The organism is Domibacillus sp. A3M-37 (assembly GCF_024213455.1).
Classification (GTDB): Bacteria; Bacillota; Bacilli; order Bacillales; family Domibacillaceae; genus Domibacillus; species Domibacillus tundrae.
The window spans coordinates 57672-115342 of sequence record NZ_JANAVL010000006.1 but is presented as its reverse complement, the minus strand read 5'-3'; the positions used below and the strand labels follow the sequence as shown (position 1 = coordinate 115342).

At 44.4% G+C, this 57671-nt stretch carries 56 protein-coding genes and 1 pseudogene (1 of these 57 only partly in view); 54 read left to right on the top strand and 3 right to left on the bottom strand.

The features are described 5' to 3' along the window. Window positions 1-512 carry the start of a hypothetical protein gene (locus NLX67_RS11480; RefSeq protein WP_254311838.1) on the bottom strand. 835 nt of this gene lie to the left of the window's left edge, so 512 of the gene's 1347 nt are visible here — the first part of the coding sequence; the start codon lies at window positions 510-512; its stop codon lies off the left edge, out of view. Between the two features lie 254 nt (window positions 513-766). Between NLX67_RS11480 and NLX67_RS11475 the strand changes: the two genes are divergently transcribed. From NLX67_RS11475 to NLX67_RS11315, 33 genes and pseudogenes are all read left to right on the top strand, one after another. Continuing rightward, on the top strand, window positions 767-2203 hold the full coding sequence (locus NLX67_RS11475; protein ID WP_046180073.1) for an aldehyde dehydrogenase family protein: 1437 nt from the start codon (window positions 767-769) through the stop codon (window positions 2201-2203). A gap of 4 nt (window positions 2204-2207) precedes the next feature. Then, window positions 2208-3257: a zinc-dependent alcohol dehydrogenase gene (locus tag NLX67_RS11470; RefSeq protein WP_309143127.1), complete on the top strand. Its 1050-nt coding sequence runs from the start codon at window positions 2208-2210 to the stop codon at window positions 3255-3257. After that, a complete protein-coding gene (locus tag NLX67_RS11465) occupies window positions 3254-4999 on the top strand; it encodes a thiamine pyrophosphate-binding protein (RefSeq protein WP_254311837.1) in 1746 nt (581 codons plus the stop codon). The genes NLX67_RS11470 and NLX67_RS11465 overlap by 4 nt, the downstream gene beginning before the upstream one ends. A gap of 19 nt (window positions 5000-5018) precedes the next feature. Continuing rightward, window positions 5019-5867 carry a sugar phosphate isomerase/epimerase family protein gene (locus NLX67_RS11460; protein ID WP_254311836.1) on the top strand — a complete coding sequence of 283 codons (849 nt, stop codon included), beginning with the start codon at window positions 5019-5021 and terminating at the stop codon, window positions 5865-5867. 387 nt (window positions 5868-6254) lie between these two features. Beyond that, a complete protein-coding gene (locus tag NLX67_RS11455; RefSeq protein WP_156154041.1) occupies window positions 6255-6422 on the top strand; it encodes a hypothetical protein in 168 nt (55 codons plus the stop codon). A 5-nt stretch (window positions 6423-6427) separates the two neighbouring features. Further along, entirely contained in the window at window positions 6428-7387 is a 960-nt protein-coding gene (locus tag NLX67_RS11450) for a 2-hydroxyacid dehydrogenase (RefSeq protein WP_254311835.1), read from the top strand. 7 nt (window positions 7388-7394) lie between these two features. Beyond that, a pseudogene (locus NLX67_RS11445) lies at window positions 7395-7565 on the top strand (altronate dehydratase); the annotation flags it as partial. Between the two features lie 99 nt (window positions 7566-7664). Then, window positions 7665-8177 carry a DUF3231 family protein gene (locus NLX67_RS11440; RefSeq protein WP_254311834.1) on the top strand — a complete coding sequence of 171 codons (513 nt, stop codon included), beginning with the start codon at window positions 7665-7667 and terminating at the stop codon, window positions 8175-8177. A 243-nt stretch (window positions 8178-8420) separates the two neighbouring features. Beyond that, entirely contained in the window at window positions 8421-10475 is a 2055-nt protein-coding gene (locus tag NLX67_RS11435) for a BglG family transcription antiterminator (protein WP_254311833.1), read from the top strand. A gap of 18 nt (window positions 10476-10493) precedes the next feature. Continuing rightward, window positions 10494-10961: a PTS sugar transporter subunit IIA gene (locus tag NLX67_RS11430; RefSeq protein WP_254311832.1), complete on the top strand. Its 468-nt coding sequence runs from the start codon at window positions 10494-10496 to the stop codon at window positions 10959-10961. A 15-nt stretch (window positions 10962-10976) separates the two neighbouring features. Then, complete coding sequence (locus NLX67_RS11425) at window positions 10977-11258, top strand: PTS sugar transporter subunit IIB (RefSeq protein WP_046180082.1); 282 nt, start codon at window positions 10977-10979, stop codon at window positions 11256-11258. 34 nt (window positions 11259-11292) lie between these two features. Continuing rightward, window positions 11293-12564, top strand: a complete 1272-nt coding sequence (locus NLX67_RS11420) for a PTS galactitol transporter subunit IIC (RefSeq protein WP_046180083.1) — start codon at window positions 11293-11295, stop codon at window positions 12562-12564. Between the two features lie 62 nt (window positions 12565-12626). Then, window positions 12627-13676, top strand: coding sequence for a galactitol-1-phosphate 5-dehydrogenase (locus NLX67_RS11415; protein ID WP_254311831.1), 1050 nt, complete (start codon window positions 12627-12629; stop codon window positions 13674-13676). 3 nt (window positions 13677-13679) lie between these two features. Then, window positions 13680-14711 (top strand): zinc-binding dehydrogenase, encoded by a 1032-nt coding sequence (locus NLX67_RS11410; RefSeq protein ID WP_254311830.1) that lies wholly within the window; start codon window positions 13680-13682, stop codon window positions 14709-14711. 179 nt (window positions 14712-14890) lie between these two features. Next, window positions 14891-15745, top strand: a complete 855-nt coding sequence (locus NLX67_RS11405) for a MurR/RpiR family transcriptional regulator (protein WP_046180086.1) — start codon at window positions 14891-14893, stop codon at window positions 15743-15745. Between the two features lie 186 nt (window positions 15746-15931). Beyond that, window positions 15932-16825 carry an N-acetylmuramic acid 6-phosphate etherase gene (murQ, locus tag NLX67_RS11400; protein WP_254311829.1) on the top strand — a complete coding sequence of 298 codons (894 nt, stop codon included), beginning with the start codon at window positions 15932-15934 and terminating at the stop codon, window positions 16823-16825. Between the two features lie 16 nt (window positions 16826-16841). Beyond that, window positions 16842-18188 (top strand): PTS transporter subunit EIIC, encoded by a 1347-nt coding sequence (locus NLX67_RS11395; RefSeq protein ID WP_254311828.1) that lies wholly within the window; start codon window positions 16842-16844, stop codon window positions 18186-18188. 52 nt (window positions 18189-18240) lie between these two features. Further along, window positions 18241-19290: a DUF871 domain-containing protein gene (locus NLX67_RS11390; RefSeq protein WP_254311894.1), complete on the top strand. Its 1050-nt coding sequence runs from the start codon at window positions 18241-18243 to the stop codon at window positions 19288-19290. 77 nt (window positions 19291-19367) lie between these two features. Continuing rightward, window positions 19368-19634 (top strand): phosphocarrier protein HPr, encoded by a 267-nt coding sequence (locus tag NLX67_RS11385; protein ID WP_254311827.1) that lies wholly within the window; start codon window positions 19368-19370, stop codon window positions 19632-19634. Window positions 19635-19713: 79 nt separating this feature from the next. Further along, window positions 19714-20025, top strand: a complete 312-nt coding sequence (locus NLX67_RS11380) for an iron-sulfur cluster biosynthesis family protein (RefSeq protein ID WP_254311826.1) — start codon at window positions 19714-19716, stop codon at window positions 20023-20025. A gap of 393 nt (window positions 20026-20418) precedes the next feature. Further along, on the top strand, window positions 20419-21630 hold the full coding sequence (urtA, locus tag NLX67_RS11375; protein WP_254311893.1) for an urea ABC transporter substrate-binding protein: 1212 nt from the start codon (window positions 20419-20421) through the stop codon (window positions 21628-21630). Window positions 21631-21690: 60 nt separating this feature from the next. Further along, entirely contained in the window at window positions 21691-22593 is a 903-nt protein-coding gene (gene urtB, locus NLX67_RS11370) for an urea ABC transporter permease subunit UrtB (RefSeq protein WP_046180093.1), read from the top strand. A gap of 14 nt (window positions 22594-22607) precedes the next feature. Then, window positions 22608-23672, top strand: a complete 1065-nt coding sequence (gene urtC / locus NLX67_RS11365; protein ID WP_254311825.1) for an urea ABC transporter permease subunit UrtC — start codon at window positions 22608-22610, stop codon at window positions 23670-23672. After that, window positions 23647-24399 (top strand): urea ABC transporter ATP-binding protein UrtD, encoded by a 753-nt coding sequence (urtD, locus tag NLX67_RS11360; RefSeq protein ID WP_254311824.1) that lies wholly within the window; start codon window positions 23647-23649, stop codon window positions 24397-24399. The genes urtC and urtD overlap by 26 nt, the downstream gene beginning before the upstream one ends. Then, the gene (gene urtE / locus NLX67_RS11355) at window positions 24393-25091 is read left to right on the top strand and encodes an urea ABC transporter ATP-binding subunit UrtE (protein WP_254311823.1); all 699 of its coding nucleotides are present in this window, start codon (window positions 24393-24395) and stop codon (window positions 25089-25091) included. Before urtD ends, urtE begins: the two co-directional genes overlap by 7 nt. A 196-nt stretch (window positions 25092-25287) precedes the next feature. Continuing rightward, the gene (locus tag NLX67_RS11350) at window positions 25288-25590 is read left to right on the top strand and encodes an urease subunit gamma (protein ID WP_046180097.1); all 303 of its coding nucleotides are present in this window, start codon (window positions 25288-25290) and stop codon (window positions 25588-25590) included. A gap of 12 nt (window positions 25591-25602) precedes the next feature. Then, the gene (locus tag NLX67_RS11345) at window positions 25603-25926 is read left to right on the top strand and encodes an urease subunit beta (protein WP_046180098.1); all 324 of its coding nucleotides are present in this window, start codon (window positions 25603-25605) and stop codon (window positions 25924-25926) included. Beyond that, entirely contained in the window at window positions 25923-27632 is a 1710-nt protein-coding gene (gene ureC, locus NLX67_RS11340) for an urease subunit alpha (RefSeq protein WP_046180099.1), read from the top strand. The genes NLX67_RS11345 and ureC overlap by 4 nt, the downstream gene beginning before the upstream one ends. Before the next feature lie 12 nt (window positions 27633-27644). Next, on the top strand, window positions 27645-28091 hold the full coding sequence (ureE, locus tag NLX67_RS11335) for an urease accessory protein UreE (protein WP_046180100.1): 447 nt from the start codon (window positions 27645-27647) through the stop codon (window positions 28089-28091). Beyond that, complete coding sequence (locus NLX67_RS11330; protein WP_082091534.1) at window positions 28084-28770, top strand: urease accessory protein UreF; 687 nt, start codon at window positions 28084-28086, stop codon at window positions 28768-28770. Before ureE ends, NLX67_RS11330 begins: the two co-directional genes overlap by 8 nt. A 22-nt stretch (window positions 28771-28792) precedes the next feature. Then, window positions 28793-29410 (top strand): urease accessory protein UreG, encoded by a 618-nt coding sequence (gene ureG, locus NLX67_RS11325; protein WP_046180101.1) that lies wholly within the window; start codon window positions 28793-28795, stop codon window positions 29408-29410. After that, window positions 29407-30222 carry an urease accessory protein UreD gene (locus tag NLX67_RS11320; RefSeq protein WP_254311822.1) on the top strand — a complete coding sequence of 272 codons (816 nt, stop codon included), beginning with the start codon at window positions 29407-29409 and terminating at the stop codon, window positions 30220-30222. Before ureG ends, NLX67_RS11320 begins: the two co-directional genes overlap by 4 nt. A gap of 15 nt (window positions 30223-30237) precedes the next feature. Continuing rightward, window positions 30238-30861, top strand: coding sequence for a HoxN/HupN/NixA family nickel/cobalt transporter (locus tag NLX67_RS11315; RefSeq protein ID WP_046180103.1), 624 nt, complete (start codon window positions 30238-30240; stop codon window positions 30859-30861). A gap of 572 nt (window positions 30862-31433) precedes the next feature. Here NLX67_RS11315 and NLX67_RS11310 read toward each other — a convergent pair. After that, window positions 31434-32414 (bottom strand): LLM class flavin-dependent oxidoreductase, encoded by a 981-nt coding sequence (locus NLX67_RS11310; RefSeq protein WP_254311821.1) that lies wholly within the window; start codon window positions 32412-32414, stop codon window positions 31434-31436. A 305-nt stretch (window positions 32415-32719) separates the two neighbouring features. Beyond that, the gene (locus NLX67_RS11305; RefSeq protein WP_254311820.1) at window positions 32720-33700 is read right to left on the bottom strand and encodes a ring-cleaving dioxygenase; all 981 of its coding nucleotides are present in this window, start codon (window positions 33698-33700) and stop codon (window positions 32720-32722) included. 842 nt (window positions 33701-34542) lie between these two features. On the opposite strand from NLX67_RS11305, the gene NLX67_RS11300 reads away from it, so the two are divergent. From NLX67_RS11300 to NLX67_RS11200, 21 genes are all read left to right on the top strand, one after another. After that, window positions 34543-36090, top strand: coding sequence for a 4-hydroxyphenylacetate 3-hydroxylase family protein (locus NLX67_RS11300; protein ID WP_254311819.1), 1548 nt, complete (start codon window positions 34543-34545; stop codon window positions 36088-36090). Window positions 36091-36133: 43 nt separating this feature from the next. After that, a complete protein-coding gene (locus NLX67_RS11295) occupies window positions 36134-36937 on the top strand; it encodes a dioxygenase family protein (RefSeq protein ID WP_254311818.1) in 804 nt (267 codons plus the stop codon). A 132-nt stretch (window positions 36938-37069) separates the two neighbouring features. Further along, complete coding sequence (locus tag NLX67_RS11290) at window positions 37070-37621, top strand: FAD synthetase family protein (protein WP_254311817.1); 552 nt, start codon at window positions 37070-37072, stop codon at window positions 37619-37621. Between the two features lie 16 nt (window positions 37622-37637). Further along, window positions 37638-38249 carry a flavin reductase family protein gene (locus NLX67_RS11285; RefSeq protein ID WP_046180111.1) on the top strand — a complete coding sequence of 204 codons (612 nt, stop codon included), beginning with the start codon at window positions 37638-37640 and terminating at the stop codon, window positions 38247-38249. A gap of 95 nt (window positions 38250-38344) precedes the next feature. Beyond that, a complete protein-coding gene (locus tag NLX67_RS11280; RefSeq protein WP_254311816.1) occupies window positions 38345-39178 on the top strand; it encodes an alpha/beta fold hydrolase in 834 nt (277 codons plus the stop codon). Window positions 39179-39194: 16 nt separating this feature from the next. Then, on the top strand, window positions 39195-39911 hold the full coding sequence (locus tag NLX67_RS11275; RefSeq protein ID WP_254311815.1) for a carboxymuconolactone decarboxylase family protein: 717 nt from the start codon (window positions 39195-39197) through the stop codon (window positions 39909-39911). Between the two features lie 18 nt (window positions 39912-39929). Beyond that, entirely contained in the window at window positions 39930-40619 is a 690-nt protein-coding gene (locus NLX67_RS11270) for a CoA transferase subunit A (protein WP_254311814.1), read from the top strand. Then, on the top strand, window positions 40612-41244 hold the full coding sequence (locus NLX67_RS11265) for a 3-oxoacid CoA-transferase subunit B (RefSeq protein ID WP_254311813.1): 633 nt from the start codon (window positions 40612-40614) through the stop codon (window positions 41242-41244). The genes NLX67_RS11270 and NLX67_RS11265 overlap by 8 nt, the downstream gene beginning before the upstream one ends. A 12-nt stretch (window positions 41245-41256) precedes the next feature. After that, entirely contained in the window at window positions 41257-42372 is a 1116-nt protein-coding gene (locus NLX67_RS11260; protein ID WP_254311812.1) for a muconate cycloisomerase family protein, read from the top strand. A 21-nt stretch (window positions 42373-42393) separates the two neighbouring features. Further along, window positions 42394-43587 carry a thiolase family protein gene (locus NLX67_RS11255; protein WP_254311811.1) on the top strand — a complete coding sequence of 398 codons (1194 nt, stop codon included), beginning with the start codon at window positions 42394-42396 and terminating at the stop codon, window positions 43585-43587. 175 nt (window positions 43588-43762) lie between these two features. After that, window positions 43763-44044 (top strand): methyl-accepting chemotaxis protein, encoded by a 282-nt coding sequence (locus NLX67_RS11250; RefSeq protein WP_254311810.1) that lies wholly within the window; start codon window positions 43763-43765, stop codon window positions 44042-44044. Window positions 44045-44335: 291 nt separating this feature from the next. Next, window positions 44336-44809, top strand: a complete 474-nt coding sequence (locus NLX67_RS11245) for a flavin reductase family protein (protein WP_046180119.1) — start codon at window positions 44336-44338, stop codon at window positions 44807-44809. A 22-nt stretch (window positions 44810-44831) separates the two neighbouring features. Next, a complete protein-coding gene (locus NLX67_RS11240) occupies window positions 44832-46643 on the top strand; it encodes a XylR N-terminal domain-containing protein (protein ID WP_254311809.1) in 1812 nt (603 codons plus the stop codon). A 30-nt stretch (window positions 46644-46673) separates the two neighbouring features. Continuing rightward, on the top strand, window positions 46674-47132 hold the full coding sequence (locus NLX67_RS11235) for a GNAT family N-acetyltransferase (protein ID WP_254311808.1): 459 nt from the start codon (window positions 46674-46676) through the stop codon (window positions 47130-47132). A 270-nt stretch (window positions 47133-47402) separates the two neighbouring features. Beyond that, the gene (locus NLX67_RS11230) at window positions 47403-48851 is read left to right on the top strand and encodes a PTS mannitol transporter subunit IIBC (protein ID WP_254311807.1); all 1449 of its coding nucleotides are present in this window, start codon (window positions 47403-47405) and stop codon (window positions 48849-48851) included. Between the two features lie 260 nt (window positions 48852-49111). After that, window positions 49112-51208, top strand: a complete 2097-nt coding sequence (locus NLX67_RS11225; protein ID WP_254311806.1) for a BglG family transcription antiterminator — start codon at window positions 49112-49114, stop codon at window positions 51206-51208. 1 nt (window position 51209) lies between these two features. Further along, entirely contained in the window at window positions 51210-51638 is a 429-nt protein-coding gene (locus tag NLX67_RS11220; RefSeq protein WP_046180126.1) for a PTS mannitol transporter subunit IIA, read from the top strand. 1 nt (window position 51639) lies between these two features. Then, window positions 51640-52788: a mannitol-1-phosphate 5-dehydrogenase gene (locus tag NLX67_RS11215; protein WP_254311805.1), complete on the top strand. Its 1149-nt coding sequence runs from the start codon at window positions 51640-51642 to the stop codon at window positions 52786-52788. Between the two features lie 348 nt (window positions 52789-53136). Further along, window positions 53137-54603, top strand: coding sequence for a SulP family inorganic anion transporter (locus NLX67_RS11210; RefSeq protein ID WP_254311804.1), 1467 nt, complete (start codon window positions 53137-53139; stop codon window positions 54601-54603). A gap of 65 nt (window positions 54604-54668) precedes the next feature. Continuing rightward, entirely contained in the window at window positions 54669-55085 is a 417-nt protein-coding gene (locus NLX67_RS11205; protein ID WP_254311803.1) for a universal stress protein, read from the top strand. A gap of 286 nt (window positions 55086-55371) precedes the next feature. Next, window positions 55372-57108, top strand: a complete 1737-nt coding sequence (locus NLX67_RS11200) for an alpha-glycosidase (RefSeq protein ID WP_254311802.1) — start codon at window positions 55372-55374, stop codon at window positions 57106-57108. Window positions 57109-57671: the final 563 nt, after the last annotated feature.

Below are 57671 nucleotides of genomic sequence, written 5' to 3'. Positions count from 1 at the left end.
GCATACCCGCGTAAAAGACTCCCGGACAAAAACGAGTTCGCGGTTTCTTTTGGCAGCTTTTTTAACGTTTGCTGAAGCGAATTTTTTAAAAGCGGGATTGTCGCGATATTTAAAAACAGCCCAAGCATGTGTGAAACGATAAAACTGCGACGGTACAGCTTATCCAGCGTCTGAATGTCACGTCGGAGCAAAACATTCAAGTTTGTATCGTAATGGCCGACGCGAATGATCGAATTTAAAAAAGGAAGCACGAGAAAAAGAGACATAACGCCAAGCATTGAATCGAAATATAAGAAAAAAGAATACCAGGGCAAATTTTGAACGAAAAAAAGACTGGCTCCAATAATAAAAAAAATAAGACCTGAATAAAAGTAGAGACCTTGGGATCTTAAAGAAGCGGTCAAGAGTGTCAAAAAGGCAACAGCTCCAACTATATAGTGAAGCAACGAAGCATCAATAAAAACCGACAGTATAAATAAGATAATTAATGCGGGATATAGAACTAAAACCATTTTTTCACCACTTTCTGGATCGATCCATTATTAATTAAACGTAGCAAAGTTTTTTAAAACCGTCCATGAAATATTTCGATCATCTAAATAGTTAACGGAAAAATGTAAAAAGTATTGCACGATGAAATAAATTCATGTAAGATGATGTTAACGCTTTCAATAAAGAAAGTCTTTTATTTTGATCGTTCATTAGATCGATCTACTAAAAGGCGGAATTTTAGATCGATCTAATAAATAAAAAGCAGGTGATCTGAATGTCAGAATTCAAAAAAGCAAAACCATTTATTAACGGAGAATGGCTGGAAGGAAACCGTGAAACGATCCAAATGAAAAGCCCGTACTCTGGTGAAGTGATCGGCAGCCAGGTAATTGCCACGATGGAGGATACGGAAAACGCGCTTCAAGCCGCTTTTAATACAAAAAAAGAAATTGCTTCGATTCCGGCTCATGAACGGGCGCGCATTTTGAAAAAAGCGTCTGTTTTGTTGGAAGAACGAAAAGAAGAATTTGCCCGCCTTATTTCAATGGAGCTTGGCAAGCCGCTGAAAAACACACTGGATGAAGTTGCCCGTTCAGTAGAAACCCTTGAATTATCGGGAGAAGAAGCAAAACGGCTGAACGGTCAAAGCATGCCGGGTGACGCGTCTGAACGAGGAACAAATGCCATTGCTGTCACATTCCGCGTTCCGGTTGGTGTGATTGCAGCGATTACACCATTTAACGCACCGCTGAACCTCGTCTGTCATAAAGTCGGACCGGCTTTTGCTGCGGGAAACAGCACCATTTTAAAGCCAGCTCCTCAGACGTCATTAATTGCAACCGCTTTATTGGAGCTTTTGCTTGAAGCAGGATTTCCGAAAAACGCGGTCAACATGGTGCTCGGCGGTGTTGAAAGCGGCCAGGCCATCGTCAAGGATGAACGGGTCAACGTCATTTCGTTTACTGGCGGTATTGTTGCCAGCCGCAACATTTGCGCTATTGCAGGGATGAAAAAAGTATTGCTTGAGCTTGGCGGCAACGCGGCGACGATTGTTCACGAAGATGCCGATTTGGACCGGGCAGCTGCGATGTGTGCGAGAACGGGCTTCAGCAACTCCGGTCAAAGCTGCATTTCAGTGCAGCGCATTTACGTGCATCAAAATGTCGTTCCGGAATTTAAAGAGAAATTGAAAACCGAAGTAGAAAAGCTGAAAGTCGGCGATCCGCTCGATCCGGCAACCGATGTTGGCACGCTAGTCGATGAAAAAGCAGCCGGCCGGATCATTGATTGGATCGATCTAGCTGTAAAAGAAGGGGCTGAAATTGTGACGGGCGGCAAACAAAACGGCGCCAACGTCATGCCGACCATTTTACTGAATCCGCCGAAATCAGCGAATGTCGTCTGTCAAGAAGTATTCGGACCGATCGTCAGCATCATTCCATATGAAACGTTTGAAGATGCGGTGGCGCAGGCAAATGATTCCGACTTTGGCCTGCAGGCGGGTATTTTCACGAATCAGCTTGACCTTGCTTACAAAGCGGCACACGAACTGGAAGTCGGCGGCGTGGTTATTAACGGTACATCTAATTTCCGTCTGGATCACTGGCCATATGGCGGCGTGAAAAACAGCGGCATCGGACGCGAGGGCCCGCGTTTTGCGATTGAAGACATGACCGAATCCAAAATGATCGTGCTTCAGCTTCCGGTGTGACGCGATGAGTATATTAAAGCAAAACCTCGATCAAGATGTGGTGGTGAAGAAGATGCGCAGCTTATATTTGGCGGGACCCGGCGATGTATCGTTAAAAGAAGACGCCGTCGCCCGGAAGCCTGAACAGGATGAAGTAAAAATAAAGTTAATTTATGGCGGCATTTGCGGTTCAGACGTTGGCGTATATAAAGGGAAAATTGCCCACGCAGCGTATCCAATTACGCCCGGTCATGAACTGCTCGGAACCGTTATTGAAAAAGGAGAAGATGTTGCTGTACCAATTGGAACACGCGTCGTTATTCAGCCAAATTCCTACTGCGGCGAATGTGAGCAATGCCAAAAAGGAAAAACCAATCTTTGTATATCAAAAAAGTCACTTGGTGTGAACACAGATGGCGGCTTTGCGGAAGAATTTACGATTTCAGCGAAATACATTTTGCCGGTCCCGGATGAATTGTCAGATGAACGGGCTGTTTTAATCGAACCGTTCGCTGTTGTGGTTCATGCATTTAAACGGGTGAACATAACGAATGAAACAACTGTCGCCGTGATCGGATGCGGAACAGAAGGCCAGCTGGCGATTGCGCTCGCGTCTCATCTCGGTGCATCCATTACAGCGATTGATATTAACGAATCAAAACTGGCAGATGTTTCGGCTTATGGAAATATCCAAACATATACACCATTTGATGTCCCACAAAATGCAGCATTTGACGTGGTCATTGAAGCGGCCGGTGTCAAGCAGGCAGTTGAGCAGGCGGTCGATATCGTCAAGCCGGGTGGCGACGTTGTGTTAATCGGCTTAACGGCAGAGGCAACACTGCCTATCTTAAAAATTGTCCGCAGTGAAATATCGATTCATGGCAGCATCATTTACAACTTTCCTGTTGATTTTACTCAAAGTGTTGACTATTTACGGCATTCGGACTTTGTGATTGATCCAGTCATTGCCGACATCATTCCGCTGCATGAATATGAACGCGCTTATGAAAAGGCATCAGCCGGGCAGTGTGCCAAAATTATTTTGAACTTCAAGGAGGATTTCCGACCATGAAAGAATTGATCTCCCGACAATTAGTCAAATACTTAGAAAACCGTGGCGTTGAACATATCTTCGGTCTTTGTGGGCATACAAATATCGCAGTCTTAACAGAGCTTGAAAAAAGCTCGATCAAGTTTGTGAATGTGCGTCATGAACAAGTCGCCTCACATGCGGCAGATGGCTATGCACGGGCGAAAAAGCAGACATCTGTTGTGCTCAGTCACGTGGGACCGGGTCTCACCAATGCGGCGACAGGTGTCGCAAACGCGGCGCTCGACTGTACTCCGATGGTGGTTATTGCCGGTGATATTCCGAGCCATTATTACGGGAAGCACCCGCACCAGGAAGTGAATCTTCATGCAGATGCCGCGCAGTATGAAATTTACCGTCCATTCGTAAAGCGTGCCTGGCGCGTAGACAGTCCGCACCTTTTGCCGGAAATTTTAGAGAAAGCGTTCCAGCTGGCAGAAACGGGTACGCCGGGTCCAGTTCTTGTTTCTGTGCCGATGGACATTTTCTCAAAAGAAATCGATACGGCGCTATTCGAAAAGCAAACCCATCACACGAAGTCGCTTCAAAAACCATCGATTGATGAAGAAACAGCGGAAACGATTATTCGCACATTGCTGGAGGCCCAAAACCCAGTCATTTACGCGGGCGGCGGTATTTTGCTTGCGGATGCGGCGGAAGAACTGGCGGAATTCGTCAACCACTTAGATATCCCGGTAGCGCATTCTTTGATGGGCAAGGGCGCCGTAGCGGATGACAATCCGCTCGTGCTCGGCATGACCGGCTTCTGGGGCACGAAGTTCATTAACGACAAATGTAAGGAAGCCGATTATATTTTTGCCCTCGGCACCCGTTTTGCGGAAGCAGACAGCAGCTCGTGGGAAGAAGACTTTACGTTTAACTTCCCACCGACAAAACTGATTCAGATCGACATTGAACCGAGTGAGATCGGCCGTAATTACCCGGTTGAAATTGGCGCAGTAGCAGGCTTGAAGCAAGCTTTGATGGTCTTGAATCGCGTAGCGAAACGCATTCTGCCGGAAGGACGTCAAAATGAAGAACTAAAAGCAGAAATTGCAGCAGAGAAAAAAGCATTTAAAGAAAGCAACCAAAAATATGCGACAGACAACAGCTTCCCGATGCAGCCGCAGCGTATTTTAGCGGATGTACGTGATGTTCTCCCGCGTGACGCGTTTATTACGACGGACGTCGGCTGGAACAAAAATGGCGTCGGACAGCAGTTTGACATTTTAACACCAGGCACCATTTTAACACCAGGCGGCTTCGCGACAATGGGCTTCGGCGCCCCTGCAGCACTTGGCGCAAAGCTCGCCCATCCGGACCGCGTCGTTGTATCCCTTGTCGGTGACGGAGGCTTCGGGCAAAACCCGGCGCTTCTGGCAACAGCAGCGGAAGAAAATATTCCGGTAATCTGGATCATCATGAACAACTCTGCATTCGGCACAATTGCCGGCCTGCAAAAAGCCCATTATGGCACGACGCTCGGCACGTTGTTTGAAAAATCACCGGATTTCGCAGCCATTGCCCGCGCGTATGGAGTAGAAGGCGTGAAAATTGAAAAAGCAGAAGAATTTAAGCCGGCTTTGGAAGCGGCGATTGGAGCGAATAAGCCGGTCGTCATTGATGTTGCTATGCTCAACAATCCGGTGCCGACTGCGGGACACTGGAACATCATGGATATTTATTCGCCAGGAAAAACCGTCCACCACGTCTCAACGAACTAATGAATGGGGGAGCAAACAGATGACCAATCAGTTTTCACTCGCGTATTTGACCGTTCTTGGCTGCCCGCCGCCTGAAATGACCTATATTGCGGCTAAAACAGGATATGATTTTATCAGTCTGCGTCCGATTCATATGGGGGTGCCGGGCGAGCACGATGTTTCATTGACAGAGAGCAGGACGCTTCTGTGCGAAACGAAAAAGGCAATGGCTGATACGGGAATGAAACTGCTGGATATTGAGCTTGCCCGCATTTGTGAGGACATTGACCCGAAAAGCTATCAGCCGGCGATGGAAGTGGCAGCGGAGCTTGGCGGCCGTCATGTGCTCAGCAGCGTTTGGACGAAGGATCGTTCTCTTGCGATGGAGCGTTTTGTGGAGCTTTGTGAATTGGCAAAGCCATTCGGCCTGACGATTGATTTAGAATTTGTGCCGATTGCCGGTGTTTCGACGCTGGCAGGTGCAGTCGATATATTGACTGCGGTCAATAAAAAAAACGCGGGGCTGATGATTGATGTTCACCATTTTCAACGATCCAGGGAAAAAGTGGAAGACCTCGACTCGCTGCCGCGTGAATGGTTCCGGTATGTCCACTTATGTGATGCGCCGGTCGCCATTCCGGAGTCAACAGAAGAAATGACACGCATTCTGCGGGAAGAACGGTCATACGTTGGTGAAGGCGGTATTGATGTTGCCTCGATCCTCAGTCGCATTCCGCAAGTGCCCTATTCCATTGAATTGCCGCACGCGAAACGGTTAAAAGAACTCGGATACGAAGAATTTGCAAGGCAGTGTCTTGTGTCAGCAAAACGATATTTAAACACGCACACTGTTGACCGGCAGACAGAAGAAATTCGCAAAATTGATTAAAAAAAACAGAGGCATCCTGAAAGTCTGTATTGCTGACTTTTGGGATGCTTTTCTTTATTTAAAACAGAGATGATCTCCTATAATAGCTTTTTGGTATTAAGTGAATTATGCCGCCTTCTCTTTTTTTCGTGTGAGCCCAAATATATCATGCTACACTAATTAATAAAGCACAGAAAGGAGTATTTTCATGAATTTAGCTTCATTTGAACAATCTTTTTCTGATACTTGTATTTACAAAAGATGATTGAAGAGGAACAATTTGGAGAGGTACTTTATTATTATAAAAGGGAGCCCGAGTACATTAAAGACTACGCTGTGTATTTGTATGAGAAGTATTCAGAGGAGACGAAGGCGCTGTATCGCTAGTATATTACAGGCAGGGCCGAAATGGCTTCAACCCGGAATCAATACCGGATTGAAGCAAATCTCATTGAACATTTTTCTTCAAGCTGTAATCGTCAACCAGCAGAAGAAGTAATGATGGAGTTGCGATATTCATATTCACGCAAGCCGGCATTTATGGATGAATTGCGAAAAGTGAAGTTGGAGGGATGAAGCGAATGAAACCAGTTGTTGTCGTCTACAATCGTTTGTACGAAGAAGCACTTGAATATATCCAGGCATCATGTGACGTTCATTATTTCCCGGGATATAAAGAAAAGATGCCGGAATTTTTGGAAGCACTAAAAGGGGCTGATGGCTTAATTGGTTCGGGTTTAAAGGTGGACGAAGCATTGTTGGATCAGGCGCCAAATTTAAAAGTGATTGCGAACAAATCGGTCGGATATGACAACTTGGATATTTCGCTTTTGAAAAAACGCGGCATCAGAGCGACGAATACACCGGGTGTACTAGACGACACAGTTGCCGATGCCATCGTGGCACTGATGCTGGCAGCCGCACGCCGTGTGCCGGAACTGGATCAATTTGTGAAAACAGGCGGCTGGACAGAGAGTGGCTTTAAAGATCATCAATTTGGAGTGGACGTTCACCATAAAAAACTAGGCATTATTGGGATGGGCGGCATCGGCTCAAGACTTGCCAAACGAGCGCATTTTGGCTTTGACATGACTATCTTGTATCATAACCGTTCGCGAAACGAACAAGCGGAGAGTACATATGACGCTGTATATTGTCAGGTGGAGGAGCTGCTTGAACAGTCGGATTTCGTTTGTGTGATGACCCCGCTCACACCGCAGACAAAAGGAATGATCGGCAAAAATGAATTTGCCCAAATGAAAAAAACAGCTATATTTATCAACGCTTCACGTGGAGCGGTTGTGGACGAACCTGCATTAATTGAGGCGCTGCAAACAAAGCAAATTTTAGGGGCAGGGCTGGATGTATTTGAGCAGGAGCCGGTTGAGCGGGACAATCCGCTTCTTTCAATGCCGAACGTTGTGACGCTTCCCCATATCGGATCTGCGACAGAAGAAACACGCAAAAAAATGGCGATGCTTGCAGCGGAAAATGTTGTTGCTGGTGTCGCGGGCGGAAAATTGAAGACACCGATTTTTTAAAACGGGGCGTGCCGAAAATGAAGAGGTTTTCCGTAAAGTTGTTCAGCTTATTAACGAATTTAAACAATATTTCATGGATCACAACCAGCCAGTGTGTGAAAACCCCTGACCTAGAAATAGAGAGGGTGGTATTACGACGCTTGAAGACAAGTCGCTCGACTGCACGCAAAAAAATGGTGACCGCACGCTTTAAAAAGAAAGCTACATATTCCATCCTTCATCAGAAAATACTATTCAGGTGCATGCGCACAAATTTAATTTCTGATGGAGGGATAATATGGGTATACTAAGCGGGAATCCAAAAGATGAACCTCTTCATTATGGCGAAGTGTATACATTATGGGTAGGATCGCTTTCAGCGAAAGGGATGGCGGCTGGTTACAGCACATTGCTGAACCATACGGGAGACGGTGACTTGAAAAAGCTGGTTGAACAAGGAATCAGGCTTTCAAAAGAAGAAGCGATGGCATATGACGAAGTGTTAAAAGCAAATGGAATTGCTTTGCCGCCAGCCCCGCCAGATCGTCCGAAGGCAGATCTTAATGACATTCCTGATGGAGCGCGCTTTACCGATCCGGAAATTGCGGCAACGCTCTCCCGGGACGTTGTCGTGGGAGTGGCAGCATGCAGCCAAGCGATGGCGCAATGCATCCGTGAAGACGTTGCTTCGCTGTATGCTCGTTTTCATGGAGAAAAAGCAAAATATGGCGGTGGAATCCTAAAACTTAACAAAGAAAAAGGCTGGCTTGTGCCGCCGCCGCTGCATCGTGAACCAGGGGAAGCGAAGTAAATAAGGTAAAGCTGTCGCAATGTAATAATGCGGCAGTCTTTTTATAAAAAATGAAACAATTTAAAAATATCTTATAAATGATTCATTTTTTTGCCTCGGTTGTCAGTTTAAAAACTGATTGCCGAGGCTTTTTCTTATTCATCATCATGTTGTACAATGAATCAGCGCAAAATGAGGATGAAAGCGCAAACAAAATGATTGTTTCAAGTGATAGAATTAGGTTCAGCGAAGGGAGATGACATCATGTACCTGGATGAAAGGAGCAATCAAATACTAGAGGATGTACTAGGAAATCCAGAAATATCAAATGCAGAGCTTGAAGATAAATACGCATTATCGCGCCGGCAAATCGGCTATAGCTTTACGAAAATAAACGACTGGCTCGAACAAAATAGTTATCCAGCTATTAAACGGACAAAAAGCGGAAAGTTTTTATTAAGCCCGATTTTAATGGAACTGCTGGTGAAAAGACCAGTTGCGCAAACGCAGTCTACTTACATTCTTTCTGAAAAAGAGCGGACATATGTGATCATTTTAATGATTCTCGGCTCAAGCGAAGAATTATCGCTTATCCACTTTTCCATCGGGCTGGATGTCAGCAAAAATACAATTCTCCGCGATATGAAGCACGTACAGGAAATTGTGGGCCGGTATGATTTAGAAATCGTCTATTCACGTCTCAATGGTTATGTTGTCTCGGGAAGAGAATGGGATAAAAGACGCTTGCTTGTTGATGCACTTCGGAAAATATTCGATATCTACAAGGGCGAATCATATATTTATCAATTTGGTGGTATTGCTGAAGAAGATGTGCAAAAGCTTCAAAAGCAAATAGAGGATGTGGAAGAACGGCTTCAGCTTCAATTTAGTGACGAGCGGATGCGGATCCTTCCATATATCATCGCCATTTTACTGAAACGGGTGAAAAACGGCCATACGATCGATGGTTCTCATCACATTGATTATGAAGCCCTTTCGGATACAAAAGAATATGAAGCAGCGGAATTGTTAATTAAAGATGAACTGGAAGAGCTCTCCAAAGAAGAACGATTGTTTTTCGCCTTGCAGCTGCTGACATCTAACGTGCTGACTTCTCAATTATTGACAGACCGTGAAATTCCGCACTTAAAAGAAGCACTGGCAGAGAGCTTAAGCTTATTTGAACGACAGGCGTGCATCACGCTCAAAGATAAAAGCAGGCTTTTGGAAAAGCTGTTTCTTCATATCAAGCCTGCTTATTACCGGATCAAATATCATTTAACTACAAATTATTTCATGATTGAAAAAGTAAGTGAAGAGTTTGAAGCGATTCACTATATTGTTAAAGATTCAATCAAGCCGCTTGAAGAATACATCGGCTGTGAAATACCTGAAAGTGAAATAATGTTTGTGACCGTTTTTATCGGGGGGCACTTAATTAACAGTGGTGAAACGATTCCGTTAAAAAAGAAAGCGGTTGTTGTTTGTCCGAACGGTGTGTCCATTTCGAACTTAATGGACAATACACTAAGAGAATTGTTTCCGGAATTTTACTTTCATCGCGCGCTGTCAATTCGGGAATTTCAGCAAATGGATGATGGCTTCGACCTTGTTTTTTCTCCCGTACCGCTTCAAACCAATAAGCAGTTGTTTATTGTTCATCACTTTATTTCCGAGCTTGAGAAAATGACGCTCCGGCAGCGGGTCATGAAGGAGGTGTTCAGCCTCCAGATGCCGGTGATCAATGTGGACCAGTTAATGAACACGATCGCCAAATATGCAGATATTAAAGATCCAAAGCAGCTGGAACGATCACTGGAATCCTATTTTACACAGCCAAATCAACAGGAAACAAAAGTGAAAGCAGATTATGGGCTGCCTGATTTTATCCATCCGGATATGATCGTGATAGAAGAGGAAGCAGGCAGTTGGCATGAAGCGATCGAACGAGCTTCACAGCCACTGCTGGAGGGTGGACTCATTACGGCGGATTATATTAAGACGATGAAGCAGCAATATCCATCTATTTCCCCGCACATTTTGCTTCGAATGAATGTCGCAATTCCACATGCGGCGCCTGAACATGGCGTGCAAAGGGTTGGGATGAGCCTGCTGAAATTAAAAAAAGGTCTTTCATTCGACAAAAATCATATCGTCCATTTTGTTGTCGTGATTGCCGCGGTGGATAAAAGCCAGCATTTAAACGCATTGCTTCAACTGATGAAGCTGGCAGATAAAAAAGACGTAATACATGAAATGACGCAAATGGACAGCGCACAAGCTATCCACGAAGTGTTGAAGCATCATACCCAGCCATAATGAAAGGAAGTGGTTATCTTGCCATTGGCGCAGTTTTTGAAAGATGAATTAATCAAGCTGGATGTGTCCTGCGACAGCCGGTATGATGTGTTCGATTTAATGTATGAAGAAGCATTCAAGCGCGGATATGTAAGTGAATCGTTTTTGCCGAAAATTAAAGAGCGGGAAGAAACGTTTCCGACTGGCTTGAATTTGGACAAGTACAGCATTGCGATTCCGCATACCGATCCAGAATGTGTATTTGAACAGTTTATCGGTGTGATCACCTTAAAAGAACCTGTTTTATTTCAGCTTATGGATGATAAATCAAAAGAAGTTGAAGTGAAAGTGATTTTGATGCTCGGCTTAAATGAACCACACAGCCAGCTGGCTATTTTGCAGAAAATCATGCAAATTGTCCAGGATGAAGAAACGTATGAAAAGATTTCAGCAGCGAAAAATTGCAAAGAGATCCATCAATTATTTAATAAGCTGGAAACAGCATAAAGGAGAGAATTTATTATGAAAAAAACAATATTAGTCGCATGTGGAGCAGGTATCGCAACATCAACTGTCGTTTGTAATCGCGTGGAAAATTTATTGAAAGATAACGGTATTCAGGCAGAAGTCGTACAGTGCAAAATTTCAGAAGTGGCATCTCGTCAAGATGGTGCGGACTTAATTGTATCAACAACAATTTTGCCGACTACTTATCAAATTCCAGCTGAAATTGCGACGGCCTATATTACAGGCATTGGCATGGACAAGCTCGACCAAAAAATTCTTGATCATTTAAAAAACTGACCGTAAGTAAGAAGAGAAGACAGGGGGATTGATCATGGATAACGTATTTGGGTTTGTACAGTCCATTTTGGATTTAGGGCCAACGGTTATTTTGCCGATTGCGATCTTAATTATCGGCATGCTGTTTGGTCTGGGCTTCAAGAAGTCATTTAAGTCCGGCATCATTATCGGAATCGGTTTTGTTGGCATTAACTTGGTCATCAACTTGCTGATTACGAACCTGGGCCCGGCCGCGCAGCAAATGGTTGAGCGGTTCGGCTTGAACTTGACAATCATCGATACCGGCTGGCCGTCTGCAGCAGCGCTGTCATTCGCTTCACCGGTAGCAGCCGTTTTGATTCCAATCTGTTTGGCTGTAAACATCGGGTTGATTTTACTTAAATTGACGAAAACGTTAGATATTGATATTTGGAACTACTGGCATTTTATCGCAGCCGGAGCGACTGGCTATATCGTCACAGGCAGCTGGTGGTTTGCAATTCTTTGTACGATTTTGTATCAGGTTGTTGTTTTGTACGTAGCGGATAAAACCGCGCCAATGGTAGCCAAGTTTTACGGGCTTGAAGGTATTTCATTGCCAACTGGCTCAACGGCGGCATTTGCGCCAATTGGCATTCTTGTTGGAATGGTTATATCAAAAATTCCAGGCATTAAAAATTTGCATGCTGACCCGGAATCGATCCAAAAACGTTTTGGCATCTTTGGGGAACCGATGATGATGGGGCTTATTCTCGGCTGTGTTATTGGGCTGTTAGCAGGGTACAATCCGGGCGCGATTTTCCAGACCGGGATTTCACTTGGCGCAGTGATGCTTCTATTGCCGCGCATGGTGAAAATATTGATGGAAGGGCTTATTCCAATCTCGGAAGCTGCCCGGGATTTCCTTCAAAAACGTTATGGCGACCGGGAACTCTATATCGGGTTGGATGCGGCGCTTGCTGTTGGACATCCGGCAGTATTATCGACAGCACTCATTCTAGTCCCTATCACGCTTTTACTTGCAGTAATCCTACCGGGAAACAGGGTTTTACCGTTTGGTGATTTGGCGACAATACCATTTTATGTTGCCTTTGTTGTTGGCTTCCTGCGTGGAAACATCGTTCACTCTGTTTTGGCAGGTACCGTTATGATTGCATTCTCGCTTTATATGGCGACCGATTTCGCCGTTGTTCATACACAGCTGATGGAAGGTGCACAGTTCACGATGCCTGAAGGCGCAACATTAATTTCAAGCCTTGATATGGGTGGAAACTTGTTTAACTGGCTTATTTTGAAATTTTCACAGCTATGGGCAGCTATTTTTTAATTTAACTGACACCTGACAGCGCTTATGCCTGTCAGGTGACTTTTTAGCAAGGAGGCCACGCGATGAAAGCAGCCGTACTGCATGCGAAAAATCAGTTTGTTTACGAAGAAGTGCCAATCAATCCTTGTGGAGAACAGGAAGTAAAAGTGAAGGTCATGGCAGCAGGCATCTGCGGATCAGATACACATAAGATGACGAGTGAATGGAAGTATCCACTGCCTGCCATTATGGGTCATGAGTTTTCAGGCTGGGTCATAGAAAAAGGGGCCGGCGTGACGAATGTTGAGCTTGGCGACCGGGTAACGGTCATTCCATTTGTCCCTTGTTATCAATGTGAACATTGCGAACGTGGGGATTACTCTTTATGTGAAGACCACGGCATGATTGGCTCGAAATCATTCGGCGGTTTTGCGGAGTACGTGAATGTGCCGGTATCGAACATTTTGCCGATTGGCGATATGGACTTTGAGGAAGCGGCAATGATCGAGCCGCTGGCCGTCGCCTTACATGGTGTATTAAATATTGAACCGCGCCTCGGTGACACAGTGGCTGTGTTTGGCACCGGAACGATCGGCCTTCTTGTTATTCAATGGTTGAAAATCGCAGGAACGAAAATCATTGCAATCGATATTTCTGATGAAAAGCTGGCAGAAGCGAAGCGATTTGGATGTGAATATGTGATTAATCCGCTTCAGGACAATTTGGAAGAGAAAATCGCTGAATTTACAAACAGAAGCGGCGCTGATATTGCGATGGAATGCGCCGGCTCTAAAATTACGCAGGAGCAGTGTCTTTTAGTGACGAAGAAAAAAGGCAAAATCGGCTATCTTGGCATTGCGTATCAGGATGTGCTTTTGTCCCAGCGGGCATTTGAAAATATTTTCCGCAAAGAATTGAAGTTGATGGGGTTTTGGAATTCGTATTCCGCTCCTTTTCCAGGCGAAGAATGGACAAAAAGCGTCGATTACATTTTAAACGAGCGCATTCAGCTGAAAGAAATGATTTCGCACCGTTTTCCGCTTCAAGAGACACAAAAAGCTTTTAATATGATGATTAACCGAGAAGAAACATATGGAAAAGTATTAATCCTGCCCAATGGAGAGGAGTCCTAATCAATGAAAGCAGTTATGAAAAAAGCACCCGGCTATGACAACATGGAGCTTGAGCAGATTGAAGAGCCGAAGGCAGCAGGGGATCTTGTTAAGATTAAAGTGGTTTATACAGGAATTTGTGGAACAGATATGCACACCTTTTCAGGACAGTACCCCAATTCGAAAACACCGGTTGTGCTCGGCCACGAATTTTCCGGAACGGTTGTCGAAGTTGGTGAACGTGTAACCAAAGTGAAGGTTGGCGATCGGGTAACAAGTGAAACGACCTTTGAAACATGTGGAGAATGTGAATACTGCCGTGAGAAGGATTACAATTTATGCAGCAATCGCAAGGGAATTGGGACCCAAGTAAACGGAAGCTTTGCGGAATATGTCATTTCCCGTGAAGAAAGTTTACATAAACTTCCGGAGAATGTTAGCTTTAAAGCAGCATCATTGACAGAGCCGCTTGCGTGCTGTGTACATGCGGCGCTGGAAAAAACAATGATCCAATCAAGCGACAAAGTGCTTGTTTTCGGACCAGGACCAATCGGATTGTTGCAATGTCAGGTGATTAAAGCGCAAGGAGCGTTTGTCATTTTGGCGGGGATTACGAAAGATCACAAACGTCTCGAGCTCGCAAAATCGCTTGGTGTGGATGTCGTGGTAGACGTTCAAAAGGAAAATCTTGAAGAAGTTGTGATGAAACATACCGATGGGTACGGGGTCGATAAATTATTTGAATGCTCTGGTGCCGTTCCTGCATTAAATCAAGGGTTGCCACTTGTGAAAAAGAAAGGCACCTTTGTACAGGTTGGCATTTTTGCGGATAAAATAAACCCGCTTGATCAAGAATCCATCATTCAGCGGGAAATCACGTATGTGGGCACACGCTCCCAAAAGCCAAGCTCCTGGCCGCTTGCTTTGAAGCTTTTAGCAGATGGAAAGATTGATGTCGACAAAATGGTCACGAAGGTTGTACCGCTTGAGCAATGGAGGGACGGATTTGAAGCCGTTCGCGCCGGGGATCAAATTAAGGTGATCGTTAAGTCGTAATCAACCTTGTTTCACTCAATTAATTCCATTATTTTACAAAAAAAGTAAAAAATAAAAGCAGGACTGTGACGAAAGCAGTCCTGCTTTTTGCTGAACTTTCAAGTAACTGTCATTTCGATGATTGACGCTTTTTGAGCCTGTCCGATAAGATATAAAGGACAGATTCAGGAGGACAGGGTATGAGCGAGACATCGATTCTGAAAAAAATAGACCGGCAAAGCGATAAAATGAGCGGGGCGGAACAAAAAGTGGCAGCCTTTATTTTGGACAATGCTCATCTGATTCCAACGATGACAACAAAAGATTTGTCGGGAAAAGCAGGTGTCAGTGAAGCAACTGTGATTCGCTTTTGCAAAACGATCGGCATCGGGAGCTATAAATCATTTAAATTGACGCTTGTGAAAGAGCTGTCAAACACCTCGATCAGCGTGAATGATTTTTCGCTGCTTCAGTCAAGGGATTCGCCATATGAATTATTTAATAAAGTAACCCATGTGAACCGCGGAGCGCTTGAAGCAGCTGTCTCGGCGCTTGATAAGCGTGAATTGAATAAAGCGATTGAAGCGCTGCTTGAAGCGAACACGATTTTATTTTACGGAGTGGGCGGTTCGGCAGCGGCAGCGGTTGACGGGCATTACAAGTTTGCAAAGCTTGGCTTCCATGCGATGATGACGCTTGATTTCCACTTTATGCTCTCCATCGCGTCTCACTTGAAAAAAGGAGACGTCTTTATTGCCATTAGTACATCCGGCAAAACAAAAGACGTCCTGGAGCTTGCCCGCTTTGCAAAAACGAGAGAGGCGACGGTAATGGCGATTACAAACGTCGGCAAATCACCGCTTTATAAAGAGGCGGACATTGTACTTGGCACACCGATGGTTGAGCATGAAAACCGCATCGGCAGTATTGCATCAAAAATGGTTCAAATGAATATGATTGATGCTCTTTATGTAGGAACGTTCCACCGGATTGGTTCCTCTGTGGAAGAGCCCTATAAAAAAGCGAGTGAAGCAGCAGCCCGATTGAAAAGATAATCGGGCTGTTTTTTAGAATAAAAAAGAAATTTTATTTCATTAAATTTAATAAAAAAATTGTATTTTTATTTCACTGGCGTATAATTAAAGAATCAAAGGCTAATTGCGCGACTTCCTGTCGTAACGCCTTTGTGCCTGCGTCGTGCGGGCCCAAATTAAACGTTTCAATAGGAAAGAGTGAAGAAGATGCTGAATATAAGCAACTTAACAACAGAATCAAGAAATGGTGCGACGATGCATCTGGATAATATGTCGATCGATGAATTTTTATCCGTTATGAACGCGGAAGATTCGAAAGTAGCTCAGGCGGTTAAACAGGAGCTGCCGGTGATTCGTAAAGTTGTCATTGCGGCGGTAAACGCATTCCGGCAAAAGGGACGGCTTATTTACATTGGGGCCGGAACGAGCGGGCGTCTCGGTGTGTTAGATGCAGCGGAATGCATTCCGACATTCGGCACGCCGCCGGGTATGGTAAGATGTGTCATTGCCGGCGGCCAAAAAGCGATTCAATCTGCTGTGGAAGGCGCGGAAGACAATGAATTGCTTGCAAAAGTGGATTTAAGTCAGCTACAGATTGGCCCGCGGGATATGATTATTGGCATTTCGGCAAGCGGCCGGACGCCGTATGTAATCAGCGGATTAAAATACGCGAAAAAACATGGTGCTATGACGGCGAGTATTTCGTGCAACAAGCGGGCAGTAATGAGCCGCTTTGCGGATTTATCCATTGAAGTGGACGTTGGACCAGAAGTATTGACGGGATCGACGCGCTTAAAAGCAGGCACGGCGCAAAAGATGATGTTAAATATGATTTCCACTGCGGCAATGATTGGTATTGGCAAAGTGTACAAAAATTTAATGGTCGATGTGCAGCCGACCAATGAAAAATTAATTGAGCGTTCAAAAAGAATTATTGCCGAAGCGGCGGAGATTGATCTATTATTGGCAGAACAGTATTATAAAAAAGCAAACGGTCATGTAAAAAAAGCAATTGTGATGGCGTTATTGAAATGTGACCTGCCGACAGCGGAAAAAAAGCTGGCAAAGTCGAGTGGTGTTGTAAGAAGCGCATTATATTAAAGTGGAGTGAATCGGCGTGATTAAAGAAAAGCAAATGGCAATCAGCATCTTAAAACATGCCGGTGGAAAAGAAAACATTCGCCTCGTTACTCATTGCATGACAAGGCTCCGTCTTGATTTGCGCGATTGGAATAAAGCGGACACTGAAAAAATAAAAGAAGTCCCTGGCGTAATGGGGATTCACGAAGATGAAACCCTTCATATTATCATTGGGCCAGGCCAGGTAAATAAAGTAGCGACGGAATTAACAGGATTAGCCGGCGGTGGGGAAATGAGTGTCAACGCGGAAGACAGGCAAGCGGCAACCCGCTTAAAAAATGATACACCTATCAAACGCCTGCTTAGAAAAATTGGAAACATTTATATCCCGCTTATTCCAGGCGTTGTGGCCTCGGGTATTTTGACAGGAATAGCTAACTTTGCGAAAAATGCGGGTGTCGATCCGGAAACGCTTTGGATGAAGCTGCTGCTGTTTATCGGCAGCGGCATTTTTACATATCTTGGTGTGCTGGTCGGATGGAATACAGCAAAAGAGTTTAGGGGAACGCCAGTACTGGGTGCCATTGCGGGAATGCTCATTATCAATCCGGCTTTGGCGGACTTAACGATTTTCGGTAAAGCGCTCGTTCCGGGACAGGGAGGCTTTTTTGGCATTATGCTGGCTGCCTGGTTGATGGTGGTCGTAGAGCATTCCATTCGAAAAGTTATCCCTTCCGCTGTCGATATTTTATTCACGCCGCTTTTAACGGTGCTGCTTGTAGGGATGCTGACATTGTTTTTGATCCAGCCGGCCGCCGGGGTTTTATCCGGCTTCGTTACAGGCATGATCGGATCTGTTTTGGAAGTTGGCGGCTTTGTCGCCGGAGGTCTGCTGTCAGGCTTTTTCCTGCCGGTCATTTTGGTAGGGCTTCATCATGGCCTGACACCGATTCATATGGAGCTGATTCATACGCTGGGCCATACACCGCTTCTGCCGATTTTGGCGATGGCAGGCGCCGGACAAGTCGGTGCCGCTTTAGCGGTGTATATAAAAACGCGTAATGAGCGCCTTCGTACAATTATTAGAGGGGCGCTGCCGGTCGGGTTTCTTGGTATCGGTGAGCCGCTTCTATATGGAGTAACCCTTCCGCTTGGACGGCCGTTCATGACAGCTTGTATGGGCGGTGCGGTCGGAGGTGCTTATCAGGCACTTGTTCGGACGGCCTCATCCGGAATTGGCGTTTCTGGTCTTTCGTTAATGCCCCTCATTGCAGATAATAAATATATTTTATATTTAATCGGTTTGCTTATGGCATATGCGGCCGGCTTTTTGTTTACCTATTTATTTGGCTTTACAGAAGAGATGGCTGATAATATAGATTGAATCAAACCGTGGATAGTGTGTTTCTGCGGTTTTTTGCATGGAGGTGGATGGTGTGTTTGGTGTTTCTGTTTACTTAAACAAAGATATAGGGAAAGAAGAGCAGGATTATTTGGAAAAGGCTAAACGGAATGGGTTTCAATCTGTGTTTACCTCGCTGCATATTCCGGAAGACGATGCGTCTAGGCTGCGCAGCCGCTTTCAGTCATTAGCCCGCATTTCTGAAAAGCTTGGCCTGGCACTGGTGGCAGATGTTTCTTCGTCTTCTTTACATGTGATCGGCTCTTCATTTGAACGGGCAGAAGAACTGATCGAATGGGGGGTGACGGGTCTGAGAATGGATGACGGGATTGCGCCTGATCAGATTGCTCGTTTATCCCACATCATGAAGGTGGCCCTCAACGCCAGTACATTGCGTCAGGAAGAATGGGATGAACTCATTCAACATGGAATAAACGTTTCGAATGTGGAGGCCTGGCATAATTTTTATCCCCGTCCGGAAACGGGGCTCGGAATAGATTATATGAAAGCAAAAAACGAGTGGCTTCGTTCTCTCGGCTTAACGGTTATGGCGTTTGTGCCGGGAGACAGCCGAAAACGGGGACCTCTTTTCGACGGGCTGCCTACATTGGAAAAGCATCGGCAAGTATCGCCATTTGTATGTGCGCTTGAATTAACGAATCACCTTCATGTGCAAAAAGTCTTCGTTGGGGATCCACACCTGTCAAACGAAGGACTAAGACAGTTTTCTTTTTACAACGAAGGATGTATCCCGTTACGGGCGGCTGCTTATACGGATATATCTCATTATAGGAATGTGCAGACAAACCGGCCGGACCCGGCGCGTGACTGCATTCGTTCCAGCGAATCGCGTCAAATGAGCGGTGCGCCGCCAGAACCCTTTCATACTATAGCTCGGAAAAAGGGAACTGTAACTGTCGATAATCAGCACTATTTGCGCTATGCGGGTGAACTGCAAATTACACTTCGTGACTTGCCGGCGGATGAAAAAGTAAACGTAATCGGCCGCGTGACAGAAGAAGATTTGCCGCTTTTAACATATGTCGGACCGCGCCAATCCTTTTTGATTGATTGGGATGTATAACTATAGTAGTATTTGAGTGCGCTTTATTTTATAATAAGGATAGTGTCTAATTTTAACGATAAAGGAGTTTTTTTATCATGGCAGAAAAAACATTTACAATTACAGACGAAACAGGTATCCACGCCCGTCCGGCTACAGTACTTGTGCAAACAGCTTCAAAATTCAGTTCAGATGTAAATCTTGAGTATAACGGTAAAACTGTTAATTTGAAATCAATCATGGGTGTTATGTCTCTTGGGATTCCAAAAGGCGCATCTATTAAAGTAACAGCTTCTGGTTCTGATGAAGAGCAAGCAGTTGACGCTGTAGGCGAAACAATCAAGTCTCAAGGTCTTGGCGAATAATTTCGTTAAAAAAATCACCGAATTTATTTCGGTGATTTTTTTTGTCCTTTTTGGGGAAAAGAATAGGGAGGTGACTAATATGAACATTGATGTAAAGCCCGCCGCAGCGGCAGAGCTGAAAAAGGTTGAGTACAAGGAAAATGAAGGGGTCCGGATTGAATCGATTTTTATCGGCAGCTGCTCCATTGCATCCGAATATCATTTGAAAATTGACCAGAAAAAAGACAACGACGATCTGTTTATCGTGGACGACATTCCGCTGCTCGTTTCAAAAGTAAGCCAGGAAAATCTTCATGAACACATTTCACTCGACTTTAATCCTGCTATGGGATACAAATTGACGTCTGCGGAAGAAACGTATCGCTATAATTTAAAATTAGAACGGGCGTAAAGAAACCTTCATGTTATGAAGGTTTCTTTTTTTATGTGAGATTATCTAACAAAAACTCACACAAATGCACCGAAAAAGACGAATATAATGGTAGATCAGATATGGAATAGTCGCTTTTTAAACCCTTTTTAAGCATTTTATAAAAAAAATACTTAAAAAAGGAGGAAAACAGTGAAAAGAATTTTTTCCATATTTCGTTTTCTTACATAACCAACTATTGGGGGTTCAGGAAGGGGGAACGTAAAAAAACTACTCACGATAATGAGAAAGTTGTTTTAGAAACAAGTATATACAAATCTGTTTATGCACTATTTTCTTTATAACATAAGTTGAAAATCATGATTGAGGGGTGTTTATATGACAGTGCTGAGAAAATTATGGAGTAAACAAACAATGATTGCGGCGATTTCAGCTGCTGCGCTTACGCTGAGTGGTTGTGCAGCGTCAAATGCTTTAAATGAAGAAGAAGATACACCAGCTGCTGATACGGGAGATACGGTCAAGGTCGGTGTGCTGCATTCATTGAGCGGTACAATGGCGATCAGTGAAGTATCACTGCGGGATGCAGAATTAATGGCCATTGAAGAAATTAACGCAGAGGGCGGCGTTCTTGGCAAGCAGATTGAACCGATTGTCGAAGATGGAGCTTCGGACTGGCCGACATTCGCCGAAAAGGCGAAAAAGCTTTTGCAGAAAGATGAAGTAGCGACTGTTTTTGGCGGCTGGACATCCGCGAGCCGAAAGGCGATGCTGCCAGTATTTGAACAGAATAATGGTCTGCTCTGGTATCCGGTTCAGTACGAAGGGATGGAATCATCACCAAATATTTTCTATACAGGTGCCACAACAAATCAGCAAATCGTGCCATCTGTTACATGGCTTCTTGAAAATAAAGGGAAATCATTTTTCTTAATCGGATCTGATTATGTATTCCCTCGTACAGCAAATAAAGAAATTAAAGCACAGCTTGAAGCAGAAGGCGGTACGCTTGTCGGTGAGGAATATACACCGCTTGGCCATACGGATTACAGCACGCTGATCAGCAAAATTAAAGAAGAAAAGCCAGAAGTCATTTATAACACGCTGAATGGAGACAGCAACGTTGCTTTTTTCAAGCAACTAAAAGATGCAGGAATTACAGCGGATGACATTACGGTTCTTTCTGTCAGTATTGCAGAAGAGGAAATTCATGGTATCGGAACAGATATTTTAACCGGGCATTATGCGGCGTGGAACTATTTCCAAACAACAGACACGCCGGAAAATGAAAAATTCGTCGCAGCTTACAAAAAAGCATATGGCGATGACCGCGTGACAGGTGATCCGATTGAAGCAGCATATAATGCCGTTTATTTATGGGCAGCTGCTGTTGAAAAAGCAGAATCATTTGATGTCGACGCCGTGAAAGAAGCAGCAGGCGGCATTGAATTTAAAGCACCGGGCGGCACCGTAACGATTGATGGCGACAACCAGCATACGTACAAAACAGTTCGTGTCGGCGAGATTCAAGCAGACGGCCAGTTTAAAGAAGTATGGAATTCAGGGGAGCCTGTTAAACCAGATCCGTATTTAGAAACATACCCTTGGGTAGAAGGCTTAAATTAACCGGGACAAATAAGGGAGGAAAACTTCTCCCTTATTTGTTTTTAAAAAGGAGTGAACAGCATGGCAGTCGTCATCACACAGCTATTTAACGGGATCAGCCTCGGGTCGATCTTGCTTCTTATTGCGCTTGGACTGGCCATTACATTTGGCTTGATGAATGTGATTAATATGGCACACGGTGAGTTTATTATGGCTGGTGCGTATACAACATACGTGGTCCAGCAGGCATTTTCACATTATGTTCCGGCCTCTTTATTTAATTATTATTATGTTGCGGCAATTCCGCTCTCATTTTTAATTGGTGCCCTGCTCGGATTTATTCTTGAAAAAACACTTATTCGCTTTTTGTATCACAGACCGCTCGACAGCTTGCTTGCTACATGGGGTGTTAGTTTAATTTTGCAGCAAGTCGCACGGTCCATTTTTGGCGCACCAAACGTGGCAGTAACATCACCAACATGGCTTGACGGTGGTTTAACCATTGCTGGAGCAGTGCTTCCGTACAAACGTTTATTTATTATTGCACTTGTAACAATTTGCATGGTGTCCCTCTATTTATATCTTGATAAAACAGCAGCCGGCCGCAAAATGCGGGCTGTTACGATGAACCGCAGCATGGCATCAAGTCTTGGTGTTTCAACTAAAAAGGTAGATGCAACAGCGTTTGCGATCGGCTCAGGTCTCGCTGGGGTTGCTGGATGTGCGCTGACCGTCCTTGGCCCAATTGGTTCAACAATCGGCACATACTATATTGTTGACGCGTTTATGATTGTTATTTTAGGCGGGATTGGAAGCTTGATTGGTACGGTTTTCGGAGCACTTAGCGTCGGCATGCTGGGAACGATCGCCGAATTTTGGAGCGGTGCTTCTATGGCGAAGGTCATTGTATTTGTTGCTATTATTGCGTTTTTACAATTTAAACCGGCTGGACTGCTTTCCGCACGTACACGGTCATTAGAATAGGAGGGAGCGGAAAAATGGATAAGAAAAAACTTGGCTGCTGGCTCTTTTTTATCGCGCTGTTTTTAGGCCCTCTTTATTTAACAGAATTTCGGCTGGCGCTGATGGGTAAATTTTTATGTTTTGCTATTGTTGCTCTTGGCATCTGCCTTATCTGGGGGTATACCGGCATTTTAAGTCTCGGTCATGGGGTTTACTTCGGTATTGGCGCGTATTGCACAGCTATGTATTTGAAGCTTGAATCGTCAAATGGCCAGCTTCCGGATTTTATGGAATGGAGCGGCGTATCAGCCCTTCCGGCATTTTGGATACCTTTTTCTAATCCGGTTTTTGCGCTGGGAGCATCCTTGATCGTTCCGGCCCTTCTTGCGTCCATGCTCGGATTTTTAACATTTAAAAACCGGATTAAGGGAGTTTATTTCTCTTTAATCAGCCAGGCTGTTGTCGTCGTATTTGTGACACTCTTTGTTGCAAAGCAGGACTGGACCGGCGGCACAAATGGATTAACGAACTTCACCACATTTCTTGGTTTTTCACTGGCATCCCCGCTTGTGCAAATTGCCCTGTACATGCTGACAGTTATCATACTTGGCCTTTCGTTTGCTTTGGCCGCCCGTTTGACAAACAGCCGCGCGGGACGGGTATTATCCGCCGTGCGGGACGGGGAAAACAGAGTCCGCTTTTTAGGATTTAACCCGACTTCCTATAAAGTCTTTGTTTACAGCCTCTCAGCCGCGCTTGCGGGTCTTGCGGGCACACTATTTGTCCTGCAGGTCGGTCTTATTTCCCCGGCAATGATGGGAATTATTCCTTCTATTGAAATGGTGTTGTGGGTAGCCGTCGGCGGCCGGCATTCGTTAATTGGCGCCATTTTAGGAGCGGTGATCGTTAACAGCGCCAAAAGCTTCTTCAGCGAAACGTATCCAGATATATGGTCCATCTTTTTAGGGCTTCTTTTCATTATTGTCGTGATGTTCTTGCCGAATGGCATTGTCGGCGCCTTTGAGTCGTGGAACGAAAAACGAAATAAAGCGAAACAAAAAGGAGGAACTGCCGATGCAGCCGATTCTGTCGTGTCGTGATGTGCGGGTTTCATTTAATGGGTTTCAGGCACTTCAAGGTGTTGATTTGGAAGTGAAGCCGCAAGAAGTCCGTTTTTTAATCGGACCGAACGGCGCGGGAAAAACAACGCTGCTAGATGTAATCTGTGGGAAAACAAAGGCGAGCGACGGCGACGTATTATACCGCCAGGTGGAAAACATTCGCAAGCTGCAAGAGCATGAGATTGTTCGTCTTGGTATTACGCGTAAATTTCAAGCTCCTTCCATTTTTGCGAATTTGACTGTGTGGGAGAACCTGGAGCTTTCGCTAAAACAGGAACGGGGTCTCTGGTCTGTCATGCGGGCCAAAATGACAGGTGAAGGTAAAGAAAAAATGGAAGCAATGCTAAGTCGGATTGGCTTAATGGATCAGCGCCATCAGTTAGCAGGCATGCTTGCACATGGGCAAAAACAATGGCTCGAAATCGGCATGCAGCTTATGCAGGATCCAGAGATTTTACTGCTGGATGAGCCGATTGCGGGGATGAGCAGCACCGAGCGCCATAAAACGGGGGAACTTATTCATGAAATTTCAACGGCCTGCTCCGTCCTAATTGTAGAGCATGATATGGAGTTCGTCCGGAATTTTTCAAAGCAAGTGACCGTCATGCATGAAGGCAAGGTTCTTTGTGAGGGAACGATGTCGGAAATTCAGCAAAATGAACAGGTGGCAGAAGTATACCTCGGAAGGAGAGAAAGCGCATGTTAACAGTTCAATCAATCCGGGCGGGATACGATGAAAGCATGGTTTTAAATAATGTGTCTATTCAGGCGGAAATTGGGAAGGTAACAGCGGTGCTTGGACGGAACGGTGTCGGGAAGTCTACACTTATTAAAACGATTGCTGGTCTGCTTAAGCCAGCAGCTGGATCGATAGAGTGGATGGACGAAAGAATTGAAAAAAAGGCCCCAGAACTTCGGGCAAGAAGCGGCATTGCGTATGTGCCGCAAGGACGAGAAATTTTCCCCTCCTTAACAGTAGAGGAAAACCTGCTGCTCGGACTTGAAGCCTTGCCAAAGAAAGAGCGACATGGCCTGCCGGATCAAATATTCGAGTGGTTTCCGGTACTCCGTGAGATGGTGCACCGCAAAGGCGGCGACCTGAGCGGCGGCCAGCAGCAGCAGCTGGCGATTGCGAGAGCGATCGTCGGCAAACCGAAAATGCTTCTCCTGGATGAGCCGATGGAGGGAATCCAGCCGTCTATTGTGCAGCTCATTCAAGATGTGATCATCAAGATTGCATCAAGTCAGGAGATGGGGATTATTCTAGTGGAGCACAGCCTTGACCTTGCGTTTGCATGTGCCGATTATTACTATATTTTGGATCACGGAACGGTCGTAAGCGAAGGTGTAACAGATACGACGCATAAAGATATTGTAAAACAACATTTAGTGGTCTAAAAACAGTAAGAAGGATAAAAAATCCTTCTTTTTTTATACGCAAATGTAATTGTCAGAAAAGATTAATTCCTTTTTTTCCTTAATCAAGCTATAATAATGTTAGGAAATATAACATGTCACTGAGTTGGTACAAGATTTTTGGTTTAAAATGGGTTCAGTGACAAGCTGCATATAGAAAAGAAAGAAGGGATCTTTAGTGAAGCTGACGGCACGTGAGCAGGAAAAATTGATGATTGTCGTAGCAGCAGATTTAGCCCGCCGTCGTAAAGACAGAGGATTAAAGATGAATTATCCAGAATCCATCGCCCTTATAACGTATGAGGTGATGGAAGGAGCGCGTGACGGAAAATCGGTACCGGAATTAATGCAGTTTGGGGCAACGATTTTGTCACGGGATGATGTGATGGAAGGGATTCCGGAAATGATTGAAGACATTCAAGTAGAAGCGACATTCCCGGACGGCACAAAGCTTGTGACCGTTCATGACCCGATAAGATGAGGAGGAGCAAAAATGATACCTGGTGAATACAAGCTGCGCGGAGACGCAGTCGTATGCAACGAAGGAAAAGAAGAAGTGTCCGTTTTTGTGACGAACCGGGGCGACCGGCCGGTGCAGGTCGGCTCGCATTTTCATTTTGCGGAAGTAAACGCGTCGCTTGAGTTTGACCGTGATCAAGCGTTCGGAATGAGATTAAACATTCCAGCAGGCACAGCGGTCCGTTTTGAACCGGGAGATGGCAAGCCGGTCGCGCTCATTCCGTTTTCAGGAACGCGGCACGTATACGGGTTAAATAATGGCGTGAATGGCGCGCTTGATAAGGAGGGGAATTCATGAGTTTTCACATGCCGCGACGCCAATACGCAGATATGTTTGGGCCAACGACCGGTGACTGTGTCCGTCTCGCTGACACGGAGCTCTTTATTGAAATTGAAAAAGACTATACGGTCTATGGAGATGAAGTGAAGTTCGGCGGCGGGAAAGTGATTCGGGATGGGATGGGGCAGCACCCGCTTGCCACGCGGGCTGAATCCGTCGATCTTGTGCTGACCAATGCGATTGTGCTTGATTATACAGGTATCTATAAAGCGGACATTGGCATTAAAGATGGGATGATTGCGGCAATTGGCAAAGCGGGCAACCCACTCCTGATGGACGGCGTGGACATCGTGATCGGCGCATCGACAGAAGTCATCGCGGCAGAAGGGAAAATTGTAACAGCTGGCGGCATCGATTCCCACATTCATTTTATTTGCCCGCAGCAAATTGAAACGGCGCTGGCATCCGGCGTGACAACGATGATTGGCGGCGGAACGGGCCCTGCCACAGGAACAAATGCGACAACGTGTACACCGGGCGAATGGAACATTTTCCGCATGCTCGAAGCGGCGGAAGCCTTCCCGATGAACATCGGCTTTCTGGGAAAAGGAAATGCATCCGGGCTTGAGCCGCTTGAAGAACAGATTGAAGCAGGAGCGATTGGCTTAAAGCTTCATGAAGACTGGGGCACAACAGCAGCTGCGATTGATGCGAGCTTAAAAACAGCTGACAAGTATGACGTACAGGTGGCGATTCATTCTGACACGTTAAATGAAGGCGGCTTTGTGGAAGATACGATTGCGGCGATCGACGGCCGGGTCATTCATACATACCATACGGAAGGAGCGGGCGGCGGCCACGCGCCGGATATTATAAAAGCGGCCGGCTATCCAAACATTCTTCCTTCATCCACAAATCCGACCCGTCCGTATACAGTAAACACACTGGATGAGCATTTGGATATGCTTATGGTGTGCCACCACCTTGATCCGTCCGTGCCGGAAGACATTGCGTTTGCAGATTCACGTATCCGGAAAGAAACGATTGCGGCGGAAGACATTTTGCACGACCTCGGCGTGTTCAGCATGATCAGCTCTGATTCGCAGGCGATGGGGCGGATTGGCGAAGTAATTTTGCGTACGTGGCAGACGGCGGACAAAATGAAAAAGCAACGTGGAAAAATGGAAGAAGAAACAGGCGAAGGCGATAACTTCCGGGCGAAGCGCTATGTGGCAAAATATACGATTAATCCGGCGCTCACACACGGCATTTCCGATTATGTCGGTTCTGTTGAAAAAGGAAAACTGGCGGACCTTGTGCTGTGGGAACCAGCCTTTTTTGGCGTAAAACCGGAGCTGGTTTTAAAAGGCGGACTGATTGCACACAGCGTCATGGGTGACCCGAATGCATCCATTCCAACACCGCAGCCGGCATTGTACCGGCCGATGTTTGCGAGCTTCGGCAAAGCGCTTTTCAAAACATCAATGACATTTATGTCCAAAGCCGCGATTGAGCGTGGCGTACCGGAAAAGCTGGGTCTTGAGAAAATGATCCGGCCGGTTGGGGGTATCCGTACATTGCAAAAAAGCGATATGAAATACAACGGGGAAACACCGGATATTGATGTGGACCCGCAAACATATGAAGTAAAAGTAGACGGAAAGCTTGCCACGTGCGAGCCGGCGGAAATCGTTCCGATGGCACAGCGCTATTTCTTATTTTAAGGTGGGATACAGGTGATTATTGAAAAAGTGGTTGGAAACGTCGTTACAGGTGAGACTCGTGCGCCGCATACAGAACGCGTCTTTCTGGCGAGTGATGAGCTGGTGAAAAGAATTCAGCGTGTGAAAACGGATCATGGGCGTGAGCTTGGCATCCGGCTTCGAGAGCCGAAAGATTTACAGGATGGCGATATTTTATATCGTGATGAAAAAAATATGATTATCATTAGTGTTCTTGCTGACGATGTACTGACGATTATGCCGGAATCGATCGGTCAAATGGGCGATATAGCCCATCAGCTTGGCAACCGCCATTTGCCGGCTCAGTTTGAAGGCGATGAAATGATCGTGCAGTATGATTATTTAGTCGAAGAATTGCTGCAGCAGCTGGGCATTCCATTTCGCCGGGAAGAGCGTCAGGTGAAAAAAGCGTTCCGCCATATCGGCCACAGCCATGATTAATCCGATGCTGTCCTTCATGCAGCTGTGTGATTCTAATTTTCCGTCCGGTGCGTTTTCGCATTCGTTCGGGCTGGAAACATACATTTATGAAGGCGCCATCCATGACGCGGCCACATTTGAAGCCGCGATGCGTATTTTTATGGTGAATCAAATGGCCTATACAGACGCTCTTGCCTGCCGGCTCGCGTATGAGGCGATTGAAAACGGGCAATTTGACGATGTTATTGAGCTGGATCACGTTCTTTTAGCACTTTCGCTGTCCAAAGAAACACGGGAAGGCACAAGGCGGATCGGGGAGCGAATGGCGAAGTTGTGCTCCGATTTATACGAAAGTCCGCTGATCGACACATATTATCAGCGCATTCGCCAAAAAGAAGCGAACGGCCATCCTTCAATTGTGTTTGCACTGGCGGCTCATCATTTGGGGGCAGAAAAAACGGACGCGATCGGCGCACACCTTTTTTCCAGTATTCATTCACTCATTCAAAACGCAGTACGGGCGATTCCGCTCGGACAGACAGACGGCCAGCGCATCCTATTGGCCCTTCAGCCGCTTATTCAGGATATGGCGGTCCAAACAGAAACGATGACGGAAGATGAGCTTGGCATGAATATGCCGGGTCTGGAAATTGCGCAAATGCGGCATGAACAGCTGCCCGTTCGGCTGTTTATGTCATAAATCATAAAAGGAGCTGAATAGTATGGAACCAGTACGTATTGGCGTCGGCGGTCCAGTGGGCGCCGGCAAAACGATGCTTGTTGAAAAATTAACACGGGCGCTGAACAATGAATTTAGTATGGCGGTCGTCACAAATGATATTTATACGAAAGAAGACGCGCAGTTTTTAATGAAAAACGGTGTTTTGCCGGAAGAGCGGATCATCGGTGTGGAGACAGGGGGCTGTCCGCACACCGCGATTCGTGAAGATGCGTCGATGAACTTTGCGGCCATTGATGAATTAAACGAAGCGCATCCTGATTTGGACATTATTTTTGTCGAAAGCGGCGGTGATAACCTGGCAGCGACGTTCAGCCCGGAACTGGTGGACTTCTCCATATATATTATTGATGTCGCGCAAGGAGAAAAAATTCCGCGTAAAGGCGGACAGGGCATGATCAAGTCGGATTTGTTTATTATTAATAAAACCGACCTCGCTCCGTACGTTGGCGCGAATTTAGATGTAATGGCAGAGGATACGAAAAAATCACGCGGCGAAAACAAGCCGTTTTTCTTCACTAATTTAAAAGATGAGACCGGGCTTGATGACGTGGTGAAGTGGATTAAAGAAAATGCGCTCCTAATGGGACTCGAAGCATGAGGATGACCGGCACGCTGCGCATGAAAGCGGTCTGCCGGGGCGAGAAAACCGTTGTGGCAGATACGTATTTTGACGGCGCCTTTAAAGTAGCGCGTCCGGTGTATTTTCAAGAAAACGAGCCGACTGTTTACAGCCTGCATGTCGGGGGCGGCTACATCGGCGGTGACCGCTATCACACGGACGTTGTTCTTGAACAAGATGCGAGAATGACGCTGACGACCCAGTCAGCAGCGAAAGTATACAAAACACCAAACGCGCCAGTGCATCAGTCGATGACGATTTCGCTTGCACAAGGCAGTGTGTTTATGTACTTGCCGGACCCGCTGATCGCATATGAGCAGGCGCGCTTTCAGCAGGAAACGGTTATTCATATGGAAAAAGGATCCACGTTGCTGTACAGTGATAGTATGACGCCCGGCTGGTCGAAAAGCGGCGATCCGTTTCGATATGATTGGATTCGATCAAAGGTGAAAATATATGAAGACGATTCTCTTCAAGCATATGATCATCTGTTTTTAAAGCCGGAAGAGCGCGATTTATTTTCGCTCATGCAAATGGAGGGCTATACACACGTTGGCTCACTTTTTATCGTTTCGCCTATGCTGCAAAAAGATTGGCAGGAAGCGCTGGGCCGCCTGCTGGAATCATATAATGAGCAGGCGCGTATTGGGTTTTCTACGCTGAAAAACGGCGGATGTACGATTCGAATTTTAGCCAACGCTTCGTATGTGATCGAAAACATCATTTTGCAGTGCACAAACTGGATGCGCAGCAAGCTTGACCAGGAGCCAGTGCAGTTAAGAAAGTATTGAAAAGGGGAACAAATCATGATTCAAGGCGGACTTTTATCTATTTTACTGCTCGGGTTCACATTGGGCATTAAGCATGCGACAGAACCTGATCACGTCATCGCGGTTTCAACGATCGCAAGCCGGACGAAGAAGCTGTCCCGCTCTTCGCTGGCAGGTGTATTTTGGGGGCTCGGACATACAGCGACCCTTCTTATTATTGGTGTAACAGCCGTAGCGCTCGGTCAGCACATTCCAGAAAATGTGGCGGCGCTGCTTGAATTTTTCGTCGGCATGATGCTTGTTTATTTAGGGGTGAACGGTGTGCGTAAAAGCCGGACGGTAGAAGAAGACGGCAAACACCAGCATTTTCACAAAAAATCGTTTGTGATCGGCGTCATTCATGGGCTTGCCGGAAGTGCGGCGATGGTATTATTGACCGCGACAACGGCAAATACCGGTTCAGAAGCATTTCAGTTTATTTTAATTTTCGGTGCCGGCACGGTCATGGGGATGCTTCTCTTTACAACCCTTTTAGGCCTCCCGTTTTTAGTGACGTCTAAAAAAGCCATCCCGATTGTGCTGGTGCGGATCACATCAGTGATCAGCGTCGTTTACGGATTGTATTATATGTTCCAGACAGGTTCTAGCTTCCTTTCATGAAAACGGGCTGTTCCGAAAATCAGTGAAAACTGGCTTTCGAGAACAGCCTATTTTATTTGTGATCGTCAGCATGGGAGAAGCCGAATCCTTCTTTTTTTCTTGTTCACTATGGTGCGCGGGATGTGCATGAGTGATGTCTCTTTGATGATTTTGTATGGGAGCCGATAGAGCGGCGGGCACGCGGCTTCGCGTTCCGCGGGGCAGGCGATGAGCCGTTTCCGCCGCTTTGCGCCTCCACCAGTCTCATCCGGCCCGCTAGTCCCGCAGGAGTCTACACCGCGCGCCCACCACCACTGCTTTTAAAAGAACAGAACGTGCAAGAGCCGGTTCGTACGGGCGGCTCGCTGGTGGCCCGCGGAAAGCGGAGTCCATTTTGTTTCACCTATCGGCTCTTTTCATAAAACGATTCTTTCCATCAATACGCTTGTTCGTTTACGGCAATAGAATCTTTTTTCAAAAAAAGAGTGGCGACTTTGTCGACAGTCTCAAACCTCGAATTCATCAACTCGAGATTTTTTTATTTGATTTTTATCGTTTTTTCTATTTGAAATAAGTGGAGCTGTTTTTTTCTTTTATAGTATGGCTTCTGCTAAAAGAGCATAAGATTGAATTTTGTCTTCAAAATCATACACATTGGTAAGGACCATGAACTCATCCGTTTGATAGGCCTCGCTTAATAAAAGAAGCTCGTTCCTCACTTTTTGAGGGGTTCCAATGATCATTCGTTTCCTGTTTTCTTTTGCTTTTTCTTTATCCATTTTAGATAGGATCCGGTTTTTTGCCTCTTCAATAGTGGGTATTCTTGTATCGCCGCCTTTTTCAACAGCTAACAGCCAGGCATCCTGGCTGAGTGCTATTTCCTGCGCTTTTTCTTCTGTAGAGGCACAAACAATAAAGATGCAAACATTCACTTTTGGCTGTTCCATCATTCTCGACGGCTGAAAATGATTTAAATACTGATTTATTGCTCTCTGCCCGCTGTGAGGGTTGATAAAGTGTCCATATGTAAAGGCCATTCCTTCTTCAGCCGCTACTCTGGCTCCGCGATGCGTGATACCTAACATCCACATCTCAGGAGCACTTTTGATAAAAGGATACGCTTTTACAGTTTGATCTGGTCCCTCATTTGTTAAATATCCCTGCAGGTCTCTTACTTGTCTTGGAAAGTCATTTAAGCTTTTCCTTACTCCATCTGTAAGGGCTAAACGAGTCTCCGGGGAACCGCCTGGTGAGCGGCCCACTCCTAAATCAATTCTGTTTGGAAATAACGCTTCTAAGACTTTAAAGTTCTCAGCGATTTTATATGGACTGTACTGGGGGAGAAGGACACCTCCTGATCCTACCCGAATAGACTTGGTGCCTGAAGCAATATGAGAAATTAAAACCTCCGGCGAGGAACCCGCAATTCCGTTTGTATTATGATGTTCGGCCACCCAAAATCGGGTATATCCCATTTCTTCTGTTATCTGGGCTAATTTAAGCGTATTCCTCAAGGCTGCCGCTCCATTACCGCCTGTAGTAATAACGGATTGATCAAGAACACTTAACTTCATTTCAAATCACCACCTGCCCATCAATATTGTATTTAGCCTGTATTAAAAAAGATATGTGGTTAGACAACACAAGTAAAGAAAGAAGATCTTAAAAAGATTTTTCCCGAATTTCTTGATTATAGTAATGAGGTGGAGAGCATTTGAAAATGATATAATTCGTTTGTTTTTTAACAAACGGATTAAACAAAAAGCCCCCCATGCATACCAACTATTTTCTCCGAACAAGGAAACAATAGTTGGAACAAGGGGAGAATCATCTCTTTTGTTTATTTTAAGAAGCTCCTGCCAGGGCAGGAGCGATACTATTACTTTTTAGTGAATTCCTTTGTGCTTCTCACTGTATCGATCGGGCGGACTAATTTTTCAATTTCTTCTCGTTTTGGCTCTAAGAATGGAGGCAAAGATAATTTTTCCCCAAGGGTTTCATAAGATTCATCACCCATAAATCCTGGACCGTCTGTCGCAAGCTCAAATAAAATTTGCGGAGCTACTCTGGTGTACAAAGACTCGAAAAAGAAACGATCAACATGACCGGACGTCTGAAATCCGAAACTGTGGTAACGCTCATTCCATTCGTCCAGGGCAGCCCGGTCTTCAACCCGGAATGCAACGTGGTGAACCGTGCCGAAACCTTGCTGCGCTTCCGGAAGGAGAACATTATGTTCAACGATTACCTGCGCCCCGTTACCGCCCTCGCCGACTTCAAATAAAAGAAAGGATCCTTCTTTGCCGATTTCTTTGAACTGAAGGACTTTTTCCAGCATTTCTTTAAAATAATCAACGTTTGCAATACGGATAAATATAGGTCCTAAACCGGTAATGGCATACTGCAGCGGTATTGGCCCGTTTTGCCAAGGTGTACCTGAAGCAACGCCTTCATTGAATTCATCTGAAATCAATTGATACTGCTGGTCATCAAAGTCAGTAAAAGAAAGTGTTTTCTTGCCAAATTGCTCTTTAATGCCGGAGTGTTTTACTTTCAGACGGTCAAAACGCTTTACCCAGTAATCCATGGATGCGTCGTTTGGCACCCGGAAAGATGTTTTGGAAATTTCATTTGTCCCGTGAACCCCTTTTGGAATGCCAGGAAAGTCAAAAAACGTCATATCAGTTCCTGCGCTGCCGGTGTCATCCGCAAAAAATAAATGATACGTTTGAATATCATCTTGATTCACTGTTTTTTTAACGAGGCGCATTCCTAAAACATAGGTGAAAAATTCGTAATTTTTTTCTGCACTGCTTGTAATAGCGGTTACGTGGTGTATACCTTTTAAGCCGTTGTTCATTTCAAATTCCTCCAATTGAGCGGTAAACGATGCTCATTTCTTTTTTTAGAAGCTTTTTCTTTTTTATGCCGGTTCTTACAGGATAAATAACTATATAAGTTGAATTAAACTTCTTGCTTTCTCCGCTTCCTATCATGAAAAGATCCCTTTTTAAAAAGCAGCGTAATGGGCTGCAGGCTGGCGGCTGCGCTAACAACAGGGGCGAACGCTGAACCAGTCACCGCTTCGCGCTGCCCGTTTCAGCCTGTCCGCTCGGCCCGCCGGGAGTCTCCGCCGCCAGCCCTCCGCCCGTTGGTTTTTTAGGTATGGGTAGACATATATGACCCATTCTTTTCGATAAGAGAAGAAAAGACCAGATTGTTGTTTATCCTTCCTGTTTTTCCTCCCCGCAAAAGCCGAGCCTCGCGAATGCCGCCCTTACATGACTGGGGCTAAGTGCCGCTGCCCGAGTTTTTCTCAACGGCCAAGTGTAAATTCTTTTTTTCAACTTATATAGCTGGCACTATATTTTTTCCCTATATGCTGTCTCGTTTAATCATAAAGGATACAAGTTCTTCTTTGATACATTTATCTCGAATTCGAGATAAATGTATCATGAATAAAATGTGGTGTCAACAAACCTTACTTTCTCTTTTTGCATTTTTATTGGCTATAACAATTTAAATTGCAACACAATCTCTCTATAGATTATTTAAATCATATAAACCGTAAAAACAGTAGAAAAGAAATGAACTATCTATACTTTTTTACAGTTCAAAAAATTCAGTGGATTCGACATAATAAAGCTAGGTTTTGTAAGCGCTTTAAAAAATCCTGATTCAAAAACAAGGGGGTCTATTTAAGTGACGATTGAACAAAAAGAAATCACTAGAAAACCATTAACTGGACAAGAGTATTTGGACAGCTTGCGGGATGGACGGGAAATTTGGATACATGGTGAAAAAGTAGAAGATGTAACAACGCATCCGGCTTTCCGTAACTCAGCCCGGTCCATTGCAAGACTGTATGATGCGCTGCATGATGAAAAAACAAAAGATATTTTAACAGTTGAAACAGACACGGGGAATGGCGGTTATACACAAAAATATTTTCAATTTGATAAAACCACCGATGACCTTTTAGCTTCCCGCGATGCGATTGCAGAGTGGGCAAAATTATCATACGGACAAATGGGAAGATCGCCGGATTATAAAGCTGCTTTCTTAGCTACACTCGGTGCGGACCCGGATTATTATGCACCCTATCAAGACAACGCAAGAAGATGGTATAAAGAAGCACAGGAAAAAAACCTGTTCTTCAACCACGCGATTATCAATCCGCCGGTTGACCGCAACAAACCTTTGGAAGCGGTATCAGACATCTTTATTAAAGCCGTACGTGAAACAGAAGAAGGCGTGATCGTCAGTGGCGCAAAAATGGTCGCGACAGGATCGGCCTTGACGAATTACAATTTTGTTGCCCATTACGGTGCTGCGCCGATTACAAAAGAAGAATTTGCGCTTTGCTTCATAGCTCCAATGAATACACCAGGTATGAAGCTAGTCAGCCGTACTTCATACGAAATGAACGCAGCAGTGATGGGAAGCCCATTTGATTATCCGTTAAGCAGCCGGTTCGATGAAAATGACGCTGTGCTTATTTTCGAGGACTCATTGATTCCTTGGGAAAACATTTTGATCTACAAGGATATTGAAAAAATCAACAACTTCTTTGCTGAAACGGGCTTCCTTAACCGCTTTACATTCCATGGTGTCACAAGATTAGCTGTAAAACTTGATTTTGTCGCTGGATTACTTATAAAAGCTGTCAAAGTAAATGGATCGGATACATTCCGCGGTGTGCAGGTCAATGTCGGTGAGGTCATTGCTTGGAAAAACATGTTCTGGGCTCTCAGTGATGCGATGGCAATGAACCCGGACCCTGGGAGAAACGGAACCGTCCTTCCAAATTTAAATTATGGCTTAGCTTATCGGGTCTTTATGTCAGAAGGATGGCCGAAAGTAAAAGAGATCATCGAAAATGTTGTAGCAGGAAGTTTGATTGTACAGCCTTCAAGTGCTCGTGACTTCTTGAACCCAGAGCTTCGTCCAACACTTGATAAGTTATATAGAGGATCAAACGGGGTTCAGGCAGTAGATAAAATTAAATTGATTAAGCTTTTATGGGATGTTGTAGGCACAGAATATGGTGGAAGACACGAATTATATGAGAGAAACTATTCGGGCAACCATGAAAATATCCGATTGGAAAATCTGCTTGTGGCGAATCAAAACGGCCAAGCTGCTGAATTTGAAAAATTCGCGGAAGAATGCATGAATGACTACGATTTAAATGGCTGGACAAACGATACATGGATTAACCCGGACGATATTAACTATTTTTCCAAGTAAACAGATAGAAAAACAAAAAATAATGAATACGGGGGAAACAAACATGGTAAATCAACGTGTAAATGAAATTTTTGAAGGATTTATTAAACATACAAAACAATTGCTTGAAGAAACACAAGTGACGCATGAAGAGTATCATGAATTTGTTGGATGGCTGGATCGTCTTGGCCGCACGGGAGAAATTCCGCTTTTTATGGACGTCTTTTTTGAAACGCATGTATTGCACAGTATTTACGACGAAAATCCTGGAACAGAACCTTCTCTTCTCGGTCCATATCACATTAAGGATACACCAATGCTGGAAAAGCCTCATGTTTTAACACAGCGTCCAGATGAAAAAGGAGAAATTTTAACTTTTTCAGGAACGGTGAAAGCAGTGGATGGAAAACCATTGGCAAATACTCTTGTTGACATGTGGCAGGCAGATGCGGATGGCGAATATTCTCATTTCGCTGAGAACATTCCAGACTATAACCTTCGCGGAAGATTCTACACGGATGAAAATGGTTATTTCGAAGTGAAAACGATTATCCCAGCTCCGTATAAAATTCCTACTGCAGGACCTACCGGGGAATTTTTAAACTGGATGGATCAGCATGCCTATCGCCCGGCTCATTTGCATCTTCAATTTGAACAGGATGGATATGAAAATTTAATTACTCAAGTATTCTTTGAGGGAGATCAATGGCTGGAAACGGATGTAGCAGAAGGTGTGCGTCCTTCACTCGTTACAAAACTTGAAGACAATGCAGACGGTTCCGGTAAAAAAGCGTCGCTTGATTTTGAAATGAGAACGCGGGACTGGAGAGCAAACATAAACAATGAAGCACTCCAAACGTCGAACTAATCGTTTCTAGTGCTCGCAAGATAAAGGGAATCAAAGATCAGATTCCCTTTATCTATTTAACAACCCAATTTATTTCTCCTATTATTCCATTATTCTGTCATTTCAAACTACTACAATGTTGGAGGAACTTCTATGAAAATATTCAAAAATGGTGAACTGACCCTCAGCCAGTCTGTCGTCACGATCGGGGCTTTTGATGGCATTCATATCGGACACCAATCTCTTATAACAAAAGCTGTTAGTCGTGCGCAGGAATTGAATGTTCCTTCCGTTGTTTATACATTCGATCCTCCTCCACGTGCTTATTTTCAAAAACAAATGATTTTAACAACTGTTGAAGAAAAAATATCCATCATCAAACAACTCGGTGTTGATTATGTAATAATCGCCAGCTTCGACGAGCATTACATCTCGAGAAGTGCAGAAGATTTTCTTAATGAGTTAGGCTTTCTATTTCCAAAGGAAGTGTGGGTAGGTTCCAATTTTCAGTTTGGAAAAGGAAAAAAAGGAACCATTGAACACCTTTCTATTCAGTTTCAGACCTTTACTCATCCACTCATCAAATGTTCAAAAGGAGAACCCGTTTCTTCAACTAGAATCCGAAATTTGATCTCTAAAGAGGAAAAGCAGCTAGCAAATGATCTGCTGGGCCGGAATTTATTTGAAACCATTCAATTAAGTTAGGACGGGGAGAAATTTTATGTATTCCATTGATCCTTCAACTTTAAATGAACAAGAAAACTATAAACTGCTTATTGGCAGTATTCTTCCAAGACCAATTGCCTTTATCACCTCTCTCTCGGAAAATGGTGTCTTAAATGGGGCTCCATTTAGTTTTTTTAACATTGTGTCGTCTAATCCACCGTTGATTTCTGTTGCTATCCAAAGAACAAACGGGTCAATGAAAGATACAGCGAGAAATATCCTAAAGCAGAGAGAATTTGTTGTTCACATCACTGACACGTCAAATGTAAAAAAAATCAATGAAACAGCCAAAGCATTGCTTCCAACAGAAAGTGAAGTGCAAATGGCTAATCTTACTCCTGTAAAAAGTAAAAAGGTGGGAGTCCCGGGGATTCAAGAAGCAAAAATTAGAATGGAATGCACGTTAGAAACAGTCCTTCAACTAGGCGGGGAGGGACAAAATCCTGGATGTGAGCTGATTATTGGAAAAATCGTTCAGTACCACATTCAAAAAGACGTATACAGCCAGGGGCGCATCCATCATGAAAAGCTGGGACCGGTCAGCAGGTTAGCAGGAAGCAGCTACGCAGAAATCGGCAGCGTTTTTTCCATAAAACGGCCGACATAATGATGCAAATGAGATTGGGTGAAAAAAGAGAAATAACCAGTTTTCTGGACAATATTTTTATGCGCATACATAAATTTGAAAGGAGAAGGAAACCAATGCAAGTGTATACAAAGGAACTTGGGGACAAACAAATTCAAATTGCAGATTATCCTGGAGAAAAGGGTACAGTTATCGCTATCCATGGCTTAACGGGTACACATAAGAACATGAATTACTATGCGGAAGCGTTAAAAGGAGATTATCGGTTTATTGCCATTGATTTGAGAGGAAGAGGAAACAGCTCTCAGGCAGATGAGCACACCTCGATATACCGTCATGCAGAGGATATCATCCATTTAATCGAAGCAATGAATATCGAACATCCAATTTTACTGGGCCATTCAATGGGCGCTTTTATTTCGATGATTGTGGCCAGTCAGCTGAAATCGGTGAGAGCAGTTGTACTGCTCGATGGGGCTGCTTCCATGTCCGATCAGCAGCGTGATATCGTCAAACCTTCACTCGGTAGGTTGAGCAAGCAATTTGATTCAAAAGAAAGTTACCTGGATGAAGTAAAAGGAATCTATCAGCGGCTCGGAATTGAGTGGACGCTTACTTTGCAGGAGGCAGTGGAATATGAAATTCATCCAGCAGGCAGCCATTGGGAGCATAAATCCGACGAACAAAAAATTCTCGAGGATTTTGAAAGTTTCTATTCATTTAACCCTGAGGAAATTTGTTCAAAAGTGGAATGCCCCACCTTGCTCGTTTATGCAAAAGGAAAAATCGGAGCATTTCCCCCTTTGTTTTTTGAGGAAGCCTACGATGCCACCAAAATACATACACGTCATCTCCAGACAATGATTTCGGACTCTAATCATTACACGATGGTATTTGAAGAGAGAGAAGACATTAACCAGGCAATCAAAACATTTTTGGATACTATTTAAAGAGGGGGCGGACACCATGAGTAAAGGATTGGCTTATTTTCAAGAAGTGTATGATGTCGTACCAGGGTGGGTTCAAAAAATGCATGATTACAGCCCGGAGTCCCTGGAGCATTATACGAATCTGCGTGGAGGCATTATGGCAGATGGGTGTTTATCAAGAAAAGAGAAAGATATTTTGTTAGTTGGCATAAATGCCGCACGCTTGTATGAGCGAAGTATGGTCTATCACACAAAAGGGGCGATTGAAGGCGGGGCCACTGTGCCGGAACTTGTGGAATATTTGCTTGTTTCTTATTTATATACCGGGGTACAGGCGCTGCAAACCGGAATGAAGTCATTGGATTACGCCCTCTCTTTAAAAGGAATGCATGTTCCGATTTTAAAAGAAGAATCTCCTGCTACAGAGCAGCTGCTTCTTCACATCATTGAAAAAATGGGAGATGAAGATTCTTCTTTTGTACAAGCTGTACTGGCACTGGTTCAGTCAGGTGATAAGCAAGGATTAAAAGAAAAGATCGTCAGTGATTCCGCTGTATCCAAAAAATTAAAGCGTTTATTAATAGCTGGCATCTATACAACAGAGTTAAAAGGGAGAGAGGCTGAGAAGTGGATGGCGAAGGCCAGGGAAAACGGAGCAACGGAAGAAGAGCTAGCGGAGGTAGGCTTGATCTGCCTTTTAACAGCAGGAATTCCAGCTTGGTTTGAAGCAAGTGATTCATTGATCGAAAAGTAAAAAATCGGGGGTGGGAAAATGACAAAGATCCATCATGATGTGGATACCGCTTTATCGAGTGTGAAAAACGGCCACACATTAATGGTTGGGGGATTTGGCTTAATTGGTGCTCCTCTTACACTCATTGATGGTTTAACAAAAAAAGATGTATCTGGGTTGACCGTGATTAGCAACAATTTAGGAGAGCCTGGAAAAGGTCTTGGGGCCCTTCTGAGCCAAAAGAAAATAAAAAAAGCGATCGGTTCTTATTTTACAAGCAATCGTGAAGTGGGTGACGCTTATCAGCGTGGCGAAATAGAGCTGGAGCTTCTTCCCCAAGGGACGCTTTCAGAATCGATGCGTGCAGGCGGGGCTGGTATCGGCGGTTATTATACAAAAACAGGTGTTGGAACTGATCTTGCCAAAGGAAAGGAAGAAAGAGAAATCAATGGACAAACTTATTTATTTGAACCGGCTATCAGGGCTGATGTAGCATTGATCAAAGCGTGGAAAGCCGATACGCTGGGCAATCTTATTTATTATAAAACAGCACGTAATTTCAACCCTCTTATGGCCACAGCAGCTGATATCGTCATCGTGGAAGTGGAGGAGATTGTGGAGCCGGGCGAACTTTCTCCAGAGGAAATTGTCACCCCACATTTATTTGTGGATGGAATTTTTCTTGCCAGGAAACGATTAACGAAAGAAGGTGTGATCGATCATGAGTGACAAAAACCAGCTCCAGGAATTAATTGCGAAACGGGCTGCACAAGAGCTGACTGGTCCCTGTGTGGTTAATCTTGGCATTGGAATCCCTACGCTCGTTGCGAAATTTATCGAAGATCCTACTGTTTATTTTCACACTGAAAATGGATTGCTCGGTGTAGCAGAAGTTGAGGAAGATCAAATCGATCCGAACTTAGTGAATGCAGGGAAAATGCCAGTAGGAGAAACAGTTGGTGCATCGTTTTTTAACAGTGCCGAATCGTTTGCCATGATACGCGGCGGCCATGTGGACGTGGCGATTCTAGGCGTTCTGCAGGTTGATCAGACAGGGCAGATTGCCAACTGGGCAGTACCCGGGAAAAATATTATGGGCGTTGGCGGTGCGATGGATCTTTTAGTTGGAGCGAAAAAAGTCATTGTCACGACAACACACACATCAAAAGATGGAAAAAGCAAGCTGCTGAAAAAATGCACATTTCCGATAACGTCAACGAGAAGCGTCGATATGATTATTACGGAGCTGGCTGTGTTTGAAATCACGGACAATCAGCTGCGATTAATCGAGCTGATGCCCGATGTAACAATAGAAGAAGTAAGAGAAAAAACGGAAGCTGACTTTATTGAGTAGGGGATGGTAGACGTGAAAATCCATTCATTAGATGTATATATTGTTGATTTACCCACAATCCGGCCCCACCATTTAGCCATGCATACAATTGTGACTCAAACCATTGTAATCGCTTGTATAAAAAATGAGGATGGAATTGAAGGGTGGGGGGAGGTCGCGACGATTGGCGGCGCTTCCTACTCTGAAGAAAGTCCTGAAGCCATCAAATTGAATATTGAGAACTATGTAAAGCCGCTCATTATCGGTGAAAATCCAGTAAACTTCGATGCACTTTCCTATAAAATCAGCCAGCATGTGAAGGGGAATTATTTCGCAAAAGCATTGGTGGAGTCGGCAATGGTCGATTTAGTAGCAAAAACGTTGAACATTCCAGCTTATGAGTTATTTGGAGGGCAATGTCACGAATCTTTGCCCGTTGCCTGGACACTGGCAAGCGGAGATACGGCAAAAGATATAGAGGAAGCGCAAAATTGTCTGGCCACAAAACGGCATAATATTTTTAAGTTAAAAATTGGGAAAGGGGACCCGAAAACAAATGTTGACCATGTCATTAAAATAAAAGAAGCAGTTGGCGATGCGGGCAGTGTCCGTGTTGACGTGAACCAGGCATGGGATGAGGTCACCTCTCTTTATTGCATTGAAGCGCTTCAAAATGGCGGCGTTGATCTGATCGAGCAGCCGCTCGTCCGTTGGGATAATGAAGGAATGTCCAGGCTGACATCCCGGTTTAAAGTACCCATTATGGCAGATGAGTCTCTTGGAACCATACAGGAAGCCTATCAAATTTCAAAACTGAGAGCAGGTAATGTCTTTGCGCTAAAAGTGCCGAAAGCGGGGGGGCTGACGGCAACGAAAAAAGTAGCTGCGATAGCAGAAGCTTCCGGCATTCCAATGTATGGCGGAACCATGATCGAATCCTCATTAGGCACAGCAATTTGTGCTCAGCTGTATTCAACCATCCCGGAGCTGACATTCGGAACTGAATTATTTGGTCCGCTTCTTTTCAAAGACAACATTACAGTGAACCAAATTGAATATGAAAATTTTGAAATGAAAATTCCATCCGGCCCAGGGTTTGGTATGGAAATGGACAGAGAAAAAGTAAAGCATTACTCAAGAGATATCTAAACGGAATGGAGAGGGTTCAATTTGACGAATGTTGTGATTATTGATTCTGTTCGAACGGCGATTGGAAAGCTGGGTGGCGCGCTAGAAAATGTCCCTGCGGACTTTCTTGCTGCCACAGCTCTTGATGAGGTGGCCAAGCGGGCGGGTATTTCAAAAGATTCGGTTGATGAAGTGATCATGGGACAAGCGAAACAAAGCTCCGATGCATCCAATTTAGCCAGAGTAGCCCTTCTTCGTGCTGGATTTCCGGAAAAAGTGCCGGGTTATACGGTTCATCGGCAATGCGGTTCAGGCATACAATCCATCAACTCTGCGGCTCAGCAAATCCAATGCGGCTATGGAAAGATCATTGTGGCTGGTGGAGCTGAGTCGATGAGCACGGCCCCTTATTATCTTCGAAATGCACGCTTTGGTTTTAAATCAGGAAATGGACTGCTGCTGGATCCAAATACGGAAAGCCAGCCGGGATCACAGCCAATCGAAGACTATGGAATGCTTACGATGGGCATGACAGCAGAAAACCTGGCGGACAAATACGGAATTTCCAGACTGGAACAAGATGAATTTGCTTTTAGAAGTCAAGAAAATGCGAAACGAGCCATATCAGATGGGATCTTTTCCCGGGAAATCATTCCATATGAGCTGAAAACGCGAAAAGGCGTTACAGAATTTAAAATAGACGAGCATCCACGAGAAACGAGCCTTGAAAAACTTGCCCAATTAAAGCCTGTCTTTAAAGAAAATGGGTCCGTTACGGCAGGAAACAGCAGCGGAAGAAACGATGGAGCGGCGGCGGTTGTCCTTATGTCGGAAGAAGAAGCGAAAAGGCTGGGAAAAAAGCCGAAAGCGAGAGTGATTGCCCAAGCAGCGGCGGGCGTATCACCCTCTATTATGGGAATTGGACCCGTTAATTCAACGTTAAAAGCGCTTCAAACGGCAGGTTTAAAAATAGAAGATATCGATGTTATTGAATTAAATGAAGCCTTTGCAGCCCAGGCGCTTGCCGTGATAAAAGAATTAAAGCTGGATATCAATAAAGTGAACCCTAACGGCGGTGCCATTGCGATGGGGCATCCAATTGGTGCAACCGGTGCTATTCTCGCAACAAAAGTACTACATGAGTTAGAACGAACAGGGAAACGGTACGGGTTAATAACATTATGTATTGCAGGGGGATTAGGAATTACCACTATCATTGAAAACACAAGGCTTTAATGAAAATATATAAAATAGGGCAGATGAACGTTGCAACACACGTAATACCAATTATTGGAATCATTACTATGAAGGTGGAATTAGTGACCTCGATATTTGTTCGGGGTCATTTTCTATTAGCTCAGCTGCTGTTACACTTGCAATAGAGTAATTTGAGGAAGAGCATTAAACTTTTGTGATAGAAGCAGCTAGATCCGGCCAATATGGGGCTGGCTTTAATGTAGTGGCTCAAGAAATTAGAAAACTTTCTAATGAAACATCGAATGCAACAGAATCCATTGAACAAGTATTAAGGAATATCACAGGTAATATTAATAATTTAATGGAGAATATGACCCGAATTAATGGGGCTTCTCATGAACAGGCAAATTCGTTGCAGGATTTTAGTGTAATTATTGAAAAATTAAATGCTGTCAGCGATGAGATGAGTGCTTTTATGAAAGAAGTAGTGCACTAGCGGTTATGAACAAACGGGCAGTCTTTATTTTGATTTTTACCATAAATACATGGATAAAAGGAAAATAACGATTTGTTGCTGCAATGGAGTTTACTCATCACGACTACCTGACATTCAGGACGCAATGCTAACGCTTGTTCTTTGTTTCTTTTATTACCATATACAAATGTACATATTGCATAGTAAAATAGCGATATACCCTTCTTTTTTGTGGTTCCTTTATAAAATGAATCTTGTTAACATGAAATTATAATGAAAGCGTTAACAAAAAGGGTTGAAGGGGAGATTTTAATGGATGGAAGAGAGTTAAGAAACTGTATGGGCCATTTTGCTACAGGGGTTACGGTCGTAACATGCGATACTGAAGATGGAGGGACACACGGTTTAACTGCTAATTCTTTTACGTCAGTATCTTTGGATCCACCGCTTGTACTCGTTTCAGTAGACCGAAAAACAAAAGCGCTTCAATTTTTGAAAAATAACAGTTTTACCGTAAATATATTAAAAGAAGACCAGCAAGATACAGCGATGCATTTTGCGGGACGTCCGCTTGAGGAACCGCCATTCCAATGGGAAAAAGGGGAACTGTGCAACCGGTTCGAGGACTCTCTTGCATACGTTGAATGTGAACCTTGGGCAGAGTATGACGGCGGCGATCATGTGCTTTACGTAGGTAAAGTGAAAAATTTTCAATATAACGAAGGACGTCCGCTTGCTTACTACTGTGGAAAATTTTCAACAGTTTCACAAAAAATAAACGTATAAATAATCCGAGCGGAGGGTTAGAATGAAAGCTCATCATTTGCTTTTTGATAATGTAATAGATATAAATCCCCGAACTGGCACCATCAAGTTTAGTGACAGAAGAATGGCCCTTATGTCTGTAGAAGCTTTAGGTATCCTCCGCAGAGATTTAGTGAACACCCTTAGCATGGAAAGAGCAAAAGGGTTTTTAATGAGATACGGGTGGGCATGTGGCTCTAAAGATGGGGAAACGCTGGAAAAGATGTACGATTGGGACTCGAAGCAGGAACTTTTGCTGGCGGGTCCTTCTCTTCATACATTAGAAGGTATCGCGACAGTAGAACCAGACGTCATTGAGTTTACAGAACAAGACCTTCATTTTACCGGGTTCTGGAATGAATCATTTGAGGCAATCGAGCATGTTAATCATTATGGATACAGCAGTGACCCGGTGTGCTGGATTCTGATCGGCTATGCCAGCGGGTACCTGACAAGAACGTTCGGTAAAGAGGTACTGGTATATGAAGAAGTATGCAAAGGAAAAGGGGACGCGCATTGCCGGTTTGTCGCTAAAACATTTGACCCGAATGATGAGCGGCATCAGCAGGATTTACGCTATTATAAGTCTGAAACATTATTGTCTGAGTTGGACCGGGCTTATAGAGAAGTAAAGGAGTTAAACGAAAATATTATCGAATCTGACCAGGTCCAAAGTCGACTAACAGACCTGCTGCTGGAAGACAAAGGAATTTCAGAGACGGTCGGTTTAATCTCGGAAATCCTTCAAAAAAGTATTATCATCGATTATTTTCATGAAAAAATGGAAGGTTCTTTTTTATTCCCTGAAGACAAGGCAGCTTACGATAGCTGGAAAAGAAATGAGACGCCTCCAGACGTAAAACAAAAACATATTGAAGCATTCCCTATCATCGTTCATAATGAAAAAATTGGAAGAATGGTGGTAATCAGTGACAGAGCATTAGATAAAAAGGAAAAAATGATTATCAAACGGTCAGTAACTGTCTGTACCGTTCAACTGTTTCACCAGCAAAAGCTCACAAAGTCAATTTGGAAGAAAAAAGAAGACTTTTTTGAGGAACTGTTGAATAATAAAATAGATGAACCTACACTCCATAGGCATATGCATGTCTTTGATTTTAATCCCCATGCGCAAAACCGCATCTTGACATTGAAAGTAAATACAGATTCGAAAAAAGAAGTTATTCTTCACTATTTAAGTGTTGTTTTTCCTGCTATTGATGTATTTTTAAAAGATCAATACATCATTCTCATTTTATCTGAAGAAAGTAACACGGACATGGAAAAATTCACGTTGCAACTGCAAAATACCATTCAAGAAGAATTTAAGCATATTAAAATTTATATAGGTGTCGGCCGTACCGCTGACAATCTGAAAGACTTAGCCAAGAGTTATCAGGATGCCTGCCGGATATGTGATTTTATTCAGCTTGCTTATCCTGCTGACAGCAGAGCCTCTTATTATGAAGAATTAGAACCCGTTATCATGTTTTTAAAAGGGATTGATCAGGAAGAGTTAATTGATTTTTGTAATGAGACAATCGGCAAATTGGTTGAATATGATAATGCAAATCAAGGAAACTTAGTTATTACCTTGAAATCCTATTTGGATTATAACGGGAATCTTCAGCAAACTGCAGATGATCTTCATCTCTCTATTGCGGGACTTCGTTACAGGCTTGAAAAAATTGAATCATTCTGTAAAGCGGATTTGAAGACTGGGACAGGCCGTTTTAAATATCAGCTGGCAATACGAATTTATTTTGCCCTGCAAATTATTAACAATCGGTTGACTGGTTTTCAAAGTGTGAACTGATGAATTAAAAGAGTTGGAGGAAATAAGGACATGGGGACCATTAGTCGAGCAGACGTTACCGATGCTGCTGAAATTCTCGCGCTGCAGAAACTTGCGTATGTAAGCGAAGCTGAAATCTATGAAGATGACGACATTCAACCTTTAAAGGAAACACTTGACGAGGTAGAAACAGCGTTTAAGCATCATGTATTTTTAAAGTATGTACAGAATGGGAAAATCGTTGGATCCGTCAAAGCTATCGAAAAAGATGGAACATGCTATATAGGAAAATTGATGGTCCATCCAGACTGTCAAAATAAAGGGGTTGGGAAGCAATTAATGAACGAAATTGAACAACAGTTTCCAAACGTCCGTTTTGAATTATTTACAGGCGGCAAAAGTACAAGAAATATTTCTTTTTATGAGAAACTTGGATACAAGGGGTACAAACATGAAAAGTCGCCTATCGAGGAAACCGTTTTTTTGTATATGGAAAAAATCAAAAAATAAGAGTGAAATACCAGCTTACAGAAAATAGATTGAGAAGCGATTAGGGTATTGCAGCGAACATCTCCTATATTAGACAAAAACTGCCGGACATATAATTCTGACAGTTTTTTTTATCGGTGTCATTCGTTTTTTCAACAATGTCAACATTCCCCTTGCCAAAATAGTGTTTTCCTTTCGTTGTTTGTCTGCTGAAACCGCTTTATTATAAGACTATAGACAGAGACAATCAGTCACATGAAATAGAAAACAAAAAGGAAAGGGGTTTTTCAGATGAATCAACAGACAGAGCCTAAAGCAGATTTTCGTGTGAAAATTCAGCGGTTCGGCAGTCATTTAAGCGGCATGATCATGCCAAATATCGGTGCATTCATTGCATGGGGACTTATTACCGCATTATTTATTCCAACTGGATGGATTCCGAATGAAGACTTAGCGGCGCTTGTCGGCCCGATGATTACGTTCTTATTGCCAATTTTGATCGGTTTTACCGGCGGCCGCATTGTATATGATATCCGCGGGGGTGTCGTTGGGGCAACAGCTACAATGGGGGTCATCGTCGGGGCAGACATTCCGATGTTCCTCGGCGCGATGATTATGGGTCCTCTCGGGGGCTATGCGATTAAAAAGTTTGACCAGCTTGTGGATGGCAAAATTAAATCCGGTTTCGAAATGCTTGTCAACAACTTCTCAGCCGGTATTATCGGCGGTATTTTAACACTTATCGCGTATAAAGCGATCGGCCCGGTTGTCGTGGCATTAAATAAAACATTAGCAGCAGGCGTGCAGGCGATTGTGGATGCAAACCTGCTTCCGCTGGCGAGTATTTTCATTGAACCGGCGAAAGTGTTATTCTTGAACAACGCAATTAACCATGGGATTTTAAGCCCGATTGGGATTGAAGAAGCTGCATCAGCAGGGAAATCGGTTTTATTCCTTCTTGAGTCAAATCCTGGTCCTGGTCTTGGAATCTTGCTTGCGTACATGTTATTCGGAAAAGGAATGGCGAAACAATCCGCACCGGGTGCCGTGATTATCCATTTCCTTGGCGGGATTCACGAAATTTACTTCCCGTACATCTTGATGAAGCCGGTTCTTTTACTCGCAGCGATTGCGGGCGGTGCAACAGGCGTTGCAACATTCCTTTTATTTGGTGTTGGTTTGTCAGCAGCCCCATCACCGGGCAGTATTTTTGCCTTGATGATCATGGCGCCTCCAGGAAACCATCTTGGCGTATTGGCAGGGGTTATTGCGGCAGCAGCTGTATCATTCCTCATTTCAGCGCTTGTATTAAAAACGTCTAAAGCAACAGAAGAAGATGGCTTAGCCGAAGCAGCTGCGAAAACATCTGCTTTAAAAGGAAAAGAAAGCCATGCAGCTTCTCTTGTGAAAACAGAAGAAGCACCAGCCGTATCGACAGCGACTCCAGCAGAAGGTCTGCCGTCTAATGTAGAAAAAATTATTTTCGCCTGCGATGCGGGGATGGGGTCAAGTGCGATGGGCGCCTCTATTTTGAAAAATAAAGCGAAAAAAGCAGCGCTTGATGTAAACATTTCGAATACGTCGATCAGCAACTTGCCGGCGGACGCAGATGTAGTTATTACTCACAAAGACTTAACAGACCGCGCCAAAGCAAAATTGCCAAATGCGTATCACATTTCCGTTGAAAACTTCTTAAATAGTCCGAAATACGATGAATTGATGGAACAATTGAAGAAATAACAAAAAAGCAGCCGCATCGGGCTGCTTTTTTGTATGCTGAGGAGTATGACCTCTGTAAAGATGACATCCTTAGTATATAAAGAATATGGTTCATAAACCATTCTTCCGTTAGATTATCTCACAAAGAAATGTTTTTAAATGCTGGCAACAAGTTTCGTGACGAACTTCCATTTTCGATTTGTTGAATCCACGATTTAATGGGTTTATGATAAGAGAAGAAAGAAATACTAGTAAAAAGATGTCACAAGGGGGTGCACGGCATGTATGTATCTGCTCGTGAACGGCTGATTTTGGATTTGCTTATTGACCGGGAAGAAGAAATGACGGTTAAAGATCTAGCAGGTGACATCGATGTCAGTGTGCGGACCGTCCATCGTGACTTAAAAAGCATTGAGCAGATGATCGAAGCGTACGATTTAAAGCTTGTGAAAAAAGCGGGAGTAGGCGTACAGCTCGTTGGCGCAAAAGAGAAAAGAGATGAGCTGAAAATGGCGATTTCTCACCTTTCTTACAGTGAGTATACGCCGGATGAACGCCAGACGATGCTGCTGTGCGCGCTGCTGGAATCGATTGAGCCGGTGAAGCTCGTATCCCTTGCTAACGACTTGCGCGTAACAATCGCCACAGTCAGTAATGATTTGACGAAGCTTGAAAAAACACTTAAGCAGTTTGGATTAACGATTGTCCGCCGGCGTGGGTATGGCGTAGAGCTTGAAGGAAGCGAAACAGCGAAGCGGCGCGCCATGAGTAGCATCATTGCGGAAAACGTGAATGAAGTGGAATTTTTATCCCTGGTAAAAGAAAGTATTCAAAAAAAAACACAGGATTCATCAGATTCTATTTCCGAGCGCTTGCTTGGATTAGTGGAGAAAAAGAAATTATTAATTGTTGAAAAAGTGGTCAAAGAAATTAACGCCGGTCTTCCGTATCCAGTGGCGGACAGCGCCTACATTGGACTTGTTGTCCATTTGGCGCTTGCGATTGAACGGATAGAGCGGGGCGGCAACATTCAAATGGATCGGGCCTACTTGAACCAGCTGCAGGCCGCGCCGGAATTTGATATTGCCCGGGAAATGACGGAGAAATTAAAAGCCGTTTTTCAAATGGATATTCCGGAAGCGGAAGTCGGCTATATTACGATGCATCTGCAAGGGGCGAAGCTGCGTCAGGACAAAGAGTATGTCTTAGAAGAATCAAGCTTCCAGGTCGCTCTAAAAGCAAAAGGATTAATCCAGTTCGTTGAAGAAAAGCTTGGGGTTGGGCTGCTGGACGACCAGTCTCTTTTTCAAGGACTCGTCGTCCATTTAAAGCCAGCTATGTACCGTATTAAGCAAAAAATGGGTATTACCAACCCGCTGCTTGAACGGATCCAATCCGATTACAGTGACTTATTTGCAATTGTTAAACAAGCGGTCCATCATGTTTTTCCATCCACTGATGTGCCGGATGAAGAAATTGGCTATCTCGTCATGCATTTTGGTTCAGCCTTGCCTGGCGCCAAGCCCGCCGGACCATTAAAGGCGTACACGATTTGCTCAACTGGCATCGGTACATCAAAAATGCTAGCTGCACGGCTGCAGCAGGAAGTGCCGGAATTAACAAGCGTAAAAAACATTTCCCTGTTTGAATTAAGCAACCTGGAATTAGACGATGATCTTGTTATCTCAACGATTCCGCTGCCAGATTTTGATCACGATCATATTGTGGTCAGTCCGGTGCTGACGAAAGAAGATTTAACGAAAGTACACGCTTATATAAGAAGGCACAATGCGATACCGGTTCAGACGGAGCGAACTGCTTTCAAACAGCCGGTTCGTTCATTTGACCAAATCGAAAAAACAGTGGGCAGCATTCAGCGTTATTCGGATGCGCTGCAAAACATTTTAAGACAGCTTTCCGTTACCCGTTCTGAGAAGAATGCAGCAGAAGAAGTGCTGAAGGAAGCCTGTACCGTGCTTTCGTCCATTCAATCGGAAGAGACAATCGTGCAGGCGCTGCTTCAACGGGAAAAGCTGGGCGGCATCGGGATTCCCGGGACAAAACTTGCTTTTTTCCATGCGCGCCACCCGGATGTTTTAACCCCTTCGTTTACGATGCACAGACTGGCAAAACCGGTCATCCTCGAAGGAATGGATCAACAGAAGATGGAATCGGACACGATAATTATGATGCTTTCACCGGATCCTTATCATGTGGAAGGGCTTGAGTTGCTGAGTATGATCAGTTCACTCATAATTGAAAGTGATGACAGCATCGCCTTGTTTCAGTCGGGACGGGAAGAGGAAATAAAAGAGTGGACGGCGACAAAATTAGAGACGTTTTTATATGAAAAAATAACAGAATTAAGGAGTGTTTAACATGGCTATTTTATCTGCTGAAAACATCGTATTAAATCAACAACTTGGATCAAAAGAAGAAGCGATTCGCGCAACGGGACAGGTGCTTGTGGAACGTGGATATGTGGAACCCGCTTATATCGAAAAAATGCTTGAGCGTGAACAATTGACGACAACGTATATGGGGAATTTCGTGGCAATTCCACACGGCACAGAAGACGCAAAAAGTGCAGTGAAAGAATCAGGTATTGCGATTATTCAAGTGCCAAACGGTGTCAGCTTTGATGGAAATGAAGTAAAGCTCTTAATCGGCATTGCCGGCAAAGGCGACGAGCATTTAGAAATCTTATCGCAAATCGCCATTGTCTGCTCAGAAGAAGATAATGTGCTGCAAATCGTAAATGCTTCTTCCAAAGAAGAAATTTTAGCGATGTTTGACGAGGTGAACTAATATGTTAGCTGTCCATTTTGGCGCAGGAAACATTGGCCGTGGCTTTATCGGAAGCCTTTTGTATCAGTCTGGGTATGAAACGTGTTTTGTTGATGTGAACAGCGAAATCGTCGACTTACTTAATGAAAAAGGCGAGTACCGGGTTGTACTTGCGGATGAATCCCACGAGGAGCTCGTTGTGAAAAATGTCCGTGCAATCAACAGTGCATCAAATGCTGATCAAGTCATTGAAGCAATCGCACAGGCAGACTTGGTGACGGCAGCGGTCGGGCCGAACATTTTGCCGCACATTGCCGGTCTTGTCGCAGAAGGACTGCGCAAACGGACAACATCAGTCAACGTCATCGCCTGCGAAAACATGGTCGGCGGCAGCACGCTGTTAAAGGAAAAAGTAATGGAGAAAATTCCGGCAGACGAGCAGGAAATGATTTTGTCCCGTACTGGATTTCCGGACGCAGCGGTCGACCGGATCGTGCCGAATCAGTCGAATGAAGATAAATTGATGGTCGTTGTAGAGCCATTTTATGAATGGGCAGTGGAAGAAACGAAAATTGTTGGCGAAAAGCCTGCTGTCGAAGGCATTACATGGGTGCCTGACTTAAAGCCGTATATTGAACGAAAACTGTTTACCGTTAATACAGGTCACGCGGTTGCGGCTTATTTCGGATGGCAGGCAGATGCGAAAACGATCGATGAAGCACTTCAAAACGATAAAATTAAACAAGCGCTTGAAGCCACTTTAAAAGAAACGGGCCACTTTTTAGTTGAAAAATACGGATTTGATGCGGCCGAACACGATCAATATATTGTGAAAATTATTGGCCGGTTTGCGAACCCGCACATTACGGATGACATTACACGTGTCGGCCGCGCGCCAATCCGCAAGCTTGGCGGCAAAGACCGTCTCGTCAGTCCGGCAAAGCAGTATGAACAATTAATTGGCGAGACACCAGTTTATTTGGCAAAAAGCATTGCGGCGGCCCTTTTATATGATTACGCACAAGATTCAGAAGCGGTTGAAGTGCAGGGAGAAATCGGTCGAAATGGTGTAGAGTCAGCGATTAAAAAGTTCACACAGCTCGATGAAGCAAATCCATTGTTTGCGGAAATCGTGAAACAATATGAATTGATCCGGGAGAACGGGATTTAACTTACAAAAGGATTGTCATAAAAGTAGAGGCTGACGGTCGAATAAATGCGGTTGATGGTCGGATTCTAGACTGCAGCGGTCGAATAAATCGGAATTCGACCATCAGGGAAGGGAATCCGGCCGTCTTGCTGTAAATGCAATAATGGAGCTAACTCATTTTGAGATAGCTCCTTTTTTCTTTTTTTCGGCCCTGCTGGTATTTATTCTGGTCCACTTTCTTCCCTCTCTATTTCCCCATATTTTCAGCAAAATCCATCTATGATATGATAAAAGAACTTCAAAACGGGAAGTGACTTCCATGAGGGTTGGAGGTCAACAAAAACGAAAATAGAGGTGACGAGTTTATTTATGTTTACACAACTGAAAAAAGAATGGTTCGGCAATGTCCGTGGTGACATTTTGTCGGGGATTGTCGTGGCGCTTGCACTGATTCCGGAGGCGATTGCCTTTTCGATTATTGCGGGCGTGGACCCGATGGTCGGATTGTACGCGTCGTTTTCAATGGCCGTTGTCATTGCGTTTATGGGCGGACGTCCAGCGATGATTTCTGCAGCAACCGGGGCAATGGCGCTTCTGATGGTGACATTTGTAAAGGATCACGGGCTGCAATATTTATTTGCGGCGACGATTTTGACCGGTGTCCTGCAGGTGGCGTTTGGCTGGCTGAAAGTGGCCCGCTTTATGAAGTTTATTCCGCGCTCCGTTATGGTCGGGTTTGTGAATGCCTTGGCCATCCTCATTTTTATGGCGCAGGTGCCTCATTTTGTCGGCATTTCAACGATGACATACGTATTTGTCGCGGCGACGCTTGCGATCATTTACATTTTCCCGCGCTTCGTTAAATCAATTCCGTCCCCACTTGTAGCGATTGTTGTCATGACAGTAATTGCAGTGTATGGCGGCTTTGACCTGCGGACGGTTGGCGATCTTGGGACAATTACGCAGTCTTTGCCATCATTTTTTATCCCGGATGTACCATTCAACTTTGAGACATTGTCGATCATTTTCCCGACTGCTTTGGCACTGTCAATCGTCGGTCTGCTTGAGTCGCTCTTGACGGCATCCATTGTCGATGATATGACCGATACGATGAGCAATAAAAACCGTGAAGCACGTGGGCAGGGGATCGCGAACATCGTCACAGGCTTTTTCGGCGGCATGGCCGGCTGTGCAATGATTGGGCAATCTGTTATCAATGTGAAGTCCGGCGGGCGCGGCCGTTTATCTACCTTCGTGGCAGGGACATTTCTGCTCTTTTTAATTATGGTGCTTGGCGGAGTGGTCGTGCAAATTCCGATGCCGGCACTTGTTGCGGTCATGATTATGGTGTCGATCGGCACATTTGACTGGTCGTCTTTAAAAGCGGTGACAAAAATTCCGATTACCGACAGCATTGTCATGGTTGTGACCGTCGTAACGGTTGTGATCACGCACGATTTATCAAAAGGCGTATTTGCCGGTATTTTACTAAGTGCGATCTTCTTTACAGCAAAAATTTCGAAAGTGGATGTCATTTCTTCACGCGAAGCCGATACACTAAATTACCGGGCATCCGGACAAGTCTTTTTTGCGTCCGTCACTGATTTTGTGGACGAATTTGACTATCAGCCGGAAGGAATTCAGCACGTGAACATCAATTTTTCAGAAGCGCACGTCTGGGATGATTCGGGTGTAGCGGCCATTGATAAAATTGTGCTGAAATACCGCGATAATGGCATTAACGTGTCCTTAAGCGGCTTAAATGAAGCGAGCTCATCGATGATTAAAAGGATGGCCGTTCATGACAAATCGGGCGGCAAGCTGTCCGGGCATTAAAATACCTGAGGGTGCATTGTATAAAAACAGTGCGCTTTTTGAACAAACAAAAGGGGGACATATGAATGAGGGGAAACATTTTGCTTGCATCTGACGGGTCTGATCATGCATTGCGCGCGACTGAAGAAGCGATTAAGCTGGCAAAAGGGCTAAAAAAAGAAATCGTTGTCGCGTACGTCGTTAACTTTGATCAATCGAAAAAAGACGTGCTGCACAGCGCCGGCTCGCTTGACCGTGAACAAAAGCGAAAAAAGCAGCTCCAAAGCACGGAACAAAAGCTGCAGGAAGCAGAAGTCGCTTACTCAATAAAGCTGCTTCATGGTGTCCCGGGGCCGGCAATTGTCGAGTATGCAAATGAAAACGCTGTTTCGTACGTCGTGCTCGGCAGCCGCGGCTTAAATGACCTGCAGGAAATGGTGCTCGGCAGCGTCAGTCATAAAGTGGCAAAACGTGTGCAGTGCCCGGTTTTAATTGTGAAATAAATGAAATTCTTTGTGAGATAATCTGACGACGAAAAAGATTCTTCCCTGAAAATATGGTAAGATCTTCTTACTAAGTGAATGCCTAAACATAAAAAGCGCTTTGCACAGACTGGACCCCTGCCAGTACTGATGTTAAAGCGTTTTTTATAGGTGGAGAAACTATGAGCGAAAAGCTGTTATCAGGTCCTTTGTTCGCTGTCATTTTATCAGGAAATAACTACCATGAAAATTATTCGCCTCTCCGGTCATTCTAAACAGTAATGACTTAAAAATACGGAGAGATACTATGCTAAAAGAAGCGATCTATCACCGGCCGAAAAATAACTTCGCTTACGCTTACGATGAAAAAACGATCCACATTTTGCTGAAATCCAAAAAGAAAGACCTGGATCAAGTGGAATTAGTGTATGGAGATCCTTATATATGGAAAGATGGCGCATGGCAATATACAACAAAAGAAATGAAACTTTCCGGCTCAGATGAATTATTTGATTACTGGTTTGCGGCTGTGGAGCCTGACTTTCGCCGCCTTCGATACGGGTTTACATGCAAAGACCAAACAGAGTCAATCATTTATACGGAAAGAGGCTTTTATAAGGATGTTCCAAAGGATAGCGGCTTTTTCTTCGCTTTTCCGTTTTTGCATGCGATCGATACATTTAAGCCGCCTGAATGGGTGAAAGAAACGTTGTGGTATCAAATTTTTCCGGAGCGATTTGCCGATGGAGATCCGCATTTAAACCGAAAAGATACAAAAAAATGGGGGACTTCTCCGGATAGAACCAGCTTTTTTGGCGGTGACTTCCAGGGGATTTTAAACCGGCTCGATCATCTTCAGGAATTAGGTATAAACGGTATTTATTTTACACCTGTTTTCCAGGCGGAAACGAATCATAAATACGATACAACCAATTATTTAGCGGTTGATCCGCAGTTTGGCAATAAGGAATTATTAAAAAATCTTATCCGGGAATGCCACAGAAGAAAAATAAAAGTGATGCTTGATGCCGTCTTTAATCATAGCGGCTATTGTTTTACCCCTTTTCAGGATGTATTGAAAAATGGGGAAAAATCGAAATATAAAGATTGGTTTCATATTCACCGTTTTCCGCTTCAAGAAGGGGATACTATTCATTATGATGCATTCGGTTTTGAAAAAGCGATGCCAAAGCTTAATACAGAAAACCCCGAAGTAAGAAACTATCTGCTCCAAACGGCTGTGTACTGGATAAAAGAATTCGACATTGATGCGTGGCGCCTCGATGTGGCAAATGAAGTAAGCCACGATTTCTGGCGCGAGTTCCGCCGCGCGGTGAAATCAGTAAAGCCGGATGTCTACATTTTGGGTGAAGTCTGGCATGATTCGATGGCATGGCTTCAGGGAGATCAGTTTGATGCGGTAATGAACTACCGGTTAGCCGATACCGTCGTGGACTTTTTTGCGAAAGGAAAAGCAACGGCCAATCAATTTAAAAATGAAGTGATCCATCTGCTTCATTCGTATCCGTTGTCTGTAAACGAAGCGGCGTTTAACTTGCTTGGCAGTCATGATACGCCGAGAATATTAACAGTCGCCAATGAAGACAAAGAAAGTTTGAAACTAACCTTTTTGTTCCATCTTTCTTTTATTGGCACTCCTTGTATTTATTATGGTGATGAAATTGGGATGACAGGTGAGTCAGACCCGGATTGCCGAAAATGTATGATCTGGGAGGAAAGCGAACAAGATCGCGATTTATTTCATTTTGTGCAAAAATTGATTGAGCTGCGTAAAAAAATCCCAGCCTTTTGCAATGAAGGTGATTTTGCGTTTATTGATCTGCATCCTGCTACTGTGAGTTATACAAGAAAAAACGAAATGGAAACGCTGCTGTTTATCATAAATCCGACAGAACAGCCTGTTGAAGTGAATTTACCGGATCATTTCAAAGGGATGACAGATCTCTGGACAGGTGATGGTCTGGAATCCGATGCAGCGCTCATTCAGAAAAAAGGATTTTTAATTCTTTATAAGCAGAAATAGGTAAATAAATGGGGGTTATCGGAAATGAGAAATCCCTTTCAGGCTGTAGACAGATTCTTTTTTGCGAGAGACAGGTGTACGTGTTGCTTGAACGGAGCCGAAAAGACGGCTTTCGCGGAGTTTCGCTTTTCCTGGGGCAGGCGCAGAGCTCGTCTCCACCGCTCTGCGGCTCCGGCGATCTCAGCTGCCCGCTAGTCCCACAGAAGTCTTCACTCCCCGCCCGCCGCTAATGCGTTTTTTGACAAGTGAGTGCAAAAAAGCGAGTCTCGATCGTGTAGAAGCATATTCCATCTTTTTGCTCATCTTAAACGTAAAAAACAGAATAGCCTGCCCACTCACTGCTGTTCAAAAACCACGTGGTGAAGCCTGCCGGACGGAGACTCCTACGGGAAGTACAGTGAGTCGGGAGATCCCGCAGGCGCCAGCCGAGGAAGCTTCCGCACTGCCCGTGGAAAGCGAAGTCCGGCCGGCTTCACCTTTCGGCTCCGGGTAAAAAAGCAGGATTGGTTCTCTGAAAGATTATACCTTTTTTCGAGAATAGACGTTTTTATTGAAAAGAGGCT

Coding starts and splice junctions, on each gene's coding strand:
- NLX67_RS11475 (WP_046180073.1), top strand. CDS start 767: ATGTCAGAATTCAAAAAAGCAAAACCATTTATTAACGGAGAATGGCTG.
- NLX67_RS11470 (WP_309143127.1), top strand. CDS start 2,208: ATGAGTATATTAAAGCAAAACCTCGATCAAGATGTGGTGGTGAAGAAG.
- NLX67_RS11465 (WP_254311837.1), top strand. CDS start 3,254: ATGAAAGAATTGATCTCCCGACAATTAGTCAAATACTTAGAAAACCGT.
- NLX67_RS11460 (WP_254311836.1), top strand. CDS start 5,019: ATGACCAATCAGTTTTCACTCGCGTATTTGACCGTTCTTGGCTGCCCG.
- NLX67_RS11455 (WP_156154041.1), top strand. CDS start 6,255: ATGGCTTCAACCCGGAATCAATACCGGATTGAAGCAAATCTCATTGAA.
- NLX67_RS11450 (WP_254311835.1), top strand. CDS start 6,428: ATGAAACCAGTTGTTGTCGTCTACAATCGTTTGTACGAAGAAGCACTT.
- NLX67_RS11440 (WP_254311834.1), top strand. CDS start 7,665: ATGGGTATACTAAGCGGGAATCCAAAAGATGAACCTCTTCATTATGGC.
- NLX67_RS11435 (WP_254311833.1), top strand. CDS start 8,421: ATGTACCTGGATGAAAGGAGCAATCAAATACTAGAGGATGTACTAGGA.
- NLX67_RS11425 (WP_046180082.1), top strand. CDS start 10,977: ATGAAAAAAACAATATTAGTCGCATGTGGAGCAGGTATCGCAACATCA.
- NLX67_RS11420 (WP_046180083.1), top strand. CDS start 11,293: ATGGATAACGTATTTGGGTTTGTACAGTCCATTTTGGATTTAGGGCCA.
- NLX67_RS11415 (WP_254311831.1), top strand. CDS start 12,627: ATGAAAGCAGCCGTACTGCATGCGAAAAATCAGTTTGTTTACGAAGAA.
- NLX67_RS11410 (WP_254311830.1), top strand. CDS start 13,680: ATGAAAGCAGTTATGAAAAAAGCACCCGGCTATGACAACATGGAGCTT.
- NLX67_RS11405 (WP_046180086.1), top strand. CDS start 14,891: ATGAGCGAGACATCGATTCTGAAAAAAATAGACCGGCAAAGCGATAAA.
- murQ (WP_254311829.1), top strand. CDS start 15,932: ATGCTGAATATAAGCAACTTAACAACAGAATCAAGAAATGGTGCGACG.
- NLX67_RS11385 (WP_254311827.1), top strand. CDS start 19,368: ATGGCAGAAAAAACATTTACAATTACAGACGAAACAGGTATCCACGCC.
- NLX67_RS11380 (WP_254311826.1), top strand. CDS start 19,714: ATGAACATTGATGTAAAGCCCGCCGCAGCGGCAGAGCTGAAAAAGGTT.
- urtA (WP_254311893.1), top strand. CDS start 20,419: ATGATTGCGGCGATTTCAGCTGCTGCGCTTACGCTGAGTGGTTGTGCA.
- urtB (WP_046180093.1), top strand. CDS start 21,691: ATGGCAGTCGTCATCACACAGCTATTTAACGGGATCAGCCTCGGGTCG.
- urtC (WP_254311825.1), top strand. CDS start 22,608: ATGGATAAGAAAAAACTTGGCTGCTGGCTCTTTTTTATCGCGCTGTTT.
- urtD (WP_254311824.1), top strand. CDS start 23,647: ATGCAGCCGATTCTGTCGTGTCGTGATGTGCGGGTTTCATTTAATGGG.
- urtE (WP_254311823.1), top strand. CDS start 24,393: ATGTTAACAGTTCAATCAATCCGGGCGGGATACGATGAAAGCATGGTT.
- NLX67_RS11345 (WP_046180098.1), top strand. CDS start 25,603: ATGATACCTGGTGAATACAAGCTGCGCGGAGACGCAGTCGTATGCAAC.
- ureC (WP_046180099.1), top strand. CDS start 25,923: ATGAGTTTTCACATGCCGCGACGCCAATACGCAGATATGTTTGGGCCA.
- NLX67_RS11330 (WP_082091534.1), top strand. CDS start 28,084: ATGATTAATCCGATGCTGTCCTTCATGCAGCTGTGTGATTCTAATTTT.
- ureG (WP_046180101.1), top strand. CDS start 28,793: ATGGAACCAGTACGTATTGGCGTCGGCGGTCCAGTGGGCGCCGGCAAA.
- NLX67_RS11320 (WP_254311822.1), top strand. CDS start 29,407: ATGAGGATGACCGGCACGCTGCGCATGAAAGCGGTCTGCCGGGGCGAG.
- NLX67_RS11315 (WP_046180103.1), top strand. CDS start 30,238: ATGATTCAAGGCGGACTTTTATCTATTTTACTGCTCGGGTTCACATTG.
- NLX67_RS11310 (WP_254311821.1), bottom strand. CDS start 32,414: ATGAAGTTAAGTGTTCTTGATCAATCCGTTATTACTACAGGCGGTAAT.
- NLX67_RS11305 (WP_254311820.1), bottom strand. CDS start 33,700: ATGAACAACGGCTTAAAAGGTATACACCACGTAACCGCTATTACAAGC.
- NLX67_RS11295 (WP_254311818.1), top strand. CDS start 36,134: ATGGTAAATCAACGTGTAAATGAAATTTTTGAAGGATTTATTAAACAT.
- NLX67_RS11290 (WP_254311817.1), top strand. CDS start 37,070: ATGAAAATATTCAAAAATGGTGAACTGACCCTCAGCCAGTCTGTCGTC.
- NLX67_RS11285 (WP_046180111.1), top strand. CDS start 37,638: ATGTATTCCATTGATCCTTCAACTTTAAATGAACAAGAAAACTATAAA.
- NLX67_RS11280 (WP_254311816.1), top strand. CDS start 38,345: ATGCAAGTGTATACAAAGGAACTTGGGGACAAACAAATTCAAATTGCA.
- NLX67_RS11275 (WP_254311815.1), top strand. CDS start 39,195: ATGAGTAAAGGATTGGCTTATTTTCAAGAAGTGTATGATGTCGTACCA.
- NLX67_RS11270 (WP_254311814.1), top strand. CDS start 39,930: ATGACAAAGATCCATCATGATGTGGATACCGCTTTATCGAGTGTGAAA.
- NLX67_RS11265 (WP_254311813.1), top strand. CDS start 40,612: ATGAGTGACAAAAACCAGCTCCAGGAATTAATTGCGAAACGGGCTGCA.
- NLX67_RS11245 (WP_046180119.1), top strand. CDS start 44,336: ATGGATGGAAGAGAGTTAAGAAACTGTATGGGCCATTTTGCTACAGGG.
- NLX67_RS11240 (WP_254311809.1), top strand. CDS start 44,832: ATGAAAGCTCATCATTTGCTTTTTGATAATGTAATAGATATAAATCCC.
- NLX67_RS11235 (WP_254311808.1), top strand. CDS start 46,674: ATGGGGACCATTAGTCGAGCAGACGTTACCGATGCTGCTGAAATTCTC.
- NLX67_RS11230 (WP_254311807.1), top strand. CDS start 47,403: ATGAATCAACAGACAGAGCCTAAAGCAGATTTTCGTGTGAAAATTCAG.
- NLX67_RS11225 (WP_254311806.1), top strand. CDS start 49,112: ATGTATGTATCTGCTCGTGAACGGCTGATTTTGGATTTGCTTATTGAC.
- NLX67_RS11220 (WP_046180126.1), top strand. CDS start 51,210: ATGGCTATTTTATCTGCTGAAAACATCGTATTAAATCAACAACTTGGA.
- NLX67_RS11215 (WP_254311805.1), top strand. CDS start 51,640: ATGTTAGCTGTCCATTTTGGCGCAGGAAACATTGGCCGTGGCTTTATC.
- NLX67_RS11210 (WP_254311804.1), top strand. CDS start 53,137: ATGTTTACACAACTGAAAAAAGAATGGTTCGGCAATGTCCGTGGTGAC.
- NLX67_RS11205 (WP_254311803.1), top strand. CDS start 54,669: ATGAGGGGAAACATTTTGCTTGCATCTGACGGGTCTGATCATGCATTG.
- NLX67_RS11200 (WP_254311802.1), top strand. CDS start 55,372: ATGCTAAAAGAAGCGATCTATCACCGGCCGAAAAATAACTTCGCTTAC.